General features: G+C 60.2%; 53 protein-coding genes (2 of these 53 only partly in view). 3 read left to right on the forward strand and 50 right to left on the reverse strand.

Annotation, left to right across the window (positions count from 1 at the left end; all coding sequences use genetic code 11):
- The 4 genes from fliA to flhA form a co-directional block, all read right to left on the reverse strand.
- A protein-coding gene (fliA, locus tag ACV8MC_RS25510) for an RNA polymerase sigma factor FliA (protein WP_016771059.1) crosses the window boundary here: on the reverse strand, positions 1-500 show its 5' portion. The gene continues 241 nt to the left of window position 1, outside the view; the window shows 500 of its 741 coding nt (coding positions 1-500); it begins with the start codon at positions 498-500; its stop codon lies off the left edge, out of view.
- Complete coding sequence (fleN, locus tag ACV8MC_RS25515) at positions 497-1,327, reverse strand: flagellar synthesis regulator FleN (protein WP_016771060.1); 831 nt, start codon at positions 1,325-1,327, stop codon at positions 497-499. Before fleN ends, fliA begins: the two co-directional genes overlap by 4 nt.
- Positions 1,328-1,443: 116 nt before the next feature.
- Positions 1,444-2,784 (reverse strand): flagellar biosynthesis protein FlhF, encoded by a 1,341-nt coding sequence (flhF, locus tag ACV8MC_RS25520; protein WP_252887510.1) that lies wholly within the window; start codon positions 2,782-2,784, stop codon positions 1,444-1,446.
- Positions 2,785-2,795: 11 nt separating this feature from the next.
- Positions 2,796-4,925: a flagellar biosynthesis protein FlhA gene (gene flhA / locus ACV8MC_RS25525; protein ID WP_016771062.1), complete on the reverse strand. Its 2,130-nt coding sequence runs from the start codon at positions 4,923-4,925 to the stop codon at positions 2,796-2,798.
- A gap of 620 nt (positions 4,926-5,545) precedes the next feature.
- Between flhA and ACV8MC_RS25530 the strand changes: the two genes are divergently transcribed.
- Together ACV8MC_RS25530 and ACV8MC_RS25535 are read left to right on the forward strand one after the other, a co-directional pair.
- Positions 5,546-5,905 (forward strand): DUF6124 family protein, encoded by a 360-nt coding sequence (locus ACV8MC_RS25530; protein WP_095180723.1) that lies wholly within the window; start codon positions 5,546-5,548, stop codon positions 5,903-5,905.
- 289 nt (positions 5,906-6,194) lie between these two features.
- The gene (locus tag ACV8MC_RS25535; RefSeq protein WP_457263979.1) at positions 6,195-8,504 is read left to right on the forward strand and encodes a hypothetical protein; all 2,310 of its coding nucleotides are present in this window, start codon (positions 6,195-6,197) and stop codon (positions 8,502-8,504) included.
- A 294-nt stretch (positions 8,505-8,798) separates the two neighbouring features.
- Here the strand turns inward: ACV8MC_RS25535 and ACV8MC_RS25540 are convergent, their stop codons facing one another.
- From ACV8MC_RS25540 to rfbF, 43 genes are all read right to left on the reverse strand, one after another.
- A complete protein-coding gene (locus tag ACV8MC_RS25540) occupies positions 8,799-9,035 on the reverse strand; it encodes a hypothetical protein (RefSeq protein WP_252887508.1) in 237 nt (78 codons plus the stop codon).
- A gap of 143 nt (positions 9,036-9,178) precedes the next feature.
- Entirely contained in the window at positions 9,179-10,318 is a 1,140-nt protein-coding gene (gene flhB / locus ACV8MC_RS25545; RefSeq protein WP_016771065.1) for a flagellar biosynthesis protein FlhB, read from the reverse strand.
- Between the two features lie 3 nt (positions 10,319-10,321).
- A complete protein-coding gene (fliR, locus tag ACV8MC_RS25550; RefSeq protein WP_016771066.1) occupies positions 10,322-11,107 on the reverse strand; it encodes a flagellar biosynthetic protein FliR in 786 nt (261 codons plus the stop codon).
- A gap of 3 nt (positions 11,108-11,110) precedes the next feature.
- Positions 11,111-11,380, reverse strand: coding sequence for a flagellar biosynthesis protein FliQ (fliQ, locus tag ACV8MC_RS25555; RefSeq protein ID WP_016771067.1), 270 nt, complete (start codon positions 11,378-11,380; stop codon positions 11,111-11,113).
- Positions 11,377-12,135 (reverse strand): flagellar type III secretion system pore protein FliP, encoded by a 759-nt coding sequence (gene fliP, locus ACV8MC_RS25560; protein WP_016771068.1) that lies wholly within the window; start codon positions 12,133-12,135, stop codon positions 11,377-11,379. The genes fliQ and fliP overlap by 4 nt, the downstream gene beginning before the upstream one ends.
- Positions 12,135-12,587, reverse strand: coding sequence for a flagellar biosynthetic protein FliO (gene fliO, locus ACV8MC_RS25565; RefSeq protein WP_016771069.1), 453 nt, complete (start codon positions 12,585-12,587; stop codon positions 12,135-12,137). Before fliO ends, fliP begins: the two co-directional genes overlap by 1 nt.
- Positions 12,588-13,046, reverse strand: a complete 459-nt coding sequence (gene fliN / locus ACV8MC_RS25570) for a flagellar motor switch protein FliN (RefSeq protein ID WP_457263983.1) — start codon at positions 13,044-13,046, stop codon at positions 12,588-12,590.
- A gap of 55 nt (positions 13,047-13,101) precedes the next feature.
- Entirely contained in the window at positions 13,102-14,070 is a 969-nt protein-coding gene (gene fliM / locus ACV8MC_RS25575) for a flagellar motor switch protein FliM (RefSeq protein ID WP_003222890.1), read from the reverse strand.
- Between the two features lie 9 nt (positions 14,071-14,079).
- Positions 14,080-14,583: a flagellar basal body-associated protein FliL gene (fliL, locus tag ACV8MC_RS25580; RefSeq protein WP_016771071.1), complete on the reverse strand. Its 504-nt coding sequence runs from the start codon at positions 14,581-14,583 to the stop codon at positions 14,080-14,082.
- A gap of 338 nt (positions 14,584-14,921) precedes the next feature.
- Positions 14,922-16,289: a flagellar hook-length control protein FliK gene (locus tag ACV8MC_RS25585; protein ID WP_095180719.1), complete on the reverse strand. Its 1,368-nt coding sequence runs from the start codon at positions 16,287-16,289 to the stop codon at positions 14,922-14,924.
- 105 nt (positions 16,290-16,394) lie between these two features.
- The gene (locus tag ACV8MC_RS25590; protein ID WP_041479021.1) at positions 16,395-16,742 is read right to left on the reverse strand and encodes an Hpt domain-containing protein; all 348 of its coding nucleotides are present in this window, start codon (positions 16,740-16,742) and stop codon (positions 16,395-16,397) included.
- A 30-nt stretch (positions 16,743-16,772) separates the two neighbouring features.
- Entirely contained in the window at positions 16,773-18,476 is a 1,704-nt protein-coding gene (locus tag ACV8MC_RS25595; RefSeq protein ID WP_457263986.1) for an ATP-binding SpoIIE family protein phosphatase, read from the reverse strand.
- Between the two features lie 5 nt (positions 18,477-18,481).
- Positions 18,482-18,787: an STAS domain-containing protein gene (locus ACV8MC_RS25600; protein ID WP_016771075.1), complete on the reverse strand. Its 306-nt coding sequence runs from the start codon at positions 18,785-18,787 to the stop codon at positions 18,482-18,484.
- Between the two features lie 190 nt (positions 18,788-18,977).
- Positions 18,978-19,427 (reverse strand): flagellar export protein FliJ, encoded by a 450-nt coding sequence (gene fliJ, locus ACV8MC_RS25605; protein ID WP_016771076.1) that lies wholly within the window; start codon positions 19,425-19,427, stop codon positions 18,978-18,980.
- Between the two features lie 6 nt (positions 19,428-19,433).
- Positions 19,434-20,792 (reverse strand): flagellar protein export ATPase FliI, encoded by a 1,359-nt coding sequence (gene fliI, locus ACV8MC_RS25610; protein WP_016771077.1) that lies wholly within the window; start codon positions 20,790-20,792, stop codon positions 19,434-19,436.
- On the reverse strand, positions 20,782-21,588 hold the full coding sequence (fliH, locus tag ACV8MC_RS25615) for a flagellar assembly protein FliH (protein WP_041479018.1): 807 nt from the start codon (positions 21,586-21,588) through the stop codon (positions 20,782-20,784). Before fliH ends, fliI begins: the two co-directional genes overlap by 11 nt.
- Before the next feature lie 4 nt (positions 21,589-21,592).
- A complete protein-coding gene (fliG, locus tag ACV8MC_RS25620) occupies positions 21,593-22,612 on the reverse strand; it encodes a flagellar motor switch protein FliG (protein WP_016771079.1) in 1,020 nt (339 codons plus the stop codon).
- Positions 22,605-24,392, reverse strand: coding sequence for a flagellar basal-body MS-ring/collar protein FliF (gene fliF, locus ACV8MC_RS25625; RefSeq protein WP_041479017.1), 1,788 nt, complete (start codon positions 24,390-24,392; stop codon positions 22,605-22,607). The genes fliG and fliF overlap by 8 nt, the downstream gene beginning before the upstream one ends.
- A gap of 14 nt (positions 24,393-24,406) precedes the next feature.
- Positions 24,407-24,736: a flagellar hook-basal body complex protein FliE gene (gene fliE / locus ACV8MC_RS25630; protein WP_016771081.1), complete on the reverse strand. Its 330-nt coding sequence runs from the start codon at positions 24,734-24,736 to the stop codon at positions 24,407-24,409.
- Positions 24,737-24,864: 128 nt separating this feature from the next.
- On the reverse strand, positions 24,865-26,247 hold the full coding sequence (locus ACV8MC_RS25635; protein ID WP_252869006.1) for a sigma-54-dependent transcriptional regulator: 1,383 nt from the start codon (positions 26,245-26,247) through the stop codon (positions 24,865-24,867).
- 5 nt (positions 26,248-26,252) lie between these two features.
- Positions 26,253-27,464, reverse strand: coding sequence for a sensor histidine kinase (locus tag ACV8MC_RS25640; protein WP_457263991.1), 1,212 nt, complete (start codon positions 27,462-27,464; stop codon positions 26,253-26,255).
- Positions 27,465-27,574: 110 nt separating this feature from the next.
- Positions 27,575-29,050: a sigma-54 dependent transcriptional regulator gene (locus ACV8MC_RS25645; protein WP_041479014.1), complete on the reverse strand. Its 1,476-nt coding sequence runs from the start codon at positions 29,048-29,050 to the stop codon at positions 27,575-27,577.
- A 172-nt stretch (positions 29,051-29,222) separates the two neighbouring features.
- Positions 29,223-29,519 carry a flagellar protein FliT gene (locus ACV8MC_RS25650; RefSeq protein WP_353188358.1) on the reverse strand — a complete coding sequence of 99 codons (297 nt, stop codon included), beginning with the start codon at positions 29,517-29,519 and terminating at the stop codon, positions 29,223-29,225.
- Between the two features lie 11 nt (positions 29,520-29,530).
- A complete protein-coding gene (gene fliS / locus ACV8MC_RS25655) occupies positions 29,531-29,929 on the reverse strand; it encodes a flagellar export chaperone FliS (protein ID WP_041479013.1) in 399 nt (132 codons plus the stop codon).
- 129 nt (positions 29,930-30,058) lie between these two features.
- A complete protein-coding gene (fliD, locus tag ACV8MC_RS25660; RefSeq protein ID WP_095180716.1) occupies positions 30,059-31,507 on the reverse strand; it encodes a flagellar filament capping protein FliD in 1,449 nt (482 codons plus the stop codon).
- An 82-nt stretch (positions 31,508-31,589) separates the two neighbouring features.
- Positions 31,590-31,946 carry a flagellar protein FlaG gene (locus ACV8MC_RS25665; RefSeq protein ID WP_041479011.1) on the reverse strand — a complete coding sequence of 119 codons (357 nt, stop codon included), beginning with the start codon at positions 31,944-31,946 and terminating at the stop codon, positions 31,590-31,592.
- Between the two features lie 72 nt (positions 31,947-32,018).
- On the reverse strand, positions 32,019-32,879 hold the full coding sequence (locus tag ACV8MC_RS25670; RefSeq protein WP_016771090.1) for a flagellin domain-containing protein: 861 nt from the start codon (positions 32,877-32,879) through the stop codon (positions 32,019-32,021).
- A gap of 242 nt (positions 32,880-33,121) precedes the next feature.
- Positions 33,122-33,388: a hypothetical protein gene (locus ACV8MC_RS25675; protein WP_457263995.1), complete on the reverse strand. Its 267-nt coding sequence runs from the start codon at positions 33,386-33,388 to the stop codon at positions 33,122-33,124.
- Complete coding sequence (locus ACV8MC_RS25680) at positions 33,385-34,674, reverse strand: motility associated factor glycosyltransferase family protein (protein ID WP_457263997.1); 1,290 nt, start codon at positions 34,672-34,674, stop codon at positions 33,385-33,387. The genes ACV8MC_RS25675 and ACV8MC_RS25680 overlap by 4 nt, the downstream gene beginning before the upstream one ends.
- Positions 34,675-34,761: 87 nt before the next feature.
- A complete protein-coding gene (locus ACV8MC_RS25685; protein WP_016771093.1) occupies positions 34,762-35,688 on the reverse strand; it encodes a ketoacyl-ACP synthase III in 927 nt (308 codons plus the stop codon).
- A gap of 227 nt (positions 35,689-35,915) precedes the next feature.
- Complete coding sequence (pseI, locus tag ACV8MC_RS25690; protein ID WP_375123280.1) at positions 35,916-36,968, reverse strand: pseudaminic acid synthase; 1,053 nt, start codon at positions 36,966-36,968, stop codon at positions 35,916-35,918.
- A complete protein-coding gene (gene pseG, locus ACV8MC_RS25695) occupies positions 36,961-38,466 on the reverse strand; it encodes a UDP-2,4-diacetamido-2,4,6-trideoxy-beta-L-altropyranose hydrolase (protein ID WP_095180712.1) in 1,506 nt (501 codons plus the stop codon). The genes pseI and pseG overlap by 8 nt, the downstream gene beginning before the upstream one ends.
- Positions 38,463-39,158, reverse strand: coding sequence for a pseudaminic acid cytidylyltransferase (gene pseF / locus ACV8MC_RS25700; RefSeq protein WP_457264000.1), 696 nt, complete (start codon positions 39,156-39,158; stop codon positions 38,463-38,465). The genes pseG and pseF overlap by 4 nt, the downstream gene beginning before the upstream one ends.
- Before the next feature lie 6 nt (positions 39,159-39,164).
- Entirely contained in the window at positions 39,165-40,328 is a 1,164-nt protein-coding gene (pseC, locus tag ACV8MC_RS25705) for a UDP-4-amino-4,6-dideoxy-N-acetyl-beta-L-altrosamine transaminase (RefSeq protein WP_457264002.1), read from the reverse strand.
- Complete coding sequence (gene pseB / locus ACV8MC_RS25710) at positions 40,325-41,326, reverse strand: UDP-N-acetylglucosamine 4,6-dehydratase (inverting) (RefSeq protein ID WP_041479004.1); 1,002 nt, start codon at positions 41,324-41,326, stop codon at positions 40,325-40,327. Before pseB ends, pseC begins: the two co-directional genes overlap by 4 nt.
- 28 nt (positions 41,327-41,354) lie before the next feature.
- Positions 41,355-44,267, reverse strand: a complete 2,913-nt coding sequence (locus ACV8MC_RS25715; protein WP_056783777.1) for a glycosyltransferase family 2 protein — start codon at positions 44,265-44,267, stop codon at positions 41,355-41,357.
- Between the two features lie 55 nt (positions 44,268-44,322).
- Entirely contained in the window at positions 44,323-45,060 is a 738-nt protein-coding gene (locus ACV8MC_RS25720) for a cephalosporin hydroxylase family protein (protein ID WP_038860482.1), read from the reverse strand.
- Positions 45,061-45,077: 17 nt separating this feature from the next.
- Entirely contained in the window at positions 45,078-46,148 is a 1,071-nt protein-coding gene (locus tag ACV8MC_RS25725; protein ID WP_236167932.1) for a class I SAM-dependent methyltransferase, read from the reverse strand.
- Entirely contained in the window at positions 46,145-46,996 is an 852-nt protein-coding gene (locus tag ACV8MC_RS25730) for an NAD-dependent epimerase/dehydratase family protein (protein ID WP_150636639.1), read from the reverse strand. The genes ACV8MC_RS25725 and ACV8MC_RS25730 overlap by 4 nt, the downstream gene beginning before the upstream one ends.
- On the reverse strand, positions 46,993-48,219 hold the full coding sequence (locus ACV8MC_RS25735; RefSeq protein ID WP_457264006.1) for a methyltransferase domain-containing protein: 1,227 nt from the start codon (positions 48,217-48,219) through the stop codon (positions 46,993-46,995). Before ACV8MC_RS25735 ends, ACV8MC_RS25730 begins: the two co-directional genes overlap by 4 nt.
- A complete protein-coding gene (locus tag ACV8MC_RS25740; protein WP_056783766.1) occupies positions 48,216-48,776 on the reverse strand; it encodes a dTDP-4-dehydrorhamnose 3,5-epimerase family protein in 561 nt (186 codons plus the stop codon). The genes ACV8MC_RS25735 and ACV8MC_RS25740 overlap by 4 nt, the downstream gene beginning before the upstream one ends.
- Positions 48,773-49,855: a CDP-glucose 4,6-dehydratase gene (gene rfbG / locus ACV8MC_RS25745; protein ID WP_457264008.1), complete on the reverse strand. Its 1,083-nt coding sequence runs from the start codon at positions 49,853-49,855 to the stop codon at positions 48,773-48,775. Before rfbG ends, ACV8MC_RS25740 begins: the two co-directional genes overlap by 4 nt.
- Positions 49,837-50,610, reverse strand: a complete 774-nt coding sequence (gene rfbF, locus ACV8MC_RS25750) for a glucose-1-phosphate cytidylyltransferase (protein ID WP_041478997.1) — start codon at positions 50,608-50,610, stop codon at positions 49,837-49,839. Before rfbF ends, rfbG begins: the two co-directional genes overlap by 19 nt.
- A 392-nt stretch (positions 50,611-51,002) precedes the next feature.
- Here rfbF and ACV8MC_RS25755 point away from each other — a divergent pair, with 392 nt between their 5' ends.
- Positions 51,003-51,230, forward strand: a complete 228-nt coding sequence (locus ACV8MC_RS25755; protein ID WP_457264010.1) for a hypothetical protein — start codon at positions 51,003-51,005, stop codon at positions 51,228-51,230.
- A 329-nt stretch (positions 51,231-51,559) separates the two neighbouring features.
- Here ACV8MC_RS25755 and ACV8MC_RS25760 read toward each other — a convergent pair whose 3' ends face one another.
- The 3 genes from ACV8MC_RS25760 to flgK all read right to left on the reverse strand — a co-directional run.
- Complete coding sequence (locus tag ACV8MC_RS25760) at positions 51,560-55,153, reverse strand: glycosyltransferase (RefSeq protein WP_236167935.1); 3,594 nt, start codon at positions 55,151-55,153, stop codon at positions 51,560-51,562.
- A 109-nt stretch (positions 55,154-55,262) separates the two neighbouring features.
- Positions 55,263-56,831: a flagellar hook-associated protein 3 gene (locus tag ACV8MC_RS25765; protein ID WP_056783756.1), complete on the reverse strand. Its 1,569-nt coding sequence runs from the start codon at positions 56,829-56,831 to the stop codon at positions 55,263-55,265.
- Between the two features lie 13 nt (positions 56,832-56,844).
- A protein-coding gene (gene flgK / locus ACV8MC_RS25770; protein ID WP_071171415.1) for a flagellar hook-associated protein FlgK crosses the window boundary here: on the reverse strand, positions 56,845-57,671 show its end. It continues 1,219 nt past the right edge of the window; the window shows 827 of its 2,046 coding nt (coding positions 1,220-2,046); the start codon falls outside the window, past its right edge — the gene reads right to left on this strand; it ends in the stop codon at positions 56,845-56,847.

Genomic DNA, 57,671 nt, shown 5'->3' on the forward strand with positions numbered 1-57,671 from the left:
GCGCCATCCTCGTGCAGCCCTTCGTGTTCGCCGTCCTGCAACAGGTCGTCGAAACTGAACAGGCGACTGCCCAAGGTGTCATTCAGAATCCCGTAGTAATCGTCGAGACTCAATTGGAGTTCGGCCGCAACCTCGTGATCTTTAGCGTCACGGCCGGTTTTAGCTTCAATCGAGCGAATCGCGTCGCTGACCATCCTGGTATTACGGTGAACCGAGCGTGGCGCCCAATCCCCTTTGCGCACTTCATCGAGCATCGCGCCGCGGATTCGAATGCCCGCGTACGTTTCGAAACTGGCGCCTTTGCTGGCGTCGTATTTGGTCGAGACTTCCAGCAAACCGATCATCCCGGCCTGGATCAGGTCTTCGACCTGCACGCTGGCCGGCAGGCGCGCCAGCAAGTGATAGGCAATGCGCTTGACCAGTGGCGCGTAACGCTCGATCAATTCGTATTGCGCGTCACGCGCCGACTTTTTGTAAAGATTCATGCCACTGGCGGTCATATCACAGGCCCTGCGGTTTGCTGCACGAGACGCTCGACGAAAAATTCCAGATGCCCGCGCGGGTTGGCGGGCAGCGGCCAGGTATCGACCTTCTGGGCGATGGCTTTGAAGGCCAGTGCGCACTTGGAACGGGGAAAGGCTTCGTAGACGGCGCGCTGCTTCTGCACTGCCTTGCGCACGCTTTCGTCGTATGGCACGGCGCCGACGTATTGTAGGGCGACGTCGAGGAAGCGATCCGTGACCTTGGTCAACTTGGCGAACAGGTTGCGCCCTTCTTGCGGGCTCTGCGCCATGTTGGCCAGCACGCGGAAGCGGTTCATGCCGTAGTCGCGGTTGAGCAACTTGATCAGCGCGTAAGCGTCGGTGATCGAAGTCGGCTCGTCGCAGACCACCAGCAACACCTCTTGCGCGGCACGAACGAAACTGACTACCGAGTCACCAATACCCGCAGCGGTGTCGATCACCAGCACGTCGAGATTGTCGCCGATGTCGCTGAACGCCTGGATCAGGCCGGCATGTTGCGCCGGGCTCAGGTGCACCATGCTCTGCGTGCCGGAGGCCGCCGGCACGATGCGAATCCCGCCCGGGCCTTGCAACAGCACGTCGCGCAGTTCGCAACGGCCTTCGATAACGTCGGCCAGTGTGCGCTTGGGTGTCAGCCCCAGCAGAACGTCGACGTTCGCCAGGCCCAGGTCGGCGTCCAGCAGCATGACCCGACGGCCAAGCTCTGCCAGCGCCAGCGACAAGTTCACTGACACGTTAGTCTTGCCGACGCCACCTTTGCCGCCGGTCACCGCGATCACCTGTACGGGATGCATGCTGCCCATGTTATTTCTTTACCTTGTCTTGCATAGACGGAGGCCACATTACTGGCTGCGCGTTCCTGATCGGAACAATGCGTGGCAGACCATCGATGTAGGTACAAAAACTGTTCATGATTACCTCAGCCAACCTGCTTGGTCGGGCTGTGATAGATATCAGCGAACATGTCAGCCATGGCTTCTTCGCTGGGTTCTTCCTGCATTTGCACGCTGACGGCGCGGCTGACCAGTTGATGACGGCGCGGCAGATGCAGATCATCTGGAATCCGTGGGCCATCGGTCAGATACGCGACCGGCAATTCATGACTGATCGCCAGGCTCAACACTTCGCCGAGACTGGCCGTTTCATCCAGTTTAGTCAGGATGCAGCCGGCCAGCCCGCAACGCTTGTAACTGTGATAAGCGGCGGTTAGAACCTGTTTCTGGCTGGTGGTTGCCAGGACCAGATAATTTTTTGAGCGAATGCCACGCCCGGCCAGGCTCTCAAGCTGCATGCGCAACGCCGGATCACTGGCTTGCAGGCCGGCAGTATCGATCAAAACCACGCGTTTGCGTAGCAGTGGATCCAATGCCTGCACCAGCGACTGACCCGGATCGACGTGCGTTACCGGCACGTTGAGGATGCGCCCGAGGGTTTTCAATTGTTCCTGAGCGCCGATGCGGAAGCTGTCCATGCTTACCAGTGCAACGTTCTGCGCGCCGTACTTGAGCACATAACGCGCGGCGAGCTTGGCCAGCGTGGTGGTCTTGCCCATGCCGGCGGGGCCGACCATGGCAATCACACCGCCCTCTTCCAGCGGCTCGACTTCCGGCACGGCAATCATCCGCGCCAGGTGGGCCAACAGCATGCGCCAGGCCTGACGGGGTTCTTCGATATCGGTGATCATCGCCAACAGATCGCGCGACAGCGGGCCGGACAGGCCGATGCGCTGCAGACGGCGATACAGATTGGCCTGGGCCGGACGGCTGCCTTGCAGCTGATTCCAGGCCAGGGTGCCGAGCTGCACTTCCATCAGCTCGCGCAAGCTGTTCAATTCAAAACGCATCGAATCCAGTGCACGCGGATCGACACCCGCCGAGGCCTGCGCAGGCGCTGCGGCCGGGCGCGGCGGGGCAGCGTAGGTTGGCTCGCTCAGCGGCTCGGCAGCGGTCAGCGGCAGGCCTGCGGTCAACGGCAGCCCGGCGAACAACTGCTGATTGGTGTTGCCGTCGGCTTCGCCACGCAGGCTCAGCTCGGCCTGGGCGGTGACGATGCGCGACTGGGTCTTGCGCAGCTCGTCTTCGAGTTCCATGTTCGGAACCCGTGGCGCCAGCGCCGACAATTTGTAATCCAGAGCCGCCGTCAACTCGACGCCGCCGGCAATGCGGCGGTTGCCGATGATGGCGGCATCAGCGCCCAGCTCATCGCGAACCAGCTTCATGGCCTGACGCATATCGGCGGCGAAAAAACGCTTAACTTGCATAAACCACTACCTCAGCCGTTGGGCCCTACTGTCGCAACGATGGTCACTTGCTTGTTGTCCGGTACTTCCTGGTAGGCCAGTACATGCAGCCCTGGCACTGCGAGGCGGCCGAAACGCGAGAGCATCGCGCGAATCGGGCCTGCTACCAGCAGGATCACCGGTTGGCCTTGCATTTCCTGACGCTGGGCCGCTTCGATCAACGAACGTTGCAGCTTCTCGGCCATGCTCGGCTCCAGCAGAACGCCCTCTTCCGAGCCTTGTCCTGCCTTCTGCAGACTATTGAGCAATATCTGTTCCAACCTTGGTTCCAATGTGATTACAGGCAGCTCGGACTCAGTGCCTACAATGCTTTGGACGATTGCACGGGATACGCCGACCCGCACAGCGGCGACCAGCGCGGCGGTATCTTGACTCTTGGCAGCGTTGTTCGCGATCGCTTCGGCGATGCTGCGAATGTCGCGCACCGGCACGTGCTCGGCGAGCAGCGCTTGCAGGACCTTGAGCAACTGCGACAGCGAAACCACGCCCGGCACCAGCTCTTCCGCCAGTTTCGGCGAGCTCTTGGCCAGCAATTGCATGAGTTGCTGCACTTCCTCGTGGCCGATCAGCTCACTGGAGTGCTTGTACAGAATCTGGTTCAAGTGCGTGGCGACCACGGTGCTGGCGTCAACCACGGTGTAGCCGAGCGATTGCGCCTGGGCGCGCTGGCTGATTTCGATCCACACCGCCTCCAGGCCGAAAGCCGGATCTTTGGCGTTGATCCCGTTGAGCGAGCCGTACACCTGGCCGGGGTTGATCGCCAGTTCGCGGTCCGGGTAGATCTCGGCCTCAGCGAGAATCACGCCCATCAGCGTCAAGCGATACGCGCTCGGCGCCAGATCAAGGTTGTCGCGGATGTGCACGGTCGGCATCAAAAAGCCCAGATCCTGCGAGAGCTTCTTGCGCACACCCTTGATCCGCGCGAGCAATTGCCCCCCCTGATTGCGGTCCACCAGCGGAATCAGGCGATAGCCGACTTCGAGGCCGATCATGTCGATCGGCGTCACGTCGTCCCAGCCCAGCTCTTTGGTTTCCATGGCGCGGGCCGGCGACGGCAGCAGTTCCTGCTGACGCTTGACCTCTTCCAGCGCCACGACCTTGGCGACGTTCTGCTTCTTCCAGAACAGGTACGCGCCGCCTGCGGCCAGCGCGGCCATGCTCAGGAAGGAGAAGTGCGGCATGCCCGGCACCAGACCCATCACCGCCATCAAACCAGCGGCCACGGCCAGCGCTTTCGGCGAGGCGAACATCTGGCGGTTGATCTGCTTGCCCATGTCTTCCGAGCCGGAAGCACGGGTCACCATGATCGCCGCTGCTGTAGATAACAACAGTGATGGCAATTGCGCCACTAAACCGTCACCGATGGTCAGCAAAGCGTAAACCTTGCCCGCGTCGCCGAAGCTCATGCCGTGCTGGAAGATACCAACCGCCATGCCGCCAATGAGGTTGATGAACAGAATCAGCAGGCCGGCGATGGCGTCACCGCGGACGAACTTGCTGGCACCGTCCATCGAACCGTAGAACTCGGCCTCTTGGGCGACTTCCTGACGGCGCGACTTGGCCTGGTTCTGGTCGATCAGGCCGGCGTTGAGGTCGGCGTCGATCGCCATTTGTTTGCCGGGCATCGCATCGAGGGTGAAGCGCGCGCTCACCTCGGAAATCCGCCCGGCACCCTTGGTCACCACGACGAAGTTGATGATCATGAGGATAGCGAAGACCACGATACCGACCACGTAGTTACCGCCGATCACCACCTCACCAAAGGCCTGAATCACCTTACCGGCAGCGGCGTGGCCGTCCTGACCGTGGAGCATCACCACCCGCGTCGAGGCCACGTTCAAGGCCAGCCGCAGCAGCGTCGCCACCAGCAGAATGGTCGGGAACACGGCGAAATCCAGCGGCCGCAGCGCATACACGCAGACCAGCAGGACGACGATCGACAGAGCGATGTTGAAAGTAAAGAAGACGTCGAGCAGGAACGGCGGTACCGGCAACATCATCATCGCCAGCATGACCAGCAGCAACAACGGCACGCCCAGATTGCCTCGACTGAGGTCGGCAACGTTGGTGCGTGCTGTATTGAATAACTGAGTGCGATCCACCGGTTTTCCCCGTTCCTTTAAAGCAAACTTTTGACGCCCCGAACGGGCGCAGGGCGGCTACTGCAAGAAGCTTTCCAACTTTTGCCGGGGAATGAAATAGAGCGGTTTTACTTGGGATTTATCGGCTGATTGGGCTGGCCCCTTCGCGAGCAGGCTCGCTCCCACAGTTTGACATGCATTCCCAATCGGACATTTGGAATACGGCCCCTGTGGGAGCGAGCCTGCTCGCGAAGAGGCCTTCGAATGCGGCGCATTTTTTTCGATTTAAACGAAGCTGTTTACAAGACACCAGCAGACACGGTCTCAAGGCTACAAATCCTTGCGCCATTGCCTACAGCCAAGCCAGAATCCGCCGGCTTGTGCACCTGGGGGTCGGATTCTATTGTGGTCCGGTCGCTGACGAATCAGCGATCGGGTTTAGCGACCCGGATCTTGAATAGGTGCATCAGCGTTCCATGCTTTGTCGCGGGTTCAGTATCTGCGACTGCGCCATGGTGGCTGTATGTGGGAGACCTTCGGGTCTGCCGGGTGCCTATAACCGGTTCGCTAACCTGCGTACAGCCGCCACCTTACTGTTTAGCGACAGTGCCTGACGGCTCCACTTATATAGGAGCTTCACCATGATCAAACCCACACCCAACCCGCCCGAATCCGCCCCCACCTCCCCCTACGAATCCCTCGATTCAAAAAAACTCCACCAAGCCGCCGACCGCGCCCTCGACCACTACCTCTGCCCACCCGGCTCGACCCCACCACCGTTCAGCCCCCGCGCCATGTACGCCGTCACCGCCGACACCAAAAACGAAGACCTCCTGGCCAACGCCTGCGAAACCCTCGCCTCGGCCAAAACCATCGCCCAGGAATTCGCCGGGCTGGTCAAACCATCGCAGCGCCGAACGCTGATGGGGATTGCGCAGCTGATCATGCTCGGGGAACTGGCGGTAAATCGGGTGCTGGATAATCTGGAGTTGCCTGGATGATGCGGTTCGGCTGAGTGATTCGAGTGAGAGAGCCGGCCTTTTGGCGAGCAAGCGCGCTCCCACATTTTGATCTTCTTGGATGCAAATCTTGCAGCGGCTGAAGATCCTGTCGAGTGCAGCTTGCGCGAGCTAGGCCTCTCGGCGGCGCATGAGCGCCCACCCCTTCAGCGATACCATTGGTCGGAAAACCGTCCCCACCTGTCAGATCTGACAGGTGACGGACGCCTCGTTCTGCGTTGTGATGAACCTTGCCTGCCATTGTTCATCACCAGTGTTCGAGGAGAACGGAATGAGCGTTCAAGTCTATTCAACCGAAGCCAACGCAGCCCTGGCCTTGTATCCCGTGTACCCCCCGCAATGGATAACACCGGTGCTGCCTCCAGGTACTGCTGATGGTGGCCTTCCTCTCTCGGCATTCACTCCATCTGGGGTAGAACTTGTCATCGACCCCTTAACCGGCTTGCGGAATTGGGTCATGGCGGCTTATGACGTCGTGACTATTTTTGTCAACGGAGTCAACACCGGCATCAGCAAAACCATCTATCCCGGTGAAGAGCAGGAACGCATTCTTTTGCGCGTGCCGGCGAGTTGGTTCACAAACGGTGTCAACGATGTCCACTACAGAGTGACCCGATCCAGCGGTAACGACGCCGACTCACCCACACTCAAGCTGCTCTACAACAACCCGGCGCCTACCGTCACCGTCAGCCATCCACCCAGCGTCGTACCGGGGCAGACGGCGGTCATCACGATCACCGTCGGTTACCCACGGCCTCACGACACGGTGACGCTCACCATAGGCACCTGGAGCATCACATTTGCCAACCCCACAAGCCCGATCAACCACACCCTGACGGCTGCAGAATTGCAGTTGATAGGCGACGGCACCCATTCGGTCTTCGCCAGGGTGCGCGATCAATTGACCAACAACAATGAGTCGGCGACGACCCCGATCACTATCACCGCCAATCAGAAGGTGTACAACTCGCCGATAATCGCTGAGGCCGTGGACGGCATGCTCGACGTGGCCGCACTGAGGGGCCAGGACGCTACGCTACGAGCACGCAACTGGACGGGAATCCAGGTCGGTCAGCAGGTGTGGCTGAAGGTCACTGGCCAGAAACCCGACGGCTCGGCGCACGTCCTGCAATTCTGGAATGGTGACACCCACAAGGTGAATGCGACCTGGGTCAGTCAGGGGTTCTGGGATAAACCGCTGCTCATAGCTTTTCTGAAAGAATTGAAAGAAGGATCGCTGTTGAAACTGGAATTCTGGGTATCGGAGGACAAGAGCAATGACTTCGCCAGCGCCACGCGGTTTCCGGATCAGGTGTATACCGTCATTGGCCTGCAACTTGACCTGCCACCCCCGACCTTGAACCCGCCCACAGTGCCGATTGACGTTTTGGCTAATCCGGATGGAGTGAAGCTTCAGATAACAGGTTTCGCAGCAGAGAAAGACGATAAGGCTCAATTCGTCCAGGTGAACGCGCCGGCCGGTGCGCCGCCGTTTCCGGTGGTGGATTTTGTTGGTGGGATTGCAGAGATTTCATTGAGCGCTGCGTTTCTGGCGGCTTGGCATGGCAAGGCGATTGAGTTCCGGTGGGATTTGATTCGTACCGGAGTTCCGGCTGGAGAATCACCAACAGTCAGGTTTGATGTCATGACAATCGCTGATGGAGACCCGCGTTTGCCGACACCCGTAATTCTCCAAGCAATTGGGCCGGACGGAGGAAAAGTACTTGATTTATCGACTTTTGATGGCGATGCGACTGTGACAGTCGATACCTGGACAGCCATGGCAAAGGGACAAAAGTTCTGGCTGCTTTGCGTAGGAAAAAAAGATGATGGATCGGACTACGAAATTTCGTTGGCTAATGGAATTGAAATTGAAATACCAGGTAAATTGAGCAGAACGCTTTTGCGTTCAGAACTAGACCGCCTTGTTGATGGATCTCTTCGCGTGGACATTAGTGTTGGATTCAGCACCAACGGGGACAAAAACGACGCTACTCTGTTCCCTAGTCTAAATGTAGGCCTCAAGGTACGTGCAAAACTCATCATAGATGATTCACCTTTAGAGTTGTCAGGCAGGACAGTGTCAATCGTGAATACCAGTGGTCAGTACATCGATAGATGGCGCCTTACGGGTGTTCATCCGTCTGGAGCCTCAGCAAATCGTCAAGCGTCAGGAGGAGTGGGCCAAATTACTTATCAATCGGATAATCCAAAAATCGCAAACGTCAATGACGTCGGGTTAATCTGGAGTGAAGGTAATGGCAGCACCACCATCAATGTAAGAGATAGCTCAGGCCAACATGCCTCAATTTCTGTTTCTGTAAGCAACGTCGAACAATGCATTGTCTCACCATCACTTATAGCTGATTCAAAGATTGATCAGTGGGTCAATGCGAATGGCCGTGCTGTAAAAACGTCAGACCTGGTTTTGTTCCGGACTAAATTTTTTGTGACTCAGTTCGCTGGCTATGGAATTCGCTCAGACGTTAGTTTGTATTGGGGGTTGTACAACGAAGGACAAGGGTGGAGAGAGCATGCTTATCATTCTAGCCCTGGACACACTGTCTTGTGTTTGCGGTAGTGAGTCGACGCTTCGCCTCATCAGAATTGAGAGAAAAGGGGACAGGAGTAAAGGGAACGGATTTATTTAACCAGTGATCTAGAACAGCGGGGCTTGAACTTGGTTGTTTTCCTGACCGGGATGACCCCTTAGCAAGCAGGCTCACTTTCGACGGTTGATCGCATTACAAGTGGAATCAAGTTTGCTCGCGAAGGCTGACTGGCAGGCAATAATCGCCCAAAAAAACCGCCGCTGCGCATCAATCGGGACGGCGGTTTTCTTTTCAGGTGTTTGGCGATGAGGGCAAACTGCCGGTCAATACCGAAGGATTTTCACTTTCCCATTTTTGGTCCTGGGCAATTCGAACTCGACTTCGCCGCCCACTTTGATCTTCGCCTGCAAGGCCTCAGCCAATGGAACGCTGAATCGGTACTCTTTGGCAGTCAGAAAAAAACCCGTGGCTTCGGCAAAGGACAGGCATCGTCCCGAGGGCTTCGGCGTGATGGTGCCTTTGCCGGTTTTTTCATCGTAGCTGCTGAAAATACCTTTCATTGCCTTGCTCCCTTGCACTCGCCCGCCCGCCCGGCCGCGCGAGCGCGCGGCAGCATCTTGCATCAAACTGCAAAATCACGGCGACTGCACCTGTCAGAGTTGACAGTAAAGGGGAATCTCAGACAAAAGGCTGCGCAGCAACGTCAGGAATCCCGACGCAAGTCCGGCGGAATCGGCAGATCATCCTTGAGCGGGTCCGGCCGCTTGCCCTTGCCCGCCTGGTGTTGGCGAATCTGATAGACGTAGGCCAACACCTGCGCCACTGCCAAATACAGCCCGCCAGGAATCTCCTGCTCAAGCTCAGTTGAGTAATAGATCGAGCGCGCCAGCGCAGGCGACTCGAGCAGCATGACGTTGTTGGCCACTGCGATTTCGCGGATTTTCAGGGCGATGAAGTCGCTGCCCTTGGCCAGCAGTACCGGTGCGCCGCCCTTCTCCGAGTCGTACTTGAGCGCGACCGCGTAGTGGGTCGGGTTGGTGATGACCACGTCGGCTTCGGGAATCGCCGCCATCATCCGTCGCTGGGACATTTCGCGCTGGGTCTGGCGAATGCGTTGCTTGACCTCGGGGCGGCCTTCCTGGTCCTTGTGTTCGTCGCGCACTTCCTGCTTGGTCATCTTGAGCTTCTTCATGCTCTCCCAGATCTGCACCGGCACGTCGACGGCGGCGATGATGATCAGACCGCAGGCCAGCCACAGCGTGCTCCAGCCCACCAGCAAGACGCTGTGAATGATCGCCATATCCAGTGGTTCGTGGGCGATGCGCAGCAAGTCGTCGACGTCGGCGGACAACACCAACAGCGCCACCCCCAAGGTAATCAGAAACTTGGCCAGGGCCTTGAGCAGTTCAACCACAGCCTTGAACGAGAACATCCGTTTGAGGCCGGCGGCCGGGTTCATCCGGCTGAATTTGGGTGCCAGCGAACTTGCCGCGAACAGCCAGCCACCCAGGGAGATTGGCCCGATGATGGCGGCGAGCAACAGGGTTATCATCACCGGCTGAATCGCCAGCAAGGCGATCAACCCTGACTCCAACAGAAAACGGCCCATGGCGCCCTGATCCATGACCACTTCGCGGGACAGGGTGAAGTTCAGGCGCATCACGTCCATCATTTCTTGCGCGAGCATGCCGCCGAAAATCAGCAGCGCAGAGGCGCCGGCCATCATCACGGCCAGGGTGTTGAGCTCTTTGGAACGGGCGATTTCACCCTTCTCACGGGAGTCCTTTTTGCGTTTCTCCGTGGGGTCTTCCGTTTTGTCCTGACCGCTCTCGCTCTCTGCCATGACTCAGCGCGCCCGTGCCAGTTCGCGTAGCAACTGCAAGGCCTCGCTGGCCAGCGGTTGATACTGGTTGAGAATGTCCGCAAGCCCCACCCAGACGATGAACAGGCCGAGCACCAGGGTCAGCGGAAAACCGATCGAGAAGATGTTCAGTTGCGGCGCGGCGCGGGTCATCACGCCGAAGGCGATGTTGACCACCAACAGTGCGGTGACGGCCGGCAACACCAGCAGCAATGCGGCGCCGAGGACCCAGCCGAGTTTGCCGGCCAGTTCCCAGTAATGCGCAACCATCAAACCGCCGCCGACCGGCAGCGTGGTGAAACTTTCAGTGAGGACTTCGAACACCACCAGATGGCCGTTCATCGACAGGAACAGCAACGTCACCAGCATGGTGAAGAACTGCCCGATCACCGCCACTGAAACGCCGTTGGTAGGGTCGATCATCGAGGCGAAGCCCATGCCCATCTGGATCGCAACAATCTGCCCGGCGACGGCGAAAGCCTGGAAGAACAGTTGCAGGGAAAAGCCGAGTACGGCGCCCACCAGAATCTGCTCGCCGATCAGCAGCAGGCCGCTGAGATCCAGCGGGCTGACGGCGGGCATCGGCGGCAGCGCCGGGGTGATGACCACGGTGATCGCCACGGCGAAATACAGGCGCACGCGGCGCGGGATCAGGGTGGTGCCGAACACCGGCATGACCATCAGCATCGACGCCACGCGAAACAGCGGCAACATGAACGACGCCACCCAAGTGCTGATCTGGGTGTCGGTCAGCTGAAGCAGCGATTGCATGGCTTAGCCGATGACCATCGGAATGTTTTTGTACAGCTGGATGATGTATTCCATGAACGTCTGCACGATCCACGGACCGCCGATGATCAGAGTCACCAGCATCACCAGAAGACGCGGCAGGAAGCTCAGGGTCTGTTCGTTGATCTGCGTGGCGGCCTGGAACATCGACACCAGCAGGCCGACCAGAAGGCTCGGCACCACCAGGATGGCAACCATCATGGTGGTCAGCCACAGGGCTTCACGAAAGATATCGACCGCGACTTCCGGCGTCATGGCGAAACACCTCCAAAACTGCTGGCCAGAGTACCGATGATCAGCGCCCAGCCATCGACCAGCACGAACAGCATGATCTTGAACGGCAGCGAGATGATCAGCGGCGAGAGCATCATCATACCCATGGCCATCAGCACGCTCGCCACGACGAGGTCGATGATCAGGAACGGAATGAAGATCATGAAGCCGATCTGGAAGGCGGTTTTAAGCTCGGAAGTCACGAACGCCGGCACCAGAATGGTCAACGGCGCCTGATCCGGGCTGGCAATGTCGGTGCGCTTGGACAGGCGCATGAACAGCTCCAGATCGCTGGTGCGGGTCTGCGCGAGCATGAAGTCCTTGATCGGCACCTGAGCCTTTTCCACCGCTTGCTGGGCGGTGAGGGTTTCCGCCAGATACGGTTGCAGCGCGTCGTTGTTCACCCGGTCGAACACCGGCGCCATGATGAACAGCGTCAGGAACAGCGCCATGCCGGTGAGGATCTGGTTCGACGGCGTCTGTTGCAGGCCGAGGGCCTGACGCAGGATCGAGAAGACGATGATGATCCGCGTGAAGCTGGTCATCAGGATGACCGCCGCTGGAATAAAGCTCAGCGCGGTCATGATCAGCAGGATCTGCAGACTGACCGAATATTCCTGCGCGCCGTCGGCATTAGTGCCCAGCGTGATCGCCGGGATAGACAACGGATCGGCGGCGAACGCCAGCGGCGCGGCCAGCAACAGGACCAGCGTCAAGACGATGCGGAGCGCACCCATTACTTCGTATCCTTTTGGTCCTTGCCAAGAATCTTCAGCAGATGCTGAGCAAATTCCGGCGTCGCTTTTTCACTGGCGGTGGGGACTTCGACCGGTTCTTTGAGCACGTGCAGCGCGGTGATGGTGCCGGGGCTGAGGCCGAGCAGAATCTGCTCGTTGCCGACCTGCACCAGCATCAAGCGGTCACGCGGACCGAGCGCGCGTGAGCCGATCAGCTCGATTACCTGGCCCTTGCCCGCTGGCCCCGCCTGCTGCACGCGGCGCAACAGCCAGGCGAGGAAAAAGATCAAACCCAGCACCAGCAGCAAACCGAACACCAGTTGCGTTAACTGACCGGCCACGCCGCTGTTGACCATTGGCGCGGTGGCGGCAGGCGCGGCAGTGGTTGCACCCGGCTCGGCAGCCAGCACGCTCAACGGCCATGCCAGCAGCACCCAGAGAAACCTTTTCACTCAGCGCAGCTTCTTGATGCGTTCGCTTGGGCTGATCACGTCGGTCAGGCGGATGCCGAACTTCTCGTTGACCACCACTACTTCGCCGTGGGCGATCAAGGTGCCGTTGACCAGCACGTCGAGCGGCTCACCGGCCAGACGATCAAGCTCGATCACCGAACCCTGGTTGAGTTGCAGCAGGTTGCGGATGTTGATGTCGGTACTGCCGACTTCCATCGAGATCGACACCGGGATGTCGAGGATCACGTCCAGGTTCGGACCGTCGAGGGTCACCGGATCATTGTTCTTCGGCACGCTGCCGAACTCTTCCATCGGCAGACGTTTGGAGCTGGAAGTGCCGGCGTCGGCGGCCAGCAGTGCATCGATGTCAGCCTGGCCGGCGTCACCGGTTTCTTCAAGGGCCGCAGCCCATTCATCGGCCAGTGCCTGGTCGTCCTGCGCGTTCATATCGTCGTTCATCATGTGTCCTCGGCGGGCAACAATTCGGTTAAATACGGGGGTGGAAAGCGCCGCCTCAGCGACGCTCGATCGGCTCGATCACCTGCAACGCGAGGTTGCCTTTGTGCGAGCCCATCTTGACCTTGAAGGCCGGCACGCCGTTGGCGCGCATGATCATGTCTTCCGGCATCTCGACCGGGATCACATCGCCCGGCTGCATGTGCAGGATGTCGCGCAGCTTCAACTGGCGGCGGGCCACGGTGGCACCGATGGGCACGTCGACATCGAGCACGTCCTGGCGCAGGGCATTGACCCAGCGCTCGTCCTGATCGTCGAGGTCGGACTGGAAACCGGCGTCGAGCATTTCCCGCACCGGCTCGATCATCGAGTACGGCATGGTCACGTGCAGATCGCCCCCACCGCCATCGAGTTCGATGTGGAAGGTGGAGACCACAATCGCTTCGCTCGGGCCGACGATGTTGGCCATGGCCGGGTTCACTTCCGAGTTGATGTACTCGAAATTGACTTCCATGATCGCCTGCCAGGCTTCCTTCAGATCGACGAAAGCCTGCTCCAGCACCATGCGCACTACGCGCAGTTCGGTCGGGGTGAACTCACGCCCTTCGATCTTGGCGTGACGGCCGTCACCACCGAAGAAGTTGTCCACCAGCTTGAACACCAGTTTGGCGTCGAGGATGAACAGCGCGGTGCCGCGCAGCGGTTTGATCTTGACCAGGTTGAGGCTGGTCGGCACGTACAGCGAGTGCACGTATTCGCCGAACTTCATCACCTGCACGCCACCGACAGCCACGTCCGCCGAGCGGCGCAGCATGTTGAACATGCTGATGCGGGTGTAGCGGGCAAAGCGCTCGTTGATCATTTCCAGCGTCGGCATGCGTCCACGGACGATGCGATCCTGGCTGGTCAGGTCGTAGCTTTTGACACTGCCGGGTTCGGCAGCATTATCGGTCTGTACCAGACCATCATCGACGCCATGCAGCAGCGCATCGATTTCATCCTGGGACAGCAGATCCTGCACGGCCATGTCGTGTTCCTACTGCAGTACGAAATTAGTGAAAAGCAACTGTTCGATGACCACTTTGCCCAGTTCTTTCTGCGCCACTTCCTGGACGCTGGCGGTGGCCTTCTGGCGCAACATCTCCTGGCCGACCGGGGTCGCCAGTGTGGCGAAATCCTGACCGGAGAAGAGCATTACCAGGTTGTTGCGGATAACCGGCATGTGCACTTTGAGCGCGTCCAGATCGGCCTGATTACGCGCCAGCATGGTGATGCTCACCTGCATGTAGCGCTGACGGCCGTTCTGGTTGTAGTTGGCCACGAAGGCCGGCGCCATCGGCTCGAAAATCGCCGCCTGCTTGCCGACCGGCGCTGCTTCAGCGGCCTCGGCAGGCTTGCTCTGCGCGCCATGCATGAAGAACCAGGTCGCCCCGACGGATGCACCAATGGCCACCAGCAACGCCAGCACGATCACGATGATCAGCTTGAGTTTGCCTTTGGTTGCGGGGTCTTTTACTGCTGCAGCTTCGCTCTTCGCCATGCCAATAATCCGTCACTAATCGGGGGTTTCACAGTCGCACGGCAAGGCAAGAGCAAGTGTTATGCCAGAAGTGTCGGAGGTCGAGAACGACGCTAAAGTCAAAAGCACCCTCACCCCAGCCCTCTCCCTGAGGGAGAGGGGGCCGACCGAGATGTAATGGGGCTGGACATCGACCTGCACAACCGAGGTGATTGCAAGTTCAGGGCGGGAATCAACAGGTCGCCGAATGTCGAACGGATTCAGCGATGCTCGTTCAGGTCGGCGTAGTTCTTCAAGATTCCCCAATCGGTCCCCTCTCCCTCTGGGAGAGGGCTAGGGTGAGGGGGCTCTTGATTTGCTCAGGCGTAATAGTCGACCGCGCTGCTGCCAATTACGCTGGTAGTCTGCGCCGCCACTTCAGCGACAGTAGCCGGTGCCAATTCCTCATCCGCCGAATCCAAGCGGCCACCCGCAGCGCTGGTCCGGCCACTCTGCCCCTGCTGCGCCTGTTCCTGACCTTGCTGCCCCTGCCAGCCACGGTTCTGGTCGGCGACATTGACATCCACCTGGCCCATGCCCTGCTGGTTGAACATGTCGCGCAGGCGGTGCATCTGGCTGTCGAGCGCTTCACGCACGCTTGGGTGTGCGCTCATGAAGGTGACCTGGGTCTGCTGATCGGGAACCATGTTCACGCGGATATCCAGACGCCCAAGCTCCGCCGGCTGCAACTGAATGTCGGCGGCCTTCAGGTTGACGCTGGACAGGTACATGACGCGGTTGACCACTTCTTCGGTCCAGCCGCTCTGGTGCATGGCGATCGGCTGATTCACCGGCAGCGCATTGGCGGTTTTCGGCGTAGCGGCCTGGGTCAGTGCCGCCAGACGGTTGGCGAAGTCATCGACGCGAGTGTCGCTGGTAGCCGATTTCAGATCCTTCAGACCATCGTCGATCAGCCCGCTGAAAGCTTGTTCGCCGCCCTGACTGGTGCTGTCCTTGTCGGCCTGCACGTCGAGCATGCTGGCCATGCCGGCGGCAAAGTTCTGCGCGGCGGTCAATTCACCGTCAGCCTGAGCTTGAGCAGGCGTGGCTTTCGGTTGCGCCTGACTGGCGGCGGAAATATGCCCGCCCTGCTCCATCGCCATGCGCACGGCCGGCATCGAGTCGAGCGGGTCGGCCGATGGATCGAAATCGCTGTCGGTTGCCGCCGGATCTTTGACCATGCCCGACACGACCGCCAGTGCAGGCGTTTCGGTTTCCGGCTGGGCTGGCGTGGCGACTGTTGGCGTTTGCACCACAGGCGCTGCCACCAACGGCTGAACGACTTGCGCCAAGGCCGGATCAAGGGCCGGGTCTACAGGCGCGGCATCGGCCACAGGGGGTTGTATGGTTTCAGCGGTGTCATCGGCAGTGGCAGTCGCGTCGTCGCTCGCCGCCGCTTTGTCGGCAGGCAACGCTTTGCCGCTATCGGCAACTGCTGGCTGGGGCGCGGCAGATTGATCTTTGCCGATATCCTTTTTGCCGCTGCTGTCCGCGACCTTATCGCGTGCCGGCCTGACTGAATTGTCAGCGCTCACGGCGGGCTTGGCCGGCGCCTGATCGGCAAACACTTTGGCGAAGCTGGAGGCCTTGTCCCCGGCGTCTGCGGCCATTGCCGACGATTTGGCAGAGGCGGCTTGCGCCTTGGCCTGAGCGGCGGTCTGAAGAAGAATGTTGGGGGTCGCAGGCATGACACGGTCTCCGCTGCACTGGGATCGTAGGTACAGTTGAGCAAGTTGACTGCAAGTGCCGGGCCAGTTTGGCCAGACACTTGCGAAAAGCGCCGGACGGCAGCTTCAGTGGATGTGGGCGTGGTGCTTTTCGCTTTCGTACACCGGACGTACTTCGGCGAATTCAGAATGGATATCGGCGACTAGCTGAGCGAGCGCTTCCGGGCTTTTGTCCTTCGCGTTCGACTCCAGGTCCTGGCACAACTCGGCCAGTCGAACCGCGCCCATGTTGCTGGCGCTGCCCTTGAAGCTATGCGCTACATCGGAAAGCGCTTTGGCGCTGGTGCTGTCCTGCAACTCGTGCAGGCGGCTTTGCGAATCTGCCAGAAAAGTCTCCAGCAATTCCGTATAGCCGTCCTCCATCACCTCGCGCAAAGTATCGAGGACTTCGCGATTTACATGTGGGTCTGTCACTTGCTCACTCCTTGATCAAGAATGGGCGGATTATGCCTCAATCTCCCAGAAAAACTCCACGCTGGCACTACGACCTTGGTCCGACCAACTGGCGTTGCGCCCCAGTTGCCGGACCAGACCGATGCCGCGTCCCGACAAGCGGACGTTATCCACGGGCCTTTCCATGACCCGCGCCACATCAAACCCCTTGCCACTGTCATCGACACGAATGACCAGCCGCCCACCCTCGCCTTGCGGCTGGACCTGCAAATGCACTCGCACGAAACCGTCTTGCAGCGCCTCCAACCGCGCCGCGCGCATTTCATAGTAGCGGGCGAAACCTGCCGCATCGCGTTTGAGGCTCGAGTCCAGCCCGAGCACGCCATGCTCCAGCCCATTGGAATACAACTCGGCGAGCACGCTGTACAGCGCCCCGCTTTGCGCGCGCAGGCCATGCACCTCAAGCAGCAACTGCAAGAGGAACGGCAATGGATTGAAGCGCCTGAGCGTGGCGCCGCGAAACTCGAAACTGGCCGACCAGTCCAGCGGGCACGACTGGCCGCTGTCGGAATACACCGGCGCTGCGCCGTGGGCCTGCGCCGACTCGAGCAGACTGACTTCGACCATGCTTACGTCATCACGGGCCTGTCCGCGAAAATCGCGCAACGCTTGCTCGATATCCTCGAATAACCGATCCGGCTCACGGTTCGCCGCAAACACCTGCTGCAAGCGTTCGACGCCGAACAACTGGTCATTGGCATCGCAGGTATCGATCACCCCGTCCGATAACAGAAACACTCGATCATCGACGGCCATCGGATACACATCCGTACGGTCATCGAAGGCTTGCGCGCTGAGAATCCCAAGGGGCAAATGCCGCGCCGGCAAGGGCACACGCTCGCCGCTGGCCATGCGGTGCAGGTAACCGTCGGGCATGCCACCATTCCACACCTCCACCGAACGGCTCTGGAAACTCAGACTGAGCAAGGTGGCACAGCAGAACATGTCCACCGGCAGGATGCGCTTGAGCTTGGCGTTCATCTCGCGCAGGGTTTCGGCCAGGCCATAGCCCTTGGCGGTCATCCCATAAAACACTTCGGCCAGCGGCATCGCCCCCACCGCTGCCGGCAAGCCATGCCCGGTGAAATCGCCGAGCATGACGTGCATGTCACCGGCAGGCGTGTACGCCGCCAGCAACAAGTCACCGTTGAACAGCGCATACGGCGATTGCAGGTACCGAATGTTCGGCGCACTCAGGCACCCGGAATGCGCGACCTTGTCGAACACCGCTTTGGCCACGCGTTGTTCGTTCAGTAGATAGTCATGATGTTTCGCGATCAGATCGCGCTGCTGCAGGACCGTGGCCTGAAGGCGACGCAAGCGATCCATCGCCTTGATTTTGGCGGCGAGTATCACCTGGTTGTACGGCTTCGCCAGAAAATCGTCACCGCCAGCCTCCAGACAACGGGCCAGCGCTTCACTCTCGGTCAGCGAGGTGAGGAAGATGATCGGCACCAACGCTTCACCCGCCAGCGCCTTGATCTGCCGCGCCGCTTCGAAGCCGTCCATCACCGGCATCAGCGCGTCCATCAATACCAGATCGGGTTGTTGCTGCTGGAAGCATTCGACCGCCTCCGCACCATTGGCCGCCGTCAGCACCTGATGACCTTGACGGCGGACAATGGTCGACAGCAGCAGCCGGTCGGCGGCACTGTCTTCGGCGATAAGGATAGTCAGCGACTCTTGCGCCTGCATGGGCGTCAACTGATGTCGAAGAGTTTGTCGAAGTTGGAAATCGCGAGGATTTTCTTCACATCGGAGCTGCTGTTGACGACGCGGATATCCGACTCGTCGCCACCGGCGTGATCACGCAGCAGAAGCAGCATGCCCAGCGCGGAGCTGTCGAGGTAAGTGGCCTCTTTGAGATCGACCACGATGGATTCGGGTTTGTGTGGGAGCCGTTCATACGACTCGCGAAATTCCTGATGGCGACCAAAATCGAACCGGCCTTTGACGGCGATCGTGAGCTTTTTCTGGTCTGGAGAGACTTCTGTAACGACTGACATTGACTGGCTTCCTTGTCATTGACGAACCTGTACAAGGTTTAGCACCTGGATAGGGTTGGGGCAAGGCGCAACAGTGGAACAAGTGTGGGAGCGAGCCTGCTCGCGAAAGCATTCTGTCAGTTGACTACAGGATTGACTGACACGGCGCTTTCGCGAGCAGGCTCGCTCCCACAGGGTTTGGCGGTGAGGTTTAGAAGGCATCACGCCGTGGCAGACGCTGCGACAGTTCATCGAGCAGCTTCTGCTCGCGCTTGTCTTCCAGGCGTTGCGCTTCATCACGATAGCGCTGCACCAGTTTGCGCAAACCCTCGACGCGGGCAAACGCCTGCTGCCATTCCTCACGCGCCTTGTCGAGCTTGTTCTGGTGCCAGACCAGGCTCTGCCGTTGCTGGTCGACGGCGGTGTCGAGTTGCGCCAGAAAGCCCTGAAAACCCAGCAGCCATTGCCCGGTCACGCCGGTGCTGCCGCGCACGATCCACTGCTGCGAGTAATCCAGACGAAAGGCATTGAGGTCGGCCAGTTTGCTTTCGGCAACTTTGACCTGGCCCTGAAAGTAGGCGAGGCGCTGCACGGCGGCTTTCTCGGCCTTCTCGGCCATGTCCACCACCGGTGCCAGGCGCGCGGCGCGGCTGACGGCCATGGCCGGTTACCCGCCCGCCGCAGGGGCGAACAGGGTTTCCAGATAGGCCTGGCTTTCACCCAGATTGATTTTGTCGTTGAGGCCCTGGCGCTGATACCTGACCAACTGCGGTTGCAGGGAAATCGCCAGATCGGTCTCGCGATCGCCACCGGCCACATAGGCACCGACGCTGATCAAATCACGGCTCTGCTGATAGCGCGACCAAAGCTGCTTGAAATACTGCGCGCGCTGCATGTGATCCGGCGAAACCACTGCTGGCATTACCCGGCTGATCGAGGCTTCGATGTCGATCGCCGGATAGTGGCCTTCCTCGGCGAGGCGCCGCGACAGGACGATGTGGCCGTCGAGCACGCCACGCGCCGAGTCGGCAATCGGGTCCTGCTGGTCGTCGCCCTCGGACAATACGGTGTAGAACGCCGTGATCGAACCGCCGCCCTTCTCCGCATTACCGGCGCGCTCCACCAGTTTCGGCAGTTTGGCGAACACCGAGGGCGGATAACCCTTGGTTGCTGGCGGTTCGCCGATGGCCAGCGCGATTTCCCGCTGGGCCTGGGCGAAACGGGTCAGCGAGTCCATCAGCAGCAGAACGTTCTTGCCCTTGTCGCGGAAATACTCGGCGATGCGCGTGCAATACATCGCCGCGCGCATACGCATCAGCGGTGCATCGTCCGCTGGCGAGGCAACCACTACCGAGCGTTTGAGGCCTTCTTCACCGAGGATGTGCTCGATGAATTCCTTAACTTCGCGACCACGCTCACCGATCAGGCCGACGACGATGATGTCGGCTTCGGTGAAGCGGGTCATCATGCCCAACAGCACCGATTTACCGACACCGGTACCGGCGAACAGACCCAGACGCTGGCCACGGCCGACCGTCAGCAAACCGTTGATGCAACGGATGCCGACATCCAGCGGTACGCTGATCGGATCACGGTTGAGCGGGTTGATGGTCGGGCCGTCCATCGGCACCCAGTCTTCGGCCTTCATGCCACCCTTGCCGTCCAGCGCGCGGCCGGCACCGTCAAGAACACGGCCGAGCATGCTCATGCCCATCGGCAAACGACCGGTATCGGCCAGCGGCACCACGCGCGCGCCCGGGGCAATGCCGGCGACGCTGCCGACCGGCATCAGAAAGACTTTGCTGCCGGAAAAACCCATGACTTCCGCTTCCACCTGAGACGGATGGTAGCTGTCGTCATTGATCACCATGCAGCGGGTGCCCATGGCGGCGCGCAGGCCTTCGGCTTCGAGGGTCAGGCCAACCATGCGCAGCAGCCGACCTTCAAGGATCGGCGCGCCGGCAATCTCGGTGGCCTCGGCGTAGGTGCTCAGGCGCTTGGCGAAACTGGTGCGTTCAAGGCGCATCGCTGGCGTCCGCGCGCGGCTCGTCAGAGTCGACAGCCGCTGGGGTGTCTTCAGGAATGTCCAGACTCAAGTCAGGCGCTGCCGGATGCAGAGCCTGCTCATGCAATTGGTCGAACAGCTTGGCCATGACCTGGGTCACCCGTGACTCGACGCTGGCGTCGATTCGGCTGTGCTCGGTTTCAACCCGGCAACCGCCCGGCAACAGCGACTCGTCCTCGACGATGCGCCAGGTTTCTTCGTGGCGTTCGCGCAGGGCTTTGACCTGGGCGAAATCCTGCGGATTAACGTACAGGCGCACGTTTTCCACGCCCAGCGGCAACAGCTTGAGGGCATCGCGCATGACGTGTTCGATCTGCGTTGAATCGATGGCCAGTTCGCGCTTGATCACCTGCTTGGTGATGTGCTGCACGAGGTCGACCAGCGACTTTTCAATCTGGGTGTCTTGCTCGGCGATCGGTTCGAACAGGTTGGCCATCAACAGCTCGAGGCTGGCGATTTTCGCCGCCAGCGCCGTTTCTGCTTCCTGACGCACCTTCAGCGTGGTGCTGTGAAAACCTTCCTTTTCACCAATGGCGAAGCCCTCGTTGTAAGCCTCCTGACGGATGCTTTCGAGTTCTTCCAGGGTCAGTGGCTGGACTTCTTCCAGCGGCACTTCTTCCATTTCCGGCGGTTCGGGCTCGGGTTCCGGCTCGGGTTCCGGTTTCGGCGGGTCGAAGCTGGGCAGCGCCCAGGATTCGAAACCACGAACATCGCGGGCGCGGATCAGATCCGTCACAGACTCGTCAGGCTTATCCATGGGCTTAGATCATTTCCTCGCCGCCCTTGCCACCGAGCACGATCTCGCCGGCTTCGGCCATACGACGGGCAATGGTGAGGATTTCCTTCTGCGCGGTTTCGACGTCGCTGACGCGCACCGGGCCTTTCGCCTCGAGGTCGTCGCGCAACAGTTCGGCGGCACGCTTGGACATGTTCTTGAAGATCTTTTCCTTGACGCCCTCGTCCGAGCCCTTGAGGGCCAGCACCAGCACATCGGAAGAGACTTCGCGCAACAGGGCCTGAATGCCACGGTCGTCGACGTCGGCAAGGTTGTTGAACACGAACATGAGGTCTTCGATCTGACCGGACAGGTCTTCGTCGACTTCGCGGATCGAGTCCATGAGCTGGCCTTCGATCGAGCTGTCGAGGAAGTTCATGATGTCGGCCGCACGCTTGATGCCACCCAAGGTGGTGCGCGAGGCATTCGAGTTGCCGGAGAACTGTTTCTCGAGAATCTGGTTGAGTTCTTTCAAGGCGGCCGGTTGCACGGTGTTCAACGACGAGACGCGCAGGATGATGTCCAGACGCACTTTATGGTCGAAGTTGCCGAGCACTTCACCGGCCTGATCCGGGTCGAGGTACGCGACCACGATCGCCTGGATCTGCGGGTGCTCATAACGGATGACGTCGGCGACTGCGCGCGGCTCCATCCATTTCAGGCTGTCGAGGCCACTGGTGTTGCCGCCGAGCAGGATGCGGTCGATCAGGCCGTTGGCCTTGTCTTCGCCCAGGGCCTGGGTGAGCATCTTGCGTACGTAGTCGTCGGATCCGACGCCGAGGCTGGTCTGATCGCCGACGATGTCGACGAACTCGCTCATCACCTGCTCGACCTGTTCGCGATGGACGTTGCCCATCTGCGCCATGGCCACGCCGACGCGCTGAACCTCTTTGGGCCCCATGTGGCGCAACACTTGCGCAGCATCGGTCGAACCCAGGGACAGCAGCAGAATCGCGGCTTTGTCGACCTTGGTCAGTTTGACGGTGGCGGCTCGGTTATCACTCATCTGCGTTAATCCACTCTTTCACGACCTGAGCCACGCGACCCGGGTCTTCAGCTACCAGACTCTTGATTGCATTCAGCTGCGCGTCATAACCCTCGCTCGGGCTCGGCAACAGAATGCTCTGCGGACCACCGAGGCTCACGCGGTCGTTGGCCAGTTCGCCGTCCAGGCCGCCCATGCCACCGAGTTCCACGTCGCTGCCCAGACCGGCCAGCTCCTTGCCTTTGCCACCGCCGGTGATGTTGTTGAGCACCGGACGCAGCACACCAAACACCAGTACGAGGATGAACAGCACACCCAGCACTTGTTTGACGATGTCCCAGAACCAAGGCTGGGAGTAGAACGGAATATCGGCAATCACTTCGCCGCGCTCGGCGGAGAACGGCATGTTGATCACGCTGACGCTGTCGCCACGGCTGGCGTCGAAACCGACGGCGTCCTGCACCAGACGGGTGAAGCGCGCCAATTCGTCGGCGCTCCACGGCGCACGGCTGGTTTCACCGTTGGCCGGGTTGATCTTGACCTGATCGTCGACCACCACCGACACCGACAGGCGATTGAGACGGCCCTGCTGCTGCTTGGTGTGGCTGATCGAACGGTCGAGCTCGAAGTTCTTGGTCGATTGTTGACGCTTGTCCGCCGGGTACGGTGCGAGCATCGGCTGGCCGGTGGCCGGGTCCATGATCTGCTGGCCGTTGGCATCAACCAAAGGCTGACCTGGCTGAATCATTCCGGCCGGTGCGGCGGTGCCACCGGTGGTCTGCGGCGCCGAGGCAGGCGACGGCGGCTGGTTGCTCAGGGCACCCGGCACACCTTGCGGGCCATTGCTGGCGGTGCGTTGTTCGTTGACCGACTGCTCGCTGCGCAACGCCGGTTGGTCCGGGTTGAACTGCTCGGCAGTCGATTCGACGGCACTGAAATCGACGTCGGCGGAGACTTCAGCCTTGTAACGATCGTTGCCCAGTACCGGTTGCAGAATGTTGTGCACGCGCTGGGTGAGCATGCTTTCCATGCGGCGGCTGTAATCGAACTGCTTGCCGGCCATGGTCATTTCCGAGTTCTCCGCCTGATCGGAGAGCAGGTTGCCCTTTTGATCGACGACGGTGATCTGCGATTTGCTCAACTCGGGCACGGAAGTCGCGACCAGATTGATGATCGCCACCACCTGACCCGGCTCCAGCGAACGCCCGCTGTACAGCTCGACCAGTACCGAAGCGCTCGGTTTGCGCTCGTCACGGACGAACACCGAACTCTTCGGAATGGCCAGGTGCACGCGGGCACCCTTGACGTTGTTCAGGCTGGAGATGGTCCGCGCCAGTTCGCCTTCGAGGCCGCGACGATAACGGGTCGCTTCCATGAACTGGCTGGTGCCCAGACCCTGTTCCTTGTCGAGGATTTCGAAACCGATGTTGCCGTCGCTGGGAGTGACACCAGCGGCAGCGAGTTTCATCCGCGCACGGGACAGGTCGTCGGCCTTGACCAGCAAGGCGCCGGAATTGGGTTCTACGTTGTAGGGAATGTCAGCGGCGGCCAGGGTTTCCATGACCTGCTTGGCGTCCATGCCGGCAAGGCTGCCGTACAGTGGACGGTAATCCGGCTGCTGCGACCACAGCACCACGGCAAAGCCAATCGCCACGCTCGCCGCCAGACCGACCAACAGGCCGACCTGACGCAGCACGGTCATCTGGGAAAGGTTTTCCAGAAAGGACAGGCCGAACAGCGGCGGTTTGCCGTCGATCGGGGTGGCCTTGGCCGGAACGTTATCAGCGACTGCTTCTGCCATGACTTATTTCGCCCTTAAACCGGCATCTGCATGATGTCTTGGTAAGCCTGGACCAGCTTGTTGCGCACCTGGGTCAGAGCCTGGAACGACACGCTGGCTTTTTGCGACGCAATCATGACGTCAGTCAGGTCGACACCGCTCTTGCCGATCTCGAACGCGTTGGCCAGTTGAGTCGACGCCTGCTGGGTATCGCTGACTTTATTGATCGCCTGACCGAGCATGTCGGAAAAGCTGCTGCCCGCGATTTCAGGGACAGCGGCAGTCGATTTACGCGCAGACATGGCATCCACTTTCATGGCCTGCATGTCCATCATCAACCGATTAAATTCAATACCTTGGCTCATGGTCTACTCTCTTGGGCGGCCCGCAATTTTTTGACACTCACTCGGCGGGTACACAGGTATTAGCAACAAGGGTGCCAGCTCATGGGCACCCTTCTGAGAAAAGCATCTGGAATGTTTTGCAGCATCGATCAGGTGGCGAACAGATAGCCTTCGACGTCCATCCCGGCATCGCGCATTTGCGCCAGTTTGTAGCGCAGGGTGCGCGGGCTGATGCCGAGCTTTTCGGCAGCTTCCTTGCGTCGGCCACGCTCGGCGCGCAGGGTGTCGATGATCATCTGAAACTCCCGGCGGCGCAGGTCATCGCCCAGCGCGCCGGAAGAATCCGCCTCGATTTCCACCTCGCGGATCACCGGTGCCGTGATCGGCAACGGCGCAAATGTCACCGCACCGCTCAGGCAGAAATCCTGCGGCTGAATCAAACCGCCCTGCTGCAGAATCAACGCGCGCTGAATCGCGTTGTCCAACTCCCGCACGTTGCCCGGCCACGGGTACGCGGTCAGACAAGCTTGAGCTTCGGGGGACAGCTTGGCTGCTGCGTGCTTCATTTTATTGACGTGTTTGGCCAACAATTTTTCCGCCAGCGGCAGGATATCGGCAGTGCGCTCGCGAAGTGGACGCCAGGCCAAGGGAAAAACCGACAAGCGGTAAAACAGGTCTTCGCGAAAACGCCCCGCCGCCACTTCGCCGGCCAGATCACGGTTGGTCGTGGCGACCACGCGAATGTCCAGACTGATCGGCTTGCGCGCGCCCACTCGCTCCACTTCCCGCTCTTGCAGAACGCGCAGCAGCTTCGCTTGCAGGCCCAGTGGCATTTCGGAAATTTCATCGAGCAGAATGGTGCCGCCGTCCGCCTGCTCGAACTTGCCGGCCTGCGAGGCGATGGCGCCGGTGAACGAGCCCTTCTCATGGCCGAACAGTGTTGCTTCGAGCATGTTGTCGGGGATCGCCGCGCAGTTGATCGCAATAAACGGCTGGCTCGCCCGTCGCGATTGCTGGTGGATATAGCGCGCCAGCACTTCTTTACCGGTGCCGGACTCGCCGGAGATGAGGACAGTCGAATCACTGCGCGCAACCCGCGCCGCCAACTCAAGCAACTGCGCACTGGCCGGTTCAACGGCGACGGGGCCTTCCGCTTCGCCAGCATCAATGCAGCCCAGCGCATGTCGCGCCACCAGATCGAGCAATGCCTTGGGCTCAAACGGCTTGACCAGATAATCCGCCGCGCCTTGGCGCATCGCATCGACCGCACGCTCGACGGCGCCGTGGGCGGTCATCAATAGCACCGGCAATTGCGGCTGGCGTGCGCGCAGCAACGCAAGCAATTGATGACCGTCCATGCCCGGCATGTTGACGTCGCTGACCACTAGGCTGAAAGCTTGCTGCGCGACGGCCGTCAGCGCTTCTTCGGCGCTGCCGACGGCGTGATAGTCGTGGCCGGCGAGCAGCAGCGTATCGGCCAGCGCCTCGCGCAACGAACGGTCATCCTCGACCAGCAACACCTTGATGCCCATGACGTTTATTCAACTCCTTGTGCAGCGGAAAACAGCGGCAGACTGACCTGCGCGCAAGTGCCGCGCCCGACTCGCGAACGCAGGGTCAATTCTCCCTGATGCGCACGGGCCACCGCTTTGACCACGGTCAGGCCGAGGCCGGTGCCGGTGACCTTGGTAGTAAAAAAAGGCTCGCCGAGGCGCGCCAAAACTGTCGGCTCAATGCCGCTGCCGCTGTCGCTGACACACAGACGCAGGGTGTTGCCTCTGGTGTAGCAATGCACTTTCAGGCGCGCTTCGCCAGCGCTGGCCTGAATGGCGTTTTCAATCAGATTCAGCAGCGCGCCGACCAGCGTGTCGCGGTTGCACAGCAACTCACCGGCATGGCTGTCGCACTGCCAGCGGATCGGCAGGTCCTGCACATGGGTCAGCGCCGCAGCCTGCAGCGACTGCATCAAGGCACCGGGCATGAGGCGGTCGGTCAGCGGCAATTCACCGCGAGCGAACACCAGCATGTCGCGCACTTGATGTTCGAGTTCGTGCAGACGCTCTTTCAAGCGGCCGGCAAAGCGTTGTTGGGTTTCCACTGGCAGTTGCTGTTCAGTCAAATGACTGGCGTAGAGCAAAGCGGCGGACAGCGGCGTGCGAATCTGGTGGGCCAGCGAGGCGACCATGCGCCCCAGCGATGACAAACGTTCGTGGCGCGCCAACTGGTCTTGCAGATGACGTGTTTCCGTCAAGTCGTTGAGCAGCACCAACTGCCCCGGCTCGGCATCCAGCGAGCGGGTGGAAATCGACAGGCGTCGACCGTTTTTCAAGGAGATTTCATGACCGTCGTCTTCACGGGGAGCGAAGCAGCGCGCGATCACATGGCGCCAGAGTTCGCCCTCGAGTGGCGAGCCGAGCAGATCGATGGCGGCAGGATTGGCTTCGCGCACCAGACCGTGGCCGTCGATGACGATGACGCCGCCGGGCAACAGGTCGAGGAGGTTTTGCAGGCGATTGGCCAGGCGTTCTTTTTCCGCCAGCTCCTGCATGCGCTGGGCGCTGACCACGGCCAGCTCACCCTTGAGTTCGGTGACCCGCGCTTCGAGCAGGCTGTAGGAGTCGGTCAGCTGGCTCGACATCTGGTTGAACAGCTGGAAGGCCTGCTCAAGTCCCTGACGACTTGCCTGCTCTACGGACGAGGGTTGCCCCACGATATTGGAGGCAGAAGAGATCTGGGCGGCTTGGGGCATTGGGCTCTCTCGCTTGGCTGACCGTCAGTGAAACGGAACGTTGCGAGGGCTGTAGCAATACCCGTGCCTAAAAAAAACCGCTTATAAATGAAGCGCTTGAAAAACAGGCGTCAATCATCCGCCTGTTCATCTCCTCCAGCCCGGCTCATGCCGTACTTGCGCATCTTCTCGACCAGGGTGGTGCGACGAATACGCAGACGCTCAGCGGCACGGGCGACAATGCCATTGGCATCGTCCAGCGCTTGCTGAATCAGGCCCTGCTCCAGGCCACCGAGGTAGTCCTTGAGGTCGAGACCTTCCGGCGGCAGCAACGCGTTGGCGCTGAAGTCCGGCGTATGACCGTTGATGGCAACGCGTTCTTCCAGATCGCTGCGCAGGCTGTCGACCATCTGCTCGTCTTCGTCGTCGACGTAGCGGAATTTCTTCGGCAACTCGACCACGCCAATCACCCCGTACGGGTGCATGATCGCCATGCGCTCGACCAGGTTGGCGAGTTCGCGGACGTTGCCCGGCCAGCCGTGACGGCACAGCGACATGATCGCCGCCGAGTTGAAACGGATCGAACCGCGCTTCTCGTGCTCCATGCGCGAGATCAGTTCGTTCATCAGCAGCGGGATGTCTTCGACGCGCTCACGCAGCGGCGCCATCTCGATCGGGAACACGTTCAGGCGATAGTAGAGGTCTTCACGGAACGAGCCGATCTCGATCATGCTTTCGAGATTCTTGTGCGTTGCGGCAATGATGCGCACGTCGACGCTCTGGGTCTTGTTGCTGCCCACGCGTTCGAAGGTGCGCTCTTGCAATACGCGCAGCAGCTTGACCTGCATCGGCAGCGGCATGTCGCCGATTTCGTCGAGAAACAGCGTGCCGCCGTTGGCCAGCTCAAAGCGCCCGGCACGGCTGGTGATCGCGCCAGTGAAGGCGCCCTTCTCGTGGCCGAACAGTTCGCTTTCCAGCAGCTCTGCCGGGATCGCCCCGCAGTTGACCGGCACGAATGGCGCGTCGCGGCGTTTGGAGTGGTAGTGCAGGTTGCGCGCGACCACTTCCTTGCCGGTGCCGGACTCGCCGAGGATCAGCACGCTGGCGTCGGTGTCGGCCACTTGCTGCATCATCTGCCGGACGTGCTGAATCGCACGGCTGGTGCCGACAAGACTGCGGAAAAGATTGGGTTCGCGATGACGGCCGCGTTCGCGGGCCTGGTCGTACATTTCGCGATAGACCTGGGCGCGATGCAGCGAATCGAGCAATTTGCTGTAGCTGGGCGGCATTTCCAGGGTCGACAGCACGCGGCGACGCTGGTCTTCAGGCAGGTCAACGGAAGAATTATCGCCCATTAACAAAACCGGAAGGAACTCATCCCAGGTTGCGAGTGTCTTTAGCAAGCCCAAAAGCGCGCCAGGAGCATTAACGGTCCCGATCAGTACGCAAATGACTTCACGACTAGACGACAAAGAGCCGACTGCCTGCTGCCAGTCATGGCTGCCGCAGGGTAAATTTTCTTCGCCAAGAAAATTTAGAATCACCGCCAGGTCGCGGCGGCGGACGCTATCGTCATCGATCAGCAGAATTTTGGTTTCACGCCACATGCAATAGCAACTTCCCTAGTCAACTCAATGCCCGAAAAATGGGGCAAGCGAGACGCTTGCAGGACACCTTGTGCCTGTAGACGCCCTAAACCTGATAATAGCCACTAGTTAAGTCAAAAAACCGTGCACAGTCAAATTTATGGCGCACATCTCTGGTTCAACTGACGGTTAATCAACCAAACAGATGGTAAACCTTTGCAGCCTTTTGCGCTTGGGTGATCTGCGACATCTCGTTGGCTATCGCCTGCCGCTCGCCCATTGCCACCTCGAGAAGCTCTTTGTAGACGAATAGCAGCTCTTCAAGGTTATCGCGTAACGCAACTTCGTCCAGCGAAGCTTCCGCCATGACGTCTTCCATGCAGGAACGGCAAGCCAGATCCAGCTCGCCGATGGCTTGCCAGTTTCGTTCGGCCAATGCTCCGACCAACGCTTCACGGGTATCGGCAATTCGCTGCAATACAAGACTCATGGTGATCTCCTTCAGAACTGCGGAGCCGGCACGGGCGCGATGGCGTCCCAACCTTCTTTGACCGTGGTCAGCAGGCCGGCGACTTCGTCGAGTACACGGGGATCGCTGCTGATGTTCGCCTCGGCGAGGCGCTTCATCATGTAGATGTACAGGCCATCCAGATCGGCCAGTGCCTCTGCATTGTTTTCAAGGTCGAGACCTTCACGCAGGCCACTGACAATGCCGATGGCCTTGCTGATCGCCGTGCACTTGCCGGGAATATCCTTGCGCTCAATGGCGCCCTTGGCCTGCGCAATCCGGGCCAGGCCACCTTCCATCAACATTTGCACCAGGCGGTGCGGGCTCGCTTCGGACGTCTGCGCATGGGCGCCGACTTTCTGGTACTGCCGAAGGGCTAACATCGGGTTCATGTTCTACCTCATTGCCACGTTGACTCGTATAACCAGTGTATCGCCAACCGGCCCGAAAACTTTAGATCAAAAGACAAAAACCCGGCGCACGCCGATAAAGCGTAGCCGGGTTTTTGTCGTTACTGACTGTTACTTCGCGGACTGCTGAGCGTTCAGCGAGCTGAAGAACGACGTGATGTTGCTCGCCGTTGCCTTCATCTGCCCTACCAGCAAGTCCATGGCGTTGTACTTGGCGGTCAATGTCGACGTCAGGTTGGCAACCCGCAGATCCAGCGCCGCCTGCTGCTTCTGCAAGCCGCTCGTCAGACTCGCCAAGTTGGAGCTGCGCTGATCCAGCAGCCCACCGGTCTTGACGTACGGATCAACCGCCGCAGTCATACGCGCCAACAGACCATTCTTGGCGTCGGTGCCGCTGAAGAGCTGCTGAACCTGGCCAGCCATGCCTGGGATTTCCATACGCTTGTTGAACACTGCAGTATCGAGCGTCAGCAAACCGGTTTTACTGTCAGTCAACACACCCATCTGTGAAAGCACGGACAATTGGCCTGCTCCGCCCGCCCCTGGATCTGTCAACTGAGCGCGCACGTCCGCCATCAACGAACGCGGCAGAGCGTCACCAGTGAACGCCGCCGAAACGGTCAGATTGCCATCGGCATCCGGCGTTGCCTTGGACAAGGTGTCGATGGTTTTCTTCAGGGTGTTATAGGAATCGATGAACGATTGCAGCGATGTCTGGATGCCGGCGGTATTGGTCGCAACCGATACAGTAGCCGGCGTTGGCACGCCGCCCACGACGGGACTCGCAGTGACCAGATTCAGCGTCATGCCGCTGATCGCACCGGTGACGGTGTTGGTCTTGCTGGTAACGGCCAGTCCGTCGATGGTCAGGCTCGCGTCCTTGGCCACATCACCGACCGCACCGGATGCCCCTGCCGCAGGACTGTCACCCATCTTCTGGGTGCCATCGATCTCGAGACCGGCGATACCGCTGACCTGCAGGTCCATGCCGGCGCCCGTCTTGTTGGAGCTCAGTACCAGACGCGAGGCGCCGGTACTGTCAGTCACGATGTTCGCGGAAATGCCATTGCTGGACTGCGCGGTGTTGATCGCATCGCGCGTGGACTGCAAGGTGGCATTGGCCGGAATCGCGACATTGTAATCAATGCCATTCTGACTGATTTTCAGAGTACCACTCGGAATGGCACTGGCGGCCCCGCCGGCAAAGGCGGCACTGGCAACTTTGGAGCCGGTGGCCAGGTTTTTCACGACTACGCTGTAAGTACCCGGCACGGCGGTTTTATCCGAAGTGGCACCGACGACAGTTGGCGTATCCGAGGTTGCAGTAAAACCGGCAAACGCCGGGCTTGTTGCCTTGTTCAGATCACCCATCGCTTTCTGATAGGCCGCCAGTGCACTTTTCAGCGAACCAACGCCGGAAATCTTCAGGCTGTTGCTTTTGGTCGCGGTATCGATCTGCGTCTGCTTGGCAGACTTGTCGGCGTTGACCAGCGCGGTCACGATCGCGCCGATGTCCAGGCCGGAACCCAGTCCGGAACCCGGTAAAATTGGACTTGCCATGTGCATCTCCCTTCAGATTGCTGCCATTCTTTTGACCGTTACACGCGTCCTGAGAACGAACAAACACTATTCATGCCATTTATCAGACCTTGGCGTCGAACAATACATGACTTGCATTGGCGAGGCTGTCGGCCAGTTTGAGGGCTTCGGCGGAAGGAATCTGTCGAACGACTTCACCCGTCTCGCTCGCGATCACCTTGACGATGACCTTGCCGGAATGCTCGTCAATCGAGAACTCCAGATTACGCTTGATCGACTGGACGAACTTTTCGATCTCTTGCACCGCCAGCTTCAACTTGGCGCCGTCCGAATCCTGATCCTTGGCAGCGACCGGTGCTTCAGTCTTTTGGACTTTAGGCAGCTCTGACGGTTTGTCAGCAACCGGTGTCACTGGCTTGGGAGCCGGATAAGACACGTTAAGCTTTACGCTCATGTCCATGCCCATCACCTCTTAACGTAAAAAAGCGAGAGAGCACGACAAGCGCACTCCCCCGCCTAAACTTGTTCCGGATTACTGAAGCAGCTTCAGTACAGCGGAAGGCAGTTGGTTGGCTTGAGCCAGTACGGAGGTCGAAGCTTGCTGCAGAGTCTGCTGCTTGGTCAGGTTAGCAGTTTCTGCGGCGAAGTCGGTGTCCTGTACACGACCCTGAGCAGCGGTGGTGTTTTCAGTGATGTTCTGCAGGTTGGAGATGGTGCTGGTCAGACGGTTTTGCGAAGCACCCAGGCTGGCACGGGTTGCACCGATTGCAGCGATAGCGGCGTCGATTGCAGTGATCGCGTTGTCGATGTTCTGCGAAGCAGAACCAGCACCAGTACCCGAAGTACCGGTCAGAACTACAGTACCGCTACCTACCGACAGGCTGACGGCGTCGAACTTGGAGCTCAGTACCAGGTCGATGTGGTTAGCCGAACCGGTGTTTGCGCCAACTTGCAGGGTCACAGTACCAGCCGAACCGTCCAGCAGGTTTTTGCCGTTCAGGTTGGTAGCAGCCGAGATACGGGTGATTTCGTCAGACATCTGAGCGAATTCAGCGTTGGTAGCGGTCTGGTCAGCGGTGCCGTTGGTACCGTTACGAGCTTTAACAGCCAGTTCACGCATACGCTGCAGGATGTCGGTCGAAGCTTGCAGAGCGCCTTCAGCGGTCTGGGCAACGGAGATACCGTCGTTGGCGTTCTGGATGGCCTGGGTGTTACCGCGGATCTGCGAGGACATACGGTTGGAGATCTGCAGGCCAGCGGCGTCGTCTTTGGCGCTGTTGATTTTCAGGCCGGAAGACAGGCGCTGCATCGAGGTGGACAGAGCGTCGGAAGCGCGGTTCAGGTTTTTCTGAACGTTCAACGATGTGGTGTTGGTGTTTACTGTTAAAGCCATGACGAATTCCTCGTTGGTTGGGTACTGCGGCTTCCGGCCCTGGCAACCGCCGGGTATGGCCTAGAGAACCTTCGTAATAGTTATCGTCGGGTTTGCAGGTTGCTTGAGGGCTTTTTGAAAAAATTTTGCCATCACCACGCCACCCCCGAGAAAACAAAGACTTAGCAGCACATCCAGCGCGAAAAAATGACGTCATAAAACCGCCTGTAACGCAAAGCCGCGGGCCAGCGCGGCGCAGCGGTTCAGCGCCTGGCACTTTCCAGCAATTCGACCAGTTCGTATTCCATATAGTCAGCCAGGCCCAACCAGTCCTGGCGCTCCTGACAGTCGAGCATTTGCGTGAGCACCTGTGCCCAGTCCTGCTGCACCTTCTCCGAGGCAGACGCCAGGCATAGTTGAGCCTGTTCGAATACATCGACCATCGTCAACGCCGCCTCGACATCACGCCCCAAGCGAAACAAAGCCGCGCACTGGCGGCACTGATGCTGACACTGACTCAGCGCACTCATTGCACGAACTCCGGATTGAAAGCGGTCCCGGCAATCGATGCACCGGCGCGGCTGCTGTTGAGAAACTCGACCTGCGGATGCGCGGCGATATAACGCTCAAGCACACATAGATAGCCGCGAAAATTCAGCTGAGTGCTGACGCGCTGACCATGACCATCGCGCACCCAGTGCCGCGCCTGGGCCAGCGGCGGGCCTAAATCGCCGTCGTCCCAACCGGCGTGGGTCTTGTTCATCGGGAAGGCGAAGTCGGCGCCAAACAGAGTGATTCGACTCGCGCCCATTTTTACCGCGAGATCCACCGCCGGATGGATCACGCTACCGCCGACATGCAGCTCACCGCGTGGATACTGTTCTCGCAGGTCGCTGTAGATCGGGCTGGCCGAATAGCCGCCATAACGCTTGCCCTTCCATGCCTTCAATACCTGCGGATCGCTCATCGGCAGGTACACCAGCGTAATGCCGTCAGACGTCTCGAAGGGCAGATGCCGAAAGCCGATGCGCTGATCGATGCTCACCACCAAATCAGGCTCGATGCCGTGCTCACGCAATGGCCGATAGGCCGTATCAACGCAGATGAACAACGGCCGCTCAGCAAGCTGACGGATCGCCGCCAGACGTTCGAAATGCTGCTCCAGTGTCGGCCCGGTGGCGATCACGTAGATTTCACGTCCAGCGCAACTGCCGAACAGCTGCGCGACATCGTCATCGCCAAGCAGCACCGGCAGACATTCCTGCAAGCGTTGCTGGATTTCTGGCGACTGCGGATCGAAATCGCGATTGTTGAATGTCAGGTGCACTTCATTGATCAGCCGGTCGCGGACCTTTGCATTGAAGTCATCGGCCAGCAGCATCTCGGCCGGCAAGGCAAAGAATGGCGTGAAGAAGTCAGGGTGATCACCGGCGTAAAACAGTTCGACCCGAGGATCCTCCAGCCATTGGCGCTGATCGAGCAGTTGCAGTACCAGCGCGAACAGCGCGCCGTTGAGAATGTGCACGTAAAGACGCTCCAGCCCTGCGCGCTCAAGCAGCACACCGGGCAAATCGCCGAGGCCAGTGCCATAGACGTGAACATGCGGTTTTTCCGGCAGGCTCGCCGCCTGGATTTGCGCCTCATGCAGACGATCATGGCGACTGGTGAGCTGAATGCCATCGACGCTCAGCGTCGAGCCCAGTCCTTGCACGAGTTCGGCCTGCACGGACGCGCTGTCTTCAGCCATCAATCGCTCGAACAGCGCCGGCCAGCGCCGTTGCAACACCTCGGCATTGGCTTGGAAAAACTCGCTCATGGCGCCTCGCGCTCCTTCTCGGGCAAAAAAATAGCGTTCAAGGTTAACCTTGAACGCTATTTTTGTATCAGAGGTTTTTGCTGCGGCTTACGGACGATAGATGATCGCCGAGCCCCACGACAGACCGACACCAAAACCGCTCAGCGCAACGCGCTGCCAGTCAGAGTCGAGGACGTGTTTTTCCAGCAGCAGCGGAATGCTCGACGACACGGTGTTGCCGGTCTCGACCATGTCCTTGATGAACTTCTCCGGTTCGCCTTCGAAGCGTCGCGCCACGGCGTCGACAATCGCCGCGCTGCCCTGGTGAATGCAGAATGCGTCGATGTCATCGGCCTTGAGATTGGAATCGTCGAGCAACTCGTGCAAGTGCGCCGGGACTTTCAGCAGAGCGAAGTTGAAGACCTGACGACCATTCATGAAGAACACGCCGTTGCTGACTTTCAAATGCGGTGCGCCGGAACCGTCGGTGCCGAACTTGGCCTTGCCCAGCGCCCAGGTCGGGTTTTCGCCCATCCAGGTGGCGGTGGCGGCATCGCCAAACAACATGGTGGTGTTGCGGTCTTCCGGGTCAACGATTTTCGAGTACGGGTCAGCGGTGATCAGCAGGCCATTCTTCAGGCCGGCGGCTTCCATGAAGCCCTTGATCGCGTAGATGCCGTAAACATAACCGGAGCAGCCCAAAGAGATATCGAACGCTGCGACATTGGTCGGCAGGCCGAGTTTGTCCTGGACGATTGCCGCTGTGTGCGGCAGGCCTTCTTCATCACCGTTCTGGGTGACGACAATCAACGCGTCGATCGATTCACGCTTCAGTTCAGGGTTGCTGGCAAACAGCGCATTGGCCGCTTCCACGCACAGGTCAGAAGTTTCCTGCTCAGCGTCTTTGCGCGGCAGGAACGCCGAACCGATCTTGCCCAGGATGAATTCTTCATCCTTCTCGAATTTTGCACCTTGTGCGTAATTGTCCACGCCGGCTACAGGAACGTAGCTCGCAATGCTTTTTATGCCAATCATTACGGCTTCCCAATAAAAAACAGCCCAAAACCACCGCTCGCAAGGATTCGAGGGGCGCCGACAAACAGAAAACGGCCGCCACAACGGGCAGCCACGGGAAGCGCAAAGGGCTATCACTGGAACCGCAAAACGGGCCAGGCGCCATCTCCCCGGTCAATACAATACAGTGAAGATGCGCGTTATGACTCGCAGGTCACGCTATTTTGCCGAATCGATGGCAGATTGGCTTATTCGATCAGCGACCAATCCAACGGCGTGCCACGCTTGATTGCGGTGCGCGCGCGGCGTCCGAGCACGGCATCGGTGTGCTTGGGCGGCAGGCCGAGGCCGGGACGAATGGCGCGCAGATTGTCCCCGGTAAAGGCTTCACCGGCAGCCATGTCAGCGGTGACATACAGCGAGCGGCGATAGACCAGCGACTTGCGCTCGGCCTCGGTCACGCCGTAATGCACCTGGCCCATGGCTTGCCAGGCACGCTCTGTTTCGACGACCAGACTGGCCAGCTCCGCAGGCTCAAGGGAAAAACTCGCGTCGACACCACCGGCCGAACGATCAAGGGTGAAGTGTTTCTCCACCACCGTCGCGCCCAGCGCCACCGCCGCCACCGACACGCCAACGCCCATCGAATGATCTGACAGCCCCACCTCGCAACCAAACAGCTCGCGCAGATGCGGGATCGTGCGCACATTGCTGTTGAGTGGCGTGGCCGGATAAGTGCTGGTGCACTTGAGCAACACCAGATCCTTGCAGCCGGCCTCGCGGGCGGCACGCACGGTTTCATCCAGTTCGGCGATGCTGGCCATGCCGGTGGAGATGATCAGTGGTTTGCCGGTCGCTGCCACTCGACGGATCAACGGCAGATCGGTGTTTTCAAAACTGGCAATCTTGTACGCCGGCACTTCAAGGCTTTCGAGAAAATCCACCGCGCTGTCATCGAACGGCGTCGAGAACGCGAGCATCCCAAACTCCTTGGCCCGAGCAAAAATCGGCGCGTGCCACTCCCACGGTGTGTGGGCTTTTTCGTAGAGATCGTAGAGCGACGTGCCGGCCCACAGACTGCCCGGATCCTTGATGAAGAATTCGCCTTCAGCCAAATCCAGGGTCATGGTTTCGGCGGTGTAGGTTTGCAGCTTCAAGGCATGCGCCCCGGCCTTGGCTGCCGCCTCGACGATTTGCAAAGCGACGTCGAGAGACTGGTTATGGTTGCCACTCATCTCGGCAATGATGAACGGCGGCGCATCGGCACCGATGGTGTGGTGGCCAATCTTGAAACTAGACATGCGGGTGATCCTTCAAAACACGGCTGAACGCGCAGGTTTCCTGGATGAACCCGGCGTCGCGAAAAACTTTCAATGAGGACTGATTGGCGGGCATGACCCGGGCAGTGATGCGTGTCAGTTGCGGCCAGTGCGCAGCGACAAACGCTTCGCCACGGCTGAGCACTGCCCTGCCCCAACCGAGGCCGAAACGCCCTTCCAGCAGATAGATCGACACTTCGGCTTCGAACCCGCGCAAGTCGTAACGCAGCACCCCGACCGGGCCGTCGTCCGCCTCGGCAATCAGTAGCAGTCGTTGCGGGTTGCGCAAACTTGCCGTTAGCCAGTTCAGGTGTTGCGCCCAGTCGATGACGCCGGTTTCCAGCGACCAGCGCCGCACTGCTTCGGCATTGCGTCCATCGAACAGCAACTGCGCATCGTCCTGGGTTGCCGGGCGCAGTTTCAGCACCGCCCCGGCCAGCGCCGCCGCCACGCGTTCGGCACCGCGTCCGTCGACCAGTTGCCGCGAGCGCTCGGCGAGGCTGCGGCGTAGAAAATGATTGTTCACGACGAAGCCGACCGCATCACGCAACTGCTCGACGCTGACCTGCTCGCGGGCACCCATGAACACATGCGCACCGGCAGCGGCCATGACTTCGCCGTTGGCCTGCTGATTGTTCGCCACGGCGATGCAGATCGTCGGCAAACCCAACGCCGCGCGCTCCCAACTGGTGCCACCGCCGGCGCCGATAAACAGATCGGCCTCAGTCATGCGCTGATGGAAATCGCTGACGAAACTGTGCAGGCGCCAGTTCGGTCGCGTCTCGGCCAACGCTTGCATCTGCGTCCACGCCGGGTTGTCGGCGCCAGCGACGAAGTCCACCTGCAACTCAGTGAAATCAGCCAGCGCCAGCATCGCATGATGAGTCTGCCTCGCCGCGTCGAAACCGCCGAAATTCACCAGCACGCGCCGGGCCTTCGGTTTGATCTCGATGGCATCGCAGTTGAATTCTTCGCGCAGCATGGCGTAGCGCGGGCCGAGCAAGGTGCGACAGCCTGGCGGCAGCAGCGCCGCGTAGTTTTCACTCAAGCCCGAGAGGTTCTGATTGAGCAGCAGATCGACGCTGTAACGCCGCGTGGCCAGATCATCCACGGCGGCGATTCGATGCGCCCAGCGCCGGGCAGCGGTTTGCCAGTGATGATCGAGGCCGTAATGGTCGACGATGATCCAGTCGAACGGTGCCTGTCCATCCAGCAGCAGGCCCAGTGCATCAATATCGAACTGCCACGGCAACATCGATTCGATGGCCTGCAGCGGGTCTTCGTCTCGATAGCGCTCGGGCAGTGCAAAGGTCTCGAAGCCTTCGGCATTCAAGGCTTCGAGTCGATGCCCCGGCAAACGCCGACAGGCAAACGCAACATGACTGCCCTGCCCGCGCAGCATCCGCGCCAGGGTCAGGCAGCGGGCAATGTGGCCGCTGCCGATGGTTGGCGAGGCGTCGGCGCGGATCAGCACTCTCATTGCAGTTCTCCGCCGGCTCTGAGTGCGGCGTACAGATATTCGGCGCGTTGCCAGTCTTCGGGCGTGTCGATGTCCTGGACCAAATGACGCGGCAGGATCACCGGCAGGCTCGCTGGCGAGAACAGCGTCTCGCCACGCAGCCACGCTTCGCTGCGCCCCCAGTAAAACTGCCCGGCATCCTGAAACGCTTCGGGCAGATCCTGCGAACGGGTCGTACGAAATTCGGGGTACAAAGACGTCAACGCGCCCTCCTCGTCGAGGGTCAGTGCGCGCTGCACCGGGAAACCGAAACCGCACACCGAAAAGGCAAACGACTTGTGCGGATGCTGCTTGAGCAAATCCAGACCCTGACGCAGATAACGCGCCTGCAACAATGGCGCGGTCGCGTACACGCAGCAGGCGTAATCGAACGTCGGCAATTGCTGCAAGGCATGCACGATCACCGCAGCAGTACCGGTGAAATCATCGGCCAGATCGGCCGGTCGCATGAACGGCACTTCAGCGCCATGTGCTCGTGCGAAGTCGGCGATTTCGTCATCGTCGGTGCTGACCACAACGCTCTCGAACAGCCCTGACTCCAGCGCCGTGCGAATCGAGCGGACGATCATCGGTACGCCGTCGAACGGTTTGAGATTCTTGCGCGGAATGCGCTTGCTGCCACCACGGGCGGGGATGATCGCGACGCAGCTCACGGTGCCTTACTCCTCAAGCAGCAGCCGACGCAGTTGCTCGACCACCTGATCTTGTTGTGTCTCACTGAGCAAAGGGAACAGCGGCAAACTGATCGCTTCGGCGTAATAGCGCTCGGCCTCGGGGAAATCGCCCTCGGCAAAGCCCAGCTCGCGATAGTAAGGCTGCAAGTGCACGGGAATGTAGTGCAGATTGACGCCGATGCCAGCGCTGCGCAAACCTTCGAACACCTGACGATGACTGAGGTTGCAGCGCTCGGTCTGCACGCGCACCACATACAGGTGCCACGCCGAATCGGCTTCCGGCTGCGCGCTCGGCAAGGTCAGCGGCAGGTAAGCAAGCAACTGATCGTACCGTGCGGCCAGTTCGCGCCGACGTGCGACAAACTCATCCAGCTTGCGCAGCTGCGACAGACCCAGCGCCGCCTGCAGATCGGTGATCCGATAATTGAAACCCAGCTCGATCTGCTGGTAATACCACGGCCCGTGGCTCGGCTCGGTCATGTGCTCGGGATCGCGGGTCATGCCGTGGCTGCGCAGGCGTCGCAGACGTTCGGCCAGCGCCGGGCGATTGGTCAGGACCATGCCGCCCTCGGCGCTGGTGATGATCTTCACCGGATGAAAACTGAACACCGTCATCGCCGCGAAGTCGCCACAACCGACTGGACGCCCGGCGTAGCTGGCGCCCACCGCGTGCGAGGCGTCTTCGATCACGGTGAAGTTGTAGCGCACCGCCAGGTCGGCAATCTTGCGCATATCGCAGCTCTGCCCGGAGAACGCGACGGCGACCAGGACTTTGGGCAGCGTGCCGTCGCGCTCGGCCTGTTCCAGCTTCGCTTCAAGGGCAAAGGCATCGAGGTTCCAGGTCAGCGGATCGATGTCGACGAAATCAACATCAGCGCCGCAATAACGCCCGCAATTGGCCGAGGCAAGAAAGGTGTTTGGCGAGGTCCACAAGCGATCGCCCGGCCCCAGGTCAGCAGCCAGACAGGCAATGTGCAGCGCCGCCGTGGCATTGCACACCGCTACGGCGAAATCCGCCTGACAGCGCTCGGCCATCGCCTGCTCGAAACGTTCTATGGTCGGCCCCTGGGTCAGCCAGTCCGATTGCAGCACCTCGACTACCGCGTCGATGTCCGCCTGATCAAGGCTCTGCCGACCGTAAGGAATCATACCGACAGCTTCGCGTGCAGATCGGCGATCTGCCCCACTGAAAGGAAATGCGGGTTGGTGTCCGAGCGATACTCGAAATCCTCGCCCACCGCACGCCCACGTTCGCCAAGTTTATCGACGGCAAAATCGACGTCGACGCTGGTAAAACGAATCGACGGCTGAATCGTGTAGTGATCCTCGAACTCCAGGGTCATGCGCGCATCGTCCAGCGGCACCATCAACTCATGCAGCTTCTCGCCGGGACGGATGCCGACGTTCTTGTGCGGCAGATGTTCAGCCATGCCGCGCGCCAGATCGACGATGCGGATCGACGGGATCTTCGGCACGAACACTTCGCCGCCGTGCATCCGCGCAAAGCTGTCGAGCACGAACTGCACGCCGTGGTCGAGGGTGATCCAGAACCGCGTCATGCGCTCGTCGGTGATCGGCAATTCTTGCGCGCCGTCAGCGATCAGCTTGCTGAAGAACGGCACTACCGAGCCGCGCGAACCGGCGACATTGCCGTAGCGCACTACGGCGAATCGGGTCTGCTGCTCGCCGGCAATGTTGTTGGCGGCGACGAACAATTTGTCCGAAAGCAACTTGGTCGCGCCGTACAGATTGATCGGGCTGGCCGCCTTGTCGGTGGACAGCGCGACGACTTTCTTTACGCCGTTATCGATCGCCGCAGCGATGATGTTTTCCGCGCCGTTGACGTTGGTACGGATGCATTCGGTCGGGTTGTATTCCGCCGCCGGCACCTGCTTTAGCGCGGCGGCATGCACCACATAATCGATGCCGCGCATGGCCTGACGCAAGCGGTCGGCGTCACGCACGTCACCGATGAAATAACGCATGCACGGCGCATTGAAGGTCTGCTGCATCTCGTACTGTTTCAGCTCGTCGCGGGAGAACACCACCACACGCTTGGGCTGGTATTGCTCCAGCAAGCGACGGATGAAGTTGCGCCCGAACGAGCCGGTGCCGCCGGAGATGAAGATCGATTTACCGTTGAACATTTTTTCAATTCCGTCCCTGTCGCCAGGCTTAAGCGAGCAACTGTGCCCAGTCCAGTGAAGCATTGTCATCGAGCACGAAGCCTTTGCCCTTCAGGCTCAGGTTCGCGTTGTAGGCCTGATCCTGAACGAATGCCGCCGGCCATTTTTCGCGCAGGGCCAGCAGCGCTTGCGGGGCGTCAGGCATACCGCCCTGATGGATGACTTGCACCGCCGGAGTCCATACCGTCAGATAACCGGCTTGCCCGGCGCTCAGGCACAGATCGACATCGCTGAAGCCTTCGGCAAATGTGCTTTCGTCCAGACCGCCGAGCGCCTCGTACAACTCTTTGCGGACCATCAGGCACACGCTCGATACCGCCGAGTAGTTCTGTTCCACCGCCAAGCGGTGCAGGTAACCGTCGGCATCGTGATCTTCACCGACGAAGGGCGAATCGACCCCGCCATTCATGCCCAGGATCAATCCCGCCTGGCTGATCTTGCGATCACGGTCGATCAGTTTTGGCCCGACCACGCCGACCTCCGGACGCAGAGCATGGTTGAGCAAAGAGTCGAGCCAGTTCGGATTGACCACTTCCGCATCGGCGGCGAGCAGCACCAGGTACTCGCCACGCGCCTGACGACTGCCCGCGTTGAATAATCCTGCTGCGCTCAACGTCCGATCAGTACGCAGCACCTGCACTCTGGAGTGCTTGTAAGTCCCGAGCCAGTCATTGATCTCAGCCGTCTGATCCGCAGTGGCGGCGATCAGCACTTCATAGTGATGGTAACGGGTACGCAGCAACACACCTTCAAGGCAACGTTGCAGCACCGCCAGATCGCTGCCCGCCGGAATAATGATCGACACCAGCGGACGATCACTGTGGTGGTAGTCGATCTGGTAAACCCCCGGAACCGCTGACGTCACTTTGCCCTTGTAACCGCGATTGCCCAAATGGCGCAGCAGCGCCAGGCGCTCGTCAGCATTCTCGACCAGCTCTGGTGCCTGGCTGATCAATAGCGGCTCGTCGAGGTGAGCCAGGCTGTTGAGGCCGTGTTCTTCGATAAGACGCAGCAGCACATCGAGCTCCAGTGCCTGACTGAAATCAGCGCGATAGCCGCCGATTTCGACCAGCGCATCGCGCCGTACCAGCCAGTGCCGCGCCATCAGCGTTGGCAGGCTCAGCAGCAGATCAAGGTTGAAGCCCGGCCGGAACACGTCGGTCAGTGCACCGTTTTCCTGACGCTGGATTTCGTCGGTGGATACCGCGCGGCAATCGCCGGCGTTCATCAACTCCAGGCTGGCGCGCAACAATCCGCTGGCAGTGAACTCATCACCGGCTTCAGCCAACAGCAGCCAGTCACACGGCGATTGACGAGCGCTTTGATTGAGCTTGTCGATCAGATTGCCCGCGGTCACTCGGACAAAATGCAGGGTGTTCTGTGCCGTGGTCGCGGCGGGCGCTTCGCCGGTGGTGAACACGACAATGCGGAAGGCCTTGCACTGCCCTTCCAGCAAGCTGTCGAGAGACACCTGAAGCTTGTCGATGTCGTCGTCCAGATCCAGCAGAAAAATGCCGAACTGCGGCCCGCCGCCATTCACCGCCAGATGTTGGCCGATTGCCTCGAGGTGAGCGCCGGGCGCACGTGCGGCCAGCCAGTTGAGCAGGCGACCGGACTGCATCTTGTCCATGACCGCATGATGGTCATCGACGGTCAACGCTTCGAGACGCTCGATCCAGGCCTGCATCGCTTGCGCCTCTTCGGCTTGGCCCATCGAAGTCAGTTGAGCCGCCAGCCGCTTGACCACGGTGCGATTGAACGCATTGAGATCGTGAGCCTGCCACAAACGGTCGAGAACGCTTTCCGGCGTGTCGTTGTTGCGTGCTTGCAGCAAGTGCGCCTGACGGGTCCAGACGCCCTCCAGGCCTTCAAGCTGGATGCGCCCCGCCGGCATGGCGTGCAGCATGAATTCGAACTGCGCCAGGCGGTCGAAAAATGCCTCGTTGTAGAACGGCATTTCCACGTACTGCAAAGGTCCGAAACGACGATCCGGGTACTTGAGCTCCTGATTCCAGGTGGACTGGATGATCAGCTCCGCAGTCAGCGCTCGATTCGATTGCAGGCTGTCGACCATTGCCTCGAAGCTTTGCAGGGCAAGCGCTTTGCCCTGCTCGGCGTTCAGCCCTTTGATCTGGGTTGGCAGCGCGGCAAGGAACTCGGCAAAGGCTTCACGCTCGGCGACCGATTTGGCATCGACGTAGGTCAGCGAGTGATACACCTCGGTGCTGTGCTCGGAGGCACCGTAGTTGATCTCCCGAACCACATAAGGGATCGGCAGAATCCGTGCTTTGGCACTGGCCAGCAGGAAATAGACATGGCCGATTTCCTGCCACTGGAAGCTGGTGCCGGGTGGCAATGCCGAGTGCCAGGTCTTCATCAGATCAGTACGGGTCACCGCATAGAACGGCGGGATGTACTGGCTCATGTAATCGATGACCCGCTCCTGAGCCTGTTCAGAGCAGTAGTCTTCCTGGACCTTTTTGTCGCGGCGGTAGTAGCTGACGCCACCGGCCAGCGTCAGGTACATCAGGCAGTAGCCGTGGCACATGCCGTAATCCGGATTGGCCTGCAGGAAACCCACGGATTCGGCCAATGAATCATGCAGGATGAAGTCGTCATCGGCCGCCAGCACCATGTACGGCGTGGTCAGTTGCTCGACACCATAGGCCAGTTTGGCCTGCATCCCCCAGTACGCGAATTGCGGCACATGATGGTAATCGACGGCGGAAAAATCGCCTTCCGGACGTTCCGGCGAGGAGTCGAGCACCATGATCTTGCAGGGCAAGTCGCTGTAATACTTCACAGCCCGACGCAGGAACGCCGGTCGGTTGTGGGTAATCAGCACCACCGTCAACAGCTCATCAAGCGGTAGCGTCAGTTCAGAACTGTACTTGCCTTGCATAACTTCTCTCCACAACCGGCGACTCGCCGAAACAACTCTGGGTAAATGTTGCGAATTAACGAACGCGACGCAGGTAGCCGTCCGGCGCCACGGTGATCAGCAGTTTGTTCTGCAATTGCTGGTCGATTTCGAAGTCCTGGTTCTCTTCCAGGTACTTCCACACGGCGGTTTTCGGGTTGTCGCCCGGGCCCCATGGACGATCCGGGAAGAAATCGGCCGGCATGTCTTCAACCACGGTGTCCATGACCACGCAGTAGCTGTCGACCGACACCAGCGGCGCGTAGAGGCGCAGTTCTTCGAGCACGTGATCGTGAGTGTGATTGGAGTCGAGGACCAGAATGACTTTCTTGCCTTTGGCGGCGGCCTGCACCTGAGCGGCAATGGCCGGGTCGATGCTTGAGCCTTCGATCATCTTGATGCGCTTGGCCATCGGGTGGCTTTCGATGGCTTCACGGTTGTGCGGACGAATGTCGAGGTCGATGCCGAGCACTTCGCCGTGGCCTTGCAGCTCGAGCAGCGAGGCGTAGTAGATGATCGAACCGCCGTGGGCAATGCCGCACTCGATAACCAGGTCCGGCTTGACCTGCCAGATGATCTCCTGCATGGCCATCATGTCTTGCGGCAGCTGGATGATCGGGCGGCCCATCCACGAGAAGTGGTAGCTGTATTTGTGCTTGGCCGATTCGTTGAAGAAATCCCGGGCCAGGCCGGTCAGTTTCGGGTCGTCACCTTGCTGGGCGATCTGCTCGCGGCACTCGGCTTCGAAGGCTTGGTTGATGCTGTTGTCGGTCATGTTGGTCATCTCAAGGGTCACTGAAACGAAGCGCTGTCGACGGCGTGATAGACGTAGCGTCCACCGGTCATCCGCTTGATCTCTTCGAGGTAATTGGAATTCATCACAAACAGGTGCGCGCCTTCCGGCAGCGCATCCATGGCCTCTTGCGGCGAGGACACGCGCGCGCCGCTCAGCGGCAGATAACGCCCCTGCTTGGCCGGGTTGATATCGACTACGCGATCGACCGCAACGCCGGCGCGTTGCAGGTACAGCGAATAGATCACGCCTTTGGACGAGGCACCCCAGATCGCCGAACCCTGCGCAGGCGCCGAGCGGATGATCTGCACGGCACGGTCGAGGCTGGCGCTGAAATCTTCAGGCAGAGTCAGGCGCGGCACCGGTTGTTCGGGTATCAGGCGCAATGTCGACAGATCAGCGACGATGTACAGATATTGGCCGCCGAACAGATGCCCGGCCTCGTGCACCGTGCCGAACATCCGGCGCAGGTCATCGAGGCGGAAATAATTGACGTGTTCGTAGAACAGGTCGAACCAGGCCTTGTGCTCGAGGATCCAGTCCAGGCACGGCACTTCGATATAGATCTGCCCGCCCTGATTGGCCTCGGCGATCACGGCCAGAAAGCTCACCGGGTCTTCGATGTGCTCCAGCACATGACGCAGCACAATGGCATCTGCCGCCAGGCCGAGGCCGCGCGTAAACGGCGCCTTGATCACCTCGGGGTTTTCGCCTTCATAAGCCGGGTCGATGCCGGTAATCGAATAGCCGAGGCCTTTGAGCAACTCGAGAAAGTAGCCCTTGCCGCAGCCGACCTCGATCAGCTCCTGGCCCTTGAAGTGCTTGCCGATGATGCCTTCGACGTCACTTAAATGCTTCTGGAACTGACCGGAGTGCGCCTGCTCGTTCTGATAGTCGGCGTCATAACTGAGCTTGTCGGCATCGAACGCGGCGTTGAAGACCAGACCGCTGCGCTCGTCCTGAACCAGGACCATGTCGGCGCTGGCCGAGGCCCGCGCCGATTCGGCATCGGCGAAAGTGCGGTTCTGCAATACCGGCAGGCCTGTGGCCCGGTACAACTCGTGCCTCATGGCGACTCTCCCAATAACTGTTGCAAACGCTCGGTGACGGCCCAGAACGCCAGCGGTTCGTGGGTCGGATACGGGTAATGGCCGAGGTTCAGAGCCAGGGTTGCGCCACGCTCACGCAAGCGCTGTTCGACCAGCGCACGCACCGACACCGGTTGACCGCTGGCGCAGTTGACCACGCCACCAAAGTCGCGCTGATGGAGGATCGCGGCGAGATGACTCGCGGCGGTTTCAATCGCGAGGAAATCGCGCAACTGCTCACCGGCCGACATGTTGAACGACGCCTCGCCGCTATCGATTGCCCGGTCCAGCGCGGCCAACAGGCTGTTGGGGTTCTGCCCTTCGCCGTGCAGATAGAACAAGCGCGCCCATTGCAGGGTGAACGGTTGCTCCTGCTGCAGATTCTGCAGAAACAGGTGCAGCGTATGTTTGGCCAGACCGTAGGGATTGCTCGGCCGTGGCTCGGTTGACTCGCTGAGCGGACCGCTCTGCATGCCGTATTCGAAGCAGGTGCCGGTCACCAGCACCTGCGACACGCCCGCCTCTATCGCGTTTTTGATAAAGCGGTAATCGGCCATCAGGTTGTGCTCGAAATGAAACAGCGCCCGATAGTTCGGCAACCCCGGCCAGGCCAGATGCGCCAGCGCGTCGATGCCTTCGGTCAGCGCGACGACATTCAGGTCGGCAGCGTGAATGTCTGCCGCGACGAATTCGACGTGGTTAATCCATGGCATGCCCTGCGCGGTTTCTGCGTTGCGCGCCACCGCGCGGACTTCGCAGCCGCGCTCAAGCAATGCAGCAACCAGATGCCGACCGACAAAGCCTGTGGCGCCAGTGACCAGAACTTTCACAGCACTTTCAACTCAGGCACGGCGATGACGAAGCGCCCGTCCCACTGACGCACCTGCGCCAGTTGCTGACTGACTTCGTGCAGCAGGTTCCAGGGCAGCACCAGCACGTAGTCCGGTTGCTCAATGTCGATCTGCGCTGGCGCAACAATCGGGATGCGACTGCCCGGCAAGAACTTGCCCTGTTTGTGCGGGTTGGCATCGGCCACCCAGGACAGCAGATCCGCTTTGACTCCGGCGTAGTTGAGCAAGGTATTGCCCTTGGCCGCCGCGCCGTAACCGACCACACGTTTGCCGTCGGCTTTGGCCTGCAACAAGAAGCGCAGCAGGTCATGTTTGATGCGTTCGGCAGCAGGCGCGAGGGTCGCGTAGTAATCAGGGGTTTTTATCCCGGCAGCGAGTTCGGCCTGCAGTTGTTGCTGAACTGCCGGGAGAACAGCGCGGCGCCGGCCGTCCTTGCGCTGCACGAATACGCGCAGCGAGCCGCCGTGAGTGCTCAACTGGCTGACGTCGAACACTTCCAGGCCATTGCGCTCGCACAGGGTCTGCACGGCGGTCAGCGACAGGTAGGAATAATGTTCGTGATACAGCGTGTCGAACTGCGCGCCAGCCATCAGCGTCAGCAGTTGCGGAAACTCGAAAGTGGCGACGCCGGTCGGCTTGAGCAACGTCGCGAAGCCGGCGAGGAAATCGTTGATGTCCGGCACATGCGCGAGCACGTTGTTGGCCGCCATCAGGTCGGCGTTCCAGCCTTCGTTGCGCAATTGCGTGGCGGTGTCGCGGCCGAAGAACAGCTCGCGAATTTCCAGGCCTTTCTCGCGTGCAGCCTGTGCGGTGCTGCGAGTCGGCTCGACGCCCAGGCACGGGATCCCGCGCGCGGCGACGTATTGCAGCAGGTAACCATCGTTGGCGGCGACTTCGACCACACGACTGTCGGCGTTAAGTCCGAAGCGCTCGCTCATCTCGGCGACATAGCGCTCGGCGTGATTGAGCCAAGTGCTGGAGAACGAACTGAAGTAGGCGTACTCGGCATCGAACAGGCTATCGGCACTGGTGTAGTCCTCGGTCTGCACCAGCCAGCATTGCTGGCACACCGCGACTTTGAGCGGGACCCATTGCTCGGCCTGCTCCAGGCGATCGGCGTGCACGTAGGCGTTGGACGGCGGCGAAGTGCCGAGGTCGATCAGCGGCAGATTCAGCGGTGCGGCGCACCCACGGCAATTCATAGACGCACTCCAGCAAAGTGTTGATCGAGCGCAGGATGGCTGGAATCGCGCGCTGACAAATTATTGACAGGCAACGGCCAGGCAATCGCCAGCCGAGGATCGTTCACCGACAAGCCGCCCTCGTGCTCCGGCGCGTAATCGGCGCTGTGCAGATAGAGCAATTCGGCGTCTGCGGTAAGCGTCTGAAAGCCATGAGCGAAACCGGCCGGAATCAACAGGCTGCGGCCATCGCCCGCCTTCAAGTGCTCGGCGTGCCAGTGCAAAAACGTCTCCGAGTCCGGCCGCAGATCCACCGCCACATCCCAGACCTCACCGCGCAGGCACGTGATCAGTTTGGCTTCCGGGGCGTTGGCATTCTGATAATGCAGGCCACGCACACTCCCCTTCTCGCGGGTGCAGGAGTGGTTGATCTGGCGGATATGAAATTCATTGCCGAACGCAATCAGGCTGCCCTCGCAGAACAACCGGGCGAAGTGCCCGCGCTGATCTTCGAAACGTTTGTGCTGAATGCTGAACAGACCGGCCAATGGCAACGCTTTCAGGGAAAACTCGCTCACAGCGCGCCTCGGTACAGATTCAACTGGCCCAGAGTTACAGCGCGCATGTCATCGCCGTTCTGCCAGGCCAGATGCCAGTCGAGGGTCTGGGCCAGGCATTGCTGCAAGGTCCAGCGCGCTTGCCAACCCAGCAATTGCCGCGCACGGCTGCTGTCCAGGCGCAGCAGGCCGGCTTCATGCAGTTCGCTTTTTTCGATACGCAAACCAGGTGCCTGCGGCCAGCGGCTGGCGAGCAATTCGACGACTTCGCCGACGCTGCACATGTCCGCCTCACCGGGGCCGAAGTTCCACGCGCCGGCATACTCCGGACCTCGCTCATAAAGGCCTGCGGCCAATTGCAGGTAACCCGCCAGCGGTTCAAGGGCGTGCTGCCATGGGCGCACGGCTTGCGGGTAACGCAGGGTCACCGGCTCGTCGGCACTCCAGGCTTTGAGCACGTCGGGAATCAGTCGCTCCGGGGCAAAGTCACCGCCGCCCAGTACATTGCCAGCGCGTGCGGTCGCCAGGGCCAGACCGTGTTCGGCATGTTTGTCCGCCGGGAAGAACGACGCGGCGTAGGACTGCGCGAGCAACTCGCAGCAGGCCTTGCTGCTGCTGTAAGGATCGTGGCCACCGAGGGCTTCGTCTTCGCGGTACGGCCACAGCCATTCCTTGTTGGCGTAGACCTTGTCGGTAGTGACCAGCACGCAGGCGCGCACGCCGCCGACCTGACGAATCGCTTCGAGCAGGTTCAGCGTGCCCATGACATTGCTTGAATAGGTGCCGAGCGGATCGCGATAGCCCTCGCGCACCAACGGCTGCGCCGCCAGATGCAGGACGATCTCCGGTTCGGTCTCGGCGATGATTTCCAGCAAGGCGCCGAGGTCACGCAGATCGCCGCGTTGATCATTGATGTCTTCGTGTACGCGCGCCAGTTCGAACAGGCTTGGCTCAGTCGACGGATCCAGGGAAAAACCGCTGACCTGCGCGCCGAGGCTTTGCAGCCAAAGGGTCAGCCAACTGCCTTTGAATCCAGTGTGTCCGGTGACCAAGACGCGCTTGCCACGCCAGAACTCCGCACTCAGGCCCATTGCTTCCATGGGGCCTCCCCGCTCTGCCACAGCGCTTCGAGATGGTTCTTGTCGCGCAGGGTGTCCATCGGATGCCAGAAACCTTCATGCTCGAAGGCCTTCAGTTGTTCGTCCTGAGCCAGACGGGCCAACGGCTCGGCTTCCCAGGTGGTGCTGTCATCGCTGATGTAGGGCAGCACTTTTGGCGACAGCACGAAGAAACCGCCATTGATCCAGCCACCGTCACCACGGGGTTTTTCAGTGAAACCCAGCACCTGGTCACCTTGGCGTTCAAGCGCGCCGTAACGACCTGGCGGCTGCACCGCAGTGACGGTCGCCAAGCGACCGTGAGCCTTGTGATAGTCGACCAGCTCAGCAATATTGATGTCGGAAACGCCATCGCCATAGGTGAAGCAGAACGCCTCTTCATCCTTGAGATAACGCGCGGCACGCAACAGGCGGCCACCGGTCATGGTTTCCTCGCCGGTGTCGATGAGGGTCACACTCCACGGCTCGCTGTAATTCTGATGGACGTCCATGCGGTTGTTGCGCATGTCGAAAGTGACGTCGGATGTATGCAGGAAGTAGTTGGCGAAGAAGTCCTTGATCGCGTAGCCCTTGTAGCCCAGGCAAATGACGAAGTCGTGGATCCCGTGGGCGGAATACTGCTTCATGATGTGCCAGAGAATTGGCTTGCCGCCAATCTCGATCATCGGCTTGGGCTTGAGGTGCGACTCTTCACTGATGCGCGTGCCGAGGCCACCCGCCAAAATTACTGCCTTCATCGTCTCCCCTCTCGTACGTCACCGGGCTGCGCACTGCTTTTTTGAGCGTCGCAGGCCTTCTGGCCAAACCTTCTGCCGCTACGGGCGCAGGAGGAAACACCGCGAGCGCTCGTTTTATGGCGATTTGCGGGGCACTTGCAGGAAACGCGCCAGCTCAGACTCGGGTTTTCGGAGATGGCTGATAGAGGCGTCGGTGGAAGTGGCAACAGAATGACGGACGGGCTGAGGGCGTGGAGGGGCAAGAGATCAAAAGCCAAAGCAAAAGATCGTCCGATCGCAGCCCGAGCCTTCGGCAGCTCCAGTTGGATCGCGTGCATCCAGCAAGATATGGGCCGGCGGTCAGGCCGCCTTCGCGAGCAGGCTCGCTCCCACAAAAGCAAGTGCAAAAGCAAGTGCAAAAGCAAGTGCAAAAGCAAGTGCAAAAGCAAAGCAAAGCAAAGCAAAGCAAAGCAAAGCAAAGCAAAGCAAAGCAAAGCAAAGCAAAGCAAAGCAAAGCAAAGCAAAGCAAAGCAAATCAAATCAAAGCAGCGCAGCTGCCCGCGGCAAAGCCGCCCCACTCAACAATGAGCGCAAGCTCGAGTGCTCTTGATCTTGATCCACCGGCGACGTCGGAAGGCTGAGTGGAGGGATTGATCCGGGCGTGGGAGCGCAGCGACCGTTCGACGAAGTCGAACACAGCGGAAGGAGGTGCAGCGAAGCAAACCGGAGCCGCTGCGCCCGGATCAGTCCCGCAGCGAAGGAACCCGAGCCTGCGAGGGCCGAACGTAGGAGCAAGCCTTTTGGGTTACCTTTTTGGCGTTTGAAAAAGGTGACCCGCCGTAAGGGCGGAACCGTAATCAGCAACACCCGCAGAAACGGATCTACACCCAAAACCCCAACAGCCTGGTCGGCCCAAAGGCCGCCAAGGCCCCAAAAAAAGGCAACCCCAAAAAGCCGCCTGTATAAACGATCAATCCGCCAGCCAGCCATTCTCCCAATACCGCAGATTGTCACCACGCAACACATAATCGCGCATGACCACCTCGTGCAGCTCGTCACCCATGCGATAACTGGCGTCAGGGTCGGCCAGATGCATGCGAATCGCCTGCAGCCACTCATCAGTGCTGTTGGTCTTCACCCGCGTGCACGGCAGATAGCCCTGATAGGCTTCGGTATCAGTGCAGATGACCGGGTAACCGCAGGCGCCGTATTCCAGCAAACGCAGATTGCTCTTGCAGTCATTGAAAATGTGAAACTCCAGCGGTGCCAGGGCCAGGTCGAGGTTCAGACTGGCCAGCTTGGCCGGATAGACGTCCAGAGGAATCACACCGTGGAACTCGTGCATGTACGGACGCAGGTCATCCGGGCACATGCCAAAGAATACCCAGTCGACTTCGTTGGCCAGCTCACGCACGACATCGGCAATCACCGCCAGATCGCCATGGTGGCTGGTGCCTCCGCCCCAACCCACGCGAGGTTTTTTCGAGGTGCGGCGCTGACCCCGCAAACCGGTCCAGAGGTTTTGCGCAAGCATGTTGGGGACTACGCGAATGTCGTGGTGCATGTCCGACAACGCGTTGGCCAGTGGTTGAGTCGACACCACCACGCGGTCGCACAGGCTGATCGCCTGGCGCACCATCCGTTCCATTTCCTGCTTGCTGGGCATGTTGCGGATATGCGCATTGCGATGCGGAACATCAATCACATAGTCATCCAGCTCGAAGATGCGCCGGGCATGGCAGAACTTTTTCAGCGGCGGGATTTCATCGATCGCGCCCTGGGAATAGCGCCCTTGCAGGACGATGACATCCGGCGACTGACGCTCGATTTCAATGATCGACGGCAAACCGTAACGAATACACCCTTCGGCCCGGTTCGCCGCTTCCAGCTCTATCAGCGGCTGACTCATGCGGTAATGGCCAATGGCTGAGGCATTGATCGGCACGGCGAGTACGTTGGGCAATTGCGGCCTGGAAAAAGCAGTCCACCCCGTACGCAGGCCCGGCTCAAGGCTGAAACTGGTCGCGCCGACGCCCTGCAAGGACAGGTTGACATTGAAGGCCGGATCGCGGGCAATGCGCGGCAGCCAGCGCTTGTAGAAGATCTCCTGCTCGTGCAAATGTTGCTGGCCTTGCTCAGCTGTCGACTCGACAGTCGGGCGCACGCCCTGAGCCAGCAATGCATAAGGCGTCCACACTACCAGGTAGCCTTCCTGGCCGATGCGCAGGCACAGATCCACCACGTTCAGCGCCTGCTTCAAATCCTCTTCATCAAGCCCTGCCACCGCCTCGAAAACCGCCTTGCGCACCATCAGGCAATCACCGCCGACCGCACTCAGATCGTGGGCGGCCTGCAGCCGGAACATATAACCGTCCGACTGCAGCGACTGTCCATAAAATGGCAACCCGACCGCGCCCTGCATCCCCAGAATCATGCCGGCATGCAGCACATAACCATCCGGGTTGAACAACTTGGCGCCGACCACGCCGACTTCCGGGCGCTGCGCATGATTGAGCAGTTCGTCCAGCCAGTCGGCGTGGGTAATCACCGCAAAGGTATTGAGCAGCAGCACATATTCGCCACGAGCCTTGGTCACGGCAAAATTGTGCAGGGCAGCCATGTTGTCCGGCTGCGGGTACGTCAGCACGCGGATTCGGTCACCACCCAATTGCGCGATGCCGTCCAGCCATGCTCTGGCCTCAGCGGTTTCGCTGCCGTTGTCGACCAGCAGCAGTTCGTATTCGGCGTAGGCGGTTTTTTCCAGCACGGTCTCGACACACCGCTGCAAGGCAGCGGTCTGATCCCGGGTCACGATGATGATCGACACAAGCGGACGGCGCGCGTGCCGATAGTCGACACGATTGAGCAATTGGCAACTGCCACGGCGGATTTCATGGGCAACGCCAATGCGTTGCAGATGCGCTTCGAGCACACGAGGATTCTGTTCGATGACGCCTGGCTCGGCCAACCACCGCGACAGATCGAATGGCGACTCCAGCAGAACTTCGGCGACATGCCCGATCACCTGGGTGCCGTCGCTTTCGACCATGCGCCACAGCATGTCGTGAGGAGCCAGTTCGGTGAACGTCGTGTCAAAACCACCCAGCGCCAGAAAGCGTTCGCGCTTGAACGCCAAGGCGCGCCCGACATACGGGTAGCTGCGCATCAGATCAAGGTTGAAATCGGGTTTGAAGGCGGGTTCCACGGACTCACCATCGCGCAGACCGCCTTCATCGCTGTACACGCAACCGAGCGACGGCGAGTGCGCAATCCGGTCAGCCATGACCAGCAAGGCCGGCACCATCAGCCGGTCACCGGCCTGCAACAGGTAAAACCAGTCGGCGCCCTCCAGTTGGAGCAGCAACGCGTTGATCTGACCCAGCCCGTCACCTTCCAGTGGCATGTGGAACACGCGGCCATCCAGCGTCGCCTCGTTACAGGAAGCGGACAGCACCAGAATCAGTTCAGGGGCATAGTCCTGCCGAGCAAGCGCCTCAAGCGTGCGCTCGACTCCATCGCGACTGCCCTGGGCATCAATGACGATCGGCACTATTCGCGGCTGTTGTGGCCAGGCGGCCAGAGTTTCCGGCAGTAACTTGCGCTGCCCTTCAGTGAGACTGCGGCATTGCAGCCAGTGCGCGTAGAGTTCGGCGAAGCTCCAGCTATCGATGCCGACGCACCACTCCTGGCGACTCTGCTTGGTACCCAGCGTACGACTCAGGGGCAGCTCTTCCCAGACACGCGGCATTGCGTCAGCCTTGGTCAGCGGGACATAGCGCACCCAACCCGGCGCTGGCGCCGACTCGCCGCTGCGCGCCTTGAGCATTTGCAGAATCCACTCGCGCTCGACCTCGACCGCGTCTTTCATCGGCTGCTGAGCACTCAAGCGCTCCGGATACAGCCGCTCGGCACTGAGCACGGTGTTCGACATCGCCAGATTGCCGCGCCGCAGCAAGCATACGTACAAGGCGAAATCCAGGGTGGCGACAAAGCAGTGGCCGTCCTGAGTCAGCGCCGGCAACAAGTCGACGAGGTCCGAACGACGAAACAAGGCGCTGGAGAAACCGCCCAGCACATTGACCGGAAATTTTTCGAAGATGCCCAGCAGGTCGTCACCCTTGAACAGACCGCTGGCCGGTGACAGCGAAGTGTTCTCCAGGCGCGCCGGCAGAATGATGTCGTCGGCGTCCCAGAACAGCCGCTGAGCCAGCACCAGGCTGACTTCCTCACGCAACATCTCGTGCGCCTGCTGCTCGATGCAGGCGGCATAGAGATGGTCGTCGTCACACATGAACTTGACGAATTCACCCTGCGCCTGATCAAGGCACGCCTTGAGATTGCCGACCATGCCCAATGTGCGCGGGTTGCGCACATAGCGCACGGCAACACCCGAGCGCTCGGCCACAGCGCTGACAATCCCTTCGATCTCATGACCACGACTGTCGTCGCAGACAATGATCTCAAGAGGCGCGTATGTCTGGCTGACGGCGCTGTTCAATGCCCGCTCGAAAAAGCGCGGATTGAACGCAGGGATGGCAATGCTGACGAGGGGGAGTGAATTCAAGGCGGGCTCACAGGCGGTACGAGCCCGCTCGCAAAAACGAGCCCTTGATACCGCAAAAAATCATTAACAGAGGGACAACGTTGGCGGGCGTGCACGCGCCCGCCAATCATCAGATCTTGTTGAACAGCCCCAACTGACTGATCTTGCTGAACGCCAGTTGCGCGGCTTGCAGCATGGTCTGTTGCAGCGTCAGACGGGTCATGACTTCAGCCGGATCGGAATCACGAATCGAACCCTGGGTCGTGCTGTTCGCCGTGGTCAGACTGTCGTTGGTGATGGTCTGCATGTCCAGCGCCTGGCCGCGGGCACCAATGGTGGTCACCGCCGTGCCGATCTGGTTGGAAGCGGCATCGATATTGCCGAGGCCCGCCTCCATCGCGCCCTGCAATTTCTGCTTGGCAACCGGGTCACCGTCGACTGGCGTATTCAGCGCGGTGATCATCTGGCCCAGGGTGTCGAGCACGTTCTGGGTCTGATGATTGTTCGGCTGGATCGAGAACTGATCACCAGCGGCCGGCGCGCTGCCCAGGGCGAAAGTCACACCGGCAGCGGTGGCGTTACCGCCGGCAACCGTGCCCGAGGAAACCGGCTTGCTGTCGGCCGTCACCGGCGCGGCATACAGATCGAAATCGGTGGCGCTGGTGAACTTGAGCACCGCGCCGCCCTGCGGGAACGCTGCGGTGTAGGCTGCCTGATCGGTGATGGTCGAACCGGTGATCACGCTGGTCGACGGGTTACCCGGATTACGCGTGGTGGTGAACGAGTCCGGCGAGGCCGACAGCTGAAAACTGTGCCCTGCGATAACGGCGTCCGGATTGGTATCGCCTGCCTTCAGGTTGACGTTCAGCTTGAGGTCGACGCCACGGAAGCTGACGGTCTGGTTGGCGCCGCTGCTGTTGCTGATCAAGCCATTCTGGCTGGCCTCGGCGGTCACATCGTTGCCTAAGGCATCGGTGATTTTCAGCTGGGTGCTGCTGACGAAATCGATGGTATACGGCTGCCCGGCGGTGAACTTGGCGTCGTAAGTGGCGGCGGTGCCGACGGTGCCATTGGACAGCACGACACGGCCGTCATCGACGGCTGGCGCAGTCATTTTGGTGTTGGTGCGGCCGGTGTTGATGGTCTGCTGGAACGCGTCCCAACCGGTGGTGTTGGTACCCACGGTCATGCCGTCGCCGATGCCCAGATCGATGGTGGTCTGGTCGCCGTTGTAGCTGAACGTGCCGTCAGAATTCTTCGAATACGGCGCGGTATCGGTTTTCGAACCGGAGAACAGGTAATTGCCGTTGGCATCCTTGGCGTTCATCAGGCCCAGCACTTGTTGTTGGATCTCACCCAGTTCCGAGGCGTATGCCTGGCGGTCCTTGTCGGTGATGGTGCCGTTGTTCGCGGCCAGGGCCAGCTCTTTGGCTCGCGCAAGCGCCGTGGTAATCGAATCCAGAGTGGACTCCTGCACGGTCAAGGCGCTTTTGGTGGTGTTGACGTTGGTCTTGTACTGATCGAGCATCGCCGCCTGCTGGCCCAATTGCAGCAAGCGCCCGGCACCGATCGGATCATCGGCGGCGGTGTTGATGCGCTGCAGGCTGCTCGCCTCGCTCGCGGTGGCAACGGCCTTGTTGAAGTTACGCTGATAATCCGAAGCTTGCGTTCCGTAATACTGGGCGGTGGAAATGCGCATGAATTACGACTCCTTAAAGGCTGTTGATCAGCGTGGCGAAAGTTTCCTGCGCAGCTTTGATGATCTGCGAAGACGCTGTGTAGTACTGCTGGTACTTGACCAGGTTGCCGGTTTCTTCGTCCAGGTTGACCCCGGACAACGAATCGCGGGCACCCTTGGCGTTCTCCAGAATCGCCGTGGTCGCGGCGCTGTCGGACTTGCCTTGGGCGGTCTTGGTACCGACGTTGGTCACCAGGGTGTTGTAGGCGTCGGTCAGGCTGATGCCCTTGCTCGCCGAACCGGTGTCCACCGTCTGTTTGGTTTGCAACGCGACCAGTGCCTGGGCGTTGCGGTTGTCCGAAGACGCCGCACCGGTCAGGTTCATGGTGAAGGTCTCGCCGGTTTTCGGCGTGCCGCCCACGGTGGTCTGCACGGTGAAGGTCTTCTGCACGTTCGGCGTGACGGTAGTGTCCATCACCGGGTTGCCGCTGGCATCGACGATGCCGACTTTCAAATTCAGCGTGTTCGACTGGCCAGGCACGATGGTGCCGGTGCCGATGGTCGCGCCCTTGGCGTCGACCAGGTTGTACGACTGGCTGCCACCGCTGGCTGCGCCGAACACCAATTTGACCGGTGTCGAATTCTTCAGCGCCGCCTGCATGTCAGCCTGGGCGGTCGGGTTGTAGATGTCGATCTTGTCGCTGAGCGTCGGCTGGGTGTACGTGCCCAGACCGTTGGCGCTGGCGACGCCGGTCAGCGGACCTGCCGCAGCGATTTTCTTCGGATCGGTCAGGACCGTCTGAATGCTCGCCGCCGCGTTGCGGGTCGGCGTGATCTTGAACGAGTCACCCGCGCTCAGCG

It is taken from the genome of Pseudomonas sp. PK-RTE-24, from assembly GCF_054052265.1.

Bases quoted from the DNA above. Each gene is read 5' to 3' on its own strand.
- fliM (WP_003222890.1), bottom strand. From the start codon at position 14,070: ATGGCCGTGCAGGATCTGCTGTCCCAGGATGAAATCGATGCGCTGCTG.
- ACV8MC_RS25650 (WP_353188358.1), bottom strand. From the start codon at position 29,519: ATGAGTCTTGTATTGCAGCGAATTGCCGATACCCGTGAAGCGTTGGTC.
- ACV8MC_RS25530 (WP_095180723.1), top strand. From the start codon at position 5,546: ATGATCAAACCCACACCCAACCCGCCCGAATCCGCCCCCACCTCCCCC.
- fliR (WP_016771066.1), bottom strand. From the start codon at position 11,107: ATGCAATCGCTGCTTCAGCTGACCGACACCCAGATCAGCACTTGGGTG.
- ACV8MC_RS25715 (WP_056783777.1), bottom strand. From the start codon at position 44,267: ATGCAAGGCAAGTACAGTTCTGAACTGACGCTACCGCTTGATGAGCTG.
- rfbF (WP_041478997.1), bottom strand. From the start codon at position 50,610: ATGAAGGCAGTAATTTTGGCGGGTGGCCTCGGCACGCGCATCAGTGAA.
- pseC (WP_457264002.1), bottom strand. From the start codon at position 40,328: ATGATTCCTTACGGTCGGCAGAGCCTTGATCAGGCGGACATCGACGCG.
- pseG (WP_095180712.1), bottom strand. From the start codon at position 38,466: ATGAGAGTGCTGATCCGCGCCGACGCCTCGCCAACCATCGGCAGCGGC.
- fliE (WP_016771081.1), bottom strand. From the start codon at position 24,736: ATGAGCCAAGGTATTGAATTTAATCGGTTGATGATGGACATGCAGGCC.
- pseI (WP_375123280.1), bottom strand. From the start codon at position 36,968: ATGTCTAGTTTCAAGATTGGCCACCACACCATCGGTGCCGATGCGCCG.
- fliG (WP_016771079.1), bottom strand. From the start codon at position 22,612: ATGAGTGATAACCGAGCCGCCACCGTCAAACTGACCAAGGTCGACAAA.
- ACV8MC_RS25635 (WP_252869006.1), bottom strand. From the start codon at position 26,247: ATGGGCATCAAGGTGTTGCTGGTCGAGGATGACCGTTCGTTGCGCGAG.
- ACV8MC_RS25670 (WP_016771090.1), bottom strand. From the start codon at position 32,879: ATGGCTTTAACAGTAAACACCAACACCACATCGTTGAACGTTCAGAAA.
- fliL (WP_016771071.1), bottom strand. From the start codon at position 14,583: ATGGCGAAGAGCGAAGCTGCAGCAGTAAAAGACCCCGCAACCAAAGGC.
- fliN (WP_457263983.1), bottom strand. From the start codon at position 13,046: ATGAACGACGATATGAACGCGCAGGACGACCAGGCACTGGCCGATGAA.
- ACV8MC_RS25640 (WP_457263991.1), bottom strand. From the start codon at position 27,464: ATGCCCCAAGCCGCCCAGATCTCTTCTGCCTCCAATATCGTGGGGCAA.
- ACV8MC_RS25665 (WP_041479011.1), bottom strand. From the start codon at position 31,946: ATGGACATGAGCGTAAAGCTTAACGTGTCTTATCCGGCTCCCAAGCCA.
- ACV8MC_RS25540 (WP_252887508.1), bottom strand. From the start codon at position 9,035: ATGAAAGGTATTTTCAGCAGCTACGATGAAAAAACCGGCAAAGGCACC.
- fliD (WP_095180716.1), bottom strand. From the start codon at position 31,507: ATGGCAAGTCCAATTTTACCGGGTTCCGGACTGGGTTCCGGCCTGGAC.
- ACV8MC_RS25720 (WP_038860482.1), bottom strand. From the start codon at position 45,060: ATGACCGACAACAGCATCAACCAAGCCTTCGAAGCCGAGTGCCGCGAG.
- flhF (WP_252887510.1), bottom strand. From the start codon at position 2,784: ATGCAAGTTAAGCGTTTTTTCGCCGCCGATATGCGTCAGGCCATGAAG.
- fliQ (WP_016771067.1), bottom strand. From the start codon at position 11,380: ATGACGCCGGAAGTCGCGGTCGATATCTTTCGTGAAGCCCTGTGGCTG.
- ACV8MC_RS25535 (WP_457263979.1), top strand. From the start codon at position 6,195: ATGAGCGTTCAAGTCTATTCAACCGAAGCCAACGCAGCCCTGGCCTTG.
- ACV8MC_RS25735 (WP_457264006.1), bottom strand. From the start codon at position 48,219: ATGAATTGCCGTGGGTGCGCCGCACCGCTGAATCTGCCGCTGATCGAC.
- rfbG (WP_457264008.1), bottom strand. From the start codon at position 49,855: ATGGAAGCAATGGGCCTGAGTGCGGAGTTCTGGCGTGGCAAGCGCGTC.
- fliP (WP_016771068.1), bottom strand. From the start codon at position 12,135: ATGGGTGCGCTCCGCATCGTCTTGACGCTGGTCCTGTTGCTGGCCGCG.
- ACV8MC_RS25645 (WP_041479014.1), bottom strand. From the start codon at position 29,050: ATGTGGCGTGAAACCAAAATTCTGCTGATCGATGACGATAGCGTCCGC.
- fliI (WP_016771077.1), bottom strand. From the start codon at position 20,792: ATGCGCCTTGAACGCACCAGTTTCGCCAAGCGCCTGAGCACCTACGCC.
- ACV8MC_RS25685 (WP_016771093.1), bottom strand. From the start codon at position 35,688: ATGATTGGCATAAAAAGCATTGCGAGCTACGTTCCTGTAGCCGGCGTG.
- fliJ (WP_016771076.1), bottom strand. From the start codon at position 19,427: ATGGCCGTCAGCCGCGCCGCGCGCCTGGCACCGGTGGTGGACATGGCC.
- flhB (WP_016771065.1), bottom strand. From the start codon at position 10,318: ATGGCAGAGAGCGAGAGCGGTCAGGACAAAACGGAAGACCCCACGGAG.
- ACV8MC_RS25600 (WP_016771075.1), bottom strand. From the start codon at position 18,787: ATGTCAGTCGTTACAGAAGTCTCTCCAGACCAGAAAAAGCTCACGATC.
- fliS (WP_041479013.1), bottom strand. From the start codon at position 29,929: ATGAACCCGATGTTAGCCCTTCGGCAGTACCAGAAAGTCGGCGCCCAT.
- pseB (WP_041479004.1), bottom strand. From the start codon at position 41,326: ATGTTCAACGGTAAATCGATCTTCATCTCCGGCGGCACCGGCTCGTTC.
- fliH (WP_041479018.1), bottom strand. From the start codon at position 21,588: ATGGATAAGCCTGACGAGTCTGTGACGGATCTGATCCGCGCCCGCGAT.
- ACV8MC_RS25585 (WP_095180719.1), bottom strand. From the start codon at position 16,289: ATGCCTGCGACCCCCAACATTCTTCTTCAGACCGCCGCTCAGGCCAAG.
- ACV8MC_RS25680 (WP_457263997.1), bottom strand. From the start codon at position 34,674: ATGAGCGAGTTTTTCCAAGCCAATGCCGAGGTGTTGCAACGGCGCTGG.
- ACV8MC_RS25595 (WP_457263986.1), bottom strand. From the start codon at position 18,476: ATGCAGGCGCAAGAGTCGCTGACTATCCTTATCGCCGAAGACAGTGCC.
- fleN (WP_016771060.1), bottom strand. From the start codon at position 1,327: ATGGGCAGCATGCATCCCGTACAGGTGATCGCGGTGACCGGCGGCAAA.
- ACV8MC_RS25675 (WP_457263995.1), bottom strand. From the start codon at position 33,388: ATGAGTGCGCTGAGTCAGTGTCAGCATCAGTGCCGCCAGTGCGCGGCT.
- ACV8MC_RS25725 (WP_236167932.1), bottom strand. From the start codon at position 46,148: ATGAGGCACGAGTTGTACCGGGCCACAGGCCTGCCGGTATTGCAGAAC.
- ACV8MC_RS25765 (WP_056783756.1), bottom strand. From the start codon at position 56,831: ATGCGCATTTCCACCGCCCAGTATTACGGAACGCAAGCTTCGGATTAT.
- fliF (WP_041479017.1), bottom strand. From the start codon at position 24,392: ATGGCAGAAGCAGTCGCTGATAACGTTCCGGCCAAGGCCACCCCGATC.